The sequence below is a fragment of the Corallococcus sp. AB038B genome, from assembly GCF_003668955.1.
GTDB lineage: Bacteria > Myxococcota > Myxococcia > Myxococcales > Myxococcaceae > Corallococcus > Corallococcus exiguus.
Genome location: NZ_RAWO01000003.1, coordinates 320,426 through 376,564 on the forward strand (window position 1 = coordinate 320,426; position 56,139 = coordinate 376,564).

General features: G+C 69.9%; 50 protein-coding genes and 1 pseudogene (1 of these 51 running past the window's edge). 21 read left to right on the forward strand and 30 right to left on the reverse strand.

What is annotated here, in order from left to right:
- Nucleotides 1-266, reverse strand: partial view of a tetratricopeptide repeat protein gene (locus D7Y04_RS46540; RefSeq protein ID WP_121760050.1) — the start only. Its footprint begins 2,863 nt before the window's first position; only the first 266 of its 3,129 coding nucleotides appear in the window; it begins with the start codon at nt 264-266; its stop codon lies off the left edge, out of view.
- A 171-nt stretch (nt 267-437) separates the two neighbouring features.
- On the opposite strand from D7Y04_RS46540, the gene D7Y04_RS45685 reads away from it, so the two are divergent.
- Nucleotides 438-1,811: a TonB C-terminal domain-containing protein gene (locus D7Y04_RS45685; protein ID WP_233601471.1), complete on the forward strand. Its 1,374-nt coding sequence runs from the start codon at nt 438-440 to the stop codon at nt 1,809-1,811.
- Between the two features lies 1 nt (nt 1,812).
- Here D7Y04_RS45685 and D7Y04_RS17535 read toward each other — a convergent pair whose 3' ends face one another.
- Together D7Y04_RS17535 and D7Y04_RS17540 are read right to left on the reverse strand one after the other, a co-directional pair.
- Nucleotides 1,813-3,312 carry an amidase gene (locus D7Y04_RS17535; protein WP_158627533.1) on the reverse strand — a complete coding sequence of 500 codons (1,500 nt, stop codon included), beginning with the start codon at nt 3,310-3,312 and terminating at the stop codon, nt 1,813-1,815.
- Nucleotides 3,313-3,381: 69 nt separating this feature from the next.
- Entirely contained in the window at nt 3,382-4,119 is a 738-nt protein-coding gene (locus tag D7Y04_RS17540; RefSeq protein ID WP_121760052.1) for a murein L,D-transpeptidase family protein, read from the reverse strand.
- Between the two features lie 296 nt (nt 4,120-4,415).
- On the opposite strand from D7Y04_RS17540, the gene D7Y04_RS46545 reads away from it, so the two are divergent.
- The gene (locus D7Y04_RS46545) at nt 4,416-6,806 is read left to right on the forward strand and encodes an RIO1 family regulatory kinase/ATPase (protein ID WP_121760053.1); all 2,391 of its coding nucleotides are present in this window, start codon (nt 4,416-4,418) and stop codon (nt 6,804-6,806) included.
- A 245-nt stretch (nt 6,807-7,051) separates the two neighbouring features.
- On the opposite strand, the gene D7Y04_RS17550 is transcribed toward D7Y04_RS46545, so the two are convergent.
- The 4 genes from D7Y04_RS17550 to D7Y04_RS17565 form a co-directional block, all read right to left on the reverse strand.
- On the reverse strand, nt 7,052-7,942 hold the full coding sequence (locus D7Y04_RS17550; protein WP_121760054.1) for an alpha-ketoglutarate-dependent dioxygenase AlkB: 891 nt from the start codon (nt 7,940-7,942) through the stop codon (nt 7,052-7,054).
- A gap of 12 nt (nt 7,943-7,954) precedes the next feature.
- Nucleotides 7,955-8,668: a purine-nucleoside phosphorylase gene (deoD, locus tag D7Y04_RS17555; protein ID WP_120597913.1), complete on the reverse strand. Its 714-nt coding sequence runs from the start codon at nt 8,666-8,668 to the stop codon at nt 7,955-7,957.
- A 15-nt stretch (nt 8,669-8,683) separates the two neighbouring features.
- On the reverse strand, nt 8,684-10,072 hold the full coding sequence (locus D7Y04_RS17560) for a LysM peptidoglycan-binding domain-containing protein (protein ID WP_120597912.1): 1,389 nt from the start codon (nt 10,070-10,072) through the stop codon (nt 8,684-8,686).
- 85 nt (nt 10,073-10,157) lie between these two features.
- Nucleotides 10,158-10,628, reverse strand: coding sequence for a putative toxin-antitoxin system toxin component, PIN family (locus D7Y04_RS17565; RefSeq protein WP_121760250.1), 471 nt, complete (start codon nt 10,626-10,628; stop codon nt 10,158-10,160).
- 164 nt (nt 10,629-10,792) lie between these two features.
- Here D7Y04_RS17565 and D7Y04_RS17570 point away from each other — a divergent pair, with 164 nt between their 5' ends.
- Genes D7Y04_RS17570 through D7Y04_RS17580 form a run of 3 tightly spaced genes read left to right on the forward strand, consistent with a single transcriptional unit; the run spans nt 10,793 to nt 13,102 of the window.
- Nucleotides 10,793-11,407, forward strand: a complete 615-nt coding sequence (locus D7Y04_RS17570) for a CAP domain-containing protein (protein ID WP_121760055.1) — start codon at nt 10,793-10,795, stop codon at nt 11,405-11,407.
- A 37-nt stretch (nt 11,408-11,444) separates the two neighbouring features.
- Nucleotides 11,445-12,635 (forward strand): cysteine desulfurase-like protein, encoded by a 1,191-nt coding sequence (locus D7Y04_RS17575; RefSeq protein WP_121760056.1) that lies wholly within the window; start codon nt 11,445-11,447, stop codon nt 12,633-12,635.
- Nucleotides 12,635-13,102, forward strand: coding sequence for a hypothetical protein (locus D7Y04_RS17580; RefSeq protein ID WP_121760057.1), 468 nt, complete (start codon nt 12,635-12,637; stop codon nt 13,100-13,102). The genes D7Y04_RS17575 and D7Y04_RS17580 overlap by 1 nt, the downstream gene beginning before the upstream one ends.
- A gap of 96 nt (nt 13,103-13,198) precedes the next feature.
- On the opposite strand, the gene D7Y04_RS17585 is transcribed toward D7Y04_RS17580, so the two are convergent.
- The 6 genes from D7Y04_RS17585 to D7Y04_RS17615 all read right to left on the reverse strand — a co-directional run bounded on the left by D7Y04_RS17585 (nt 13,199) and on the right by D7Y04_RS17615 (nt 18,339).
- Nucleotides 13,199-13,615, reverse strand: coding sequence for a hypothetical protein (locus D7Y04_RS17585; RefSeq protein WP_147477127.1), 417 nt, complete (start codon nt 13,613-13,615; stop codon nt 13,199-13,201).
- 18 nt (nt 13,616-13,633) lie between these two features.
- Nucleotides 13,634-14,518 carry a DMT family transporter gene (locus D7Y04_RS17590; RefSeq protein ID WP_121760059.1) on the reverse strand — a complete coding sequence of 295 codons (885 nt, stop codon included), beginning with the start codon at nt 14,516-14,518 and terminating at the stop codon, nt 13,634-13,636.
- 321 nt (nt 14,519-14,839) lie between these two features.
- Nucleotides 14,840-15,520, reverse strand: a complete 681-nt coding sequence (locus D7Y04_RS17600; protein WP_121760060.1) for a TVP38/TMEM64 family protein — start codon at nt 15,518-15,520, stop codon at nt 14,840-14,842.
- Nucleotides 15,517-16,179, reverse strand: a complete 663-nt coding sequence (locus D7Y04_RS17605; RefSeq protein ID WP_121760061.1) for a hypothetical protein — start codon at nt 16,177-16,179, stop codon at nt 15,517-15,519. The genes D7Y04_RS17600 and D7Y04_RS17605 overlap by 4 nt, the downstream gene beginning before the upstream one ends.
- Nucleotides 16,176-16,745, reverse strand: coding sequence for a TetR/AcrR family transcriptional regulator (locus D7Y04_RS17610; RefSeq protein ID WP_199749684.1), 570 nt, complete (start codon nt 16,743-16,745; stop codon nt 16,176-16,178). Before D7Y04_RS17610 ends, D7Y04_RS17605 begins: the two co-directional genes overlap by 4 nt.
- A 31-nt stretch (nt 16,746-16,776) precedes the next feature.
- Nucleotides 16,777-18,339 carry a DUF4153 domain-containing protein gene (locus D7Y04_RS17615; protein WP_147477128.1) on the reverse strand — a complete coding sequence of 521 codons (1,563 nt, stop codon included), beginning with the start codon at nt 18,337-18,339 and terminating at the stop codon, nt 16,777-16,779.
- Between the two features lie 300 nt (nt 18,340-18,639).
- Here D7Y04_RS17615 and D7Y04_RS17620 point away from each other — a divergent pair, with 300 nt between their 5' ends.
- Nucleotides 18,640-19,641 carry an endonuclease/exonuclease/phosphatase family protein gene (locus D7Y04_RS17620; RefSeq protein WP_120597903.1) on the forward strand — a complete coding sequence of 334 codons (1,002 nt, stop codon included), beginning with the start codon at nt 18,640-18,642 and terminating at the stop codon, nt 19,639-19,641.
- Between the two features lie 241 nt (nt 19,642-19,882).
- Entirely contained in the window at nt 19,883-20,932 is a 1,050-nt protein-coding gene (locus D7Y04_RS17625; RefSeq protein ID WP_121760063.1) for a GNAT family N-acetyltransferase, read from the forward strand.
- On the opposite strand, the gene D7Y04_RS17630 is transcribed toward D7Y04_RS17625, so the two are convergent.
- Nucleotides 20,916-22,040, reverse strand: coding sequence for a hypothetical protein (locus tag D7Y04_RS17630; RefSeq protein WP_121760064.1), 1,125 nt, complete (start codon nt 22,038-22,040; stop codon nt 20,916-20,918). The two genes, D7Y04_RS17625 and D7Y04_RS17630, sit on opposite strands and share 17 nt — an antisense overlap.
- 87 nt (nt 22,041-22,127) lie before the next feature.
- On the opposite strand from D7Y04_RS17630, the gene D7Y04_RS17635 reads away from it, so the two are divergent.
- From D7Y04_RS17635 to D7Y04_RS17645, 3 genes are all read left to right on the forward strand, one after another.
- Nucleotides 22,128-22,661 (forward strand): hypothetical protein, encoded by a 534-nt coding sequence (locus tag D7Y04_RS17635; protein WP_147454902.1) that lies wholly within the window; start codon nt 22,128-22,130, stop codon nt 22,659-22,661.
- Nucleotides 22,662-22,745: 84 nt separating this feature from the next.
- Entirely contained in the window at nt 22,746-23,999 is a 1,254-nt protein-coding gene (locus D7Y04_RS17640) for an APC family permease (protein ID WP_121760252.1), read from the forward strand.
- A gap of 128 nt (nt 24,000-24,127) precedes the next feature.
- Entirely contained in the window at nt 24,128-24,811 is a 684-nt protein-coding gene (locus D7Y04_RS17645; RefSeq protein WP_233601473.1) for an abortive infection system antitoxin AbiGi family protein, read from the forward strand.
- Nucleotides 24,812-24,855: 44 nt separating this feature from the next.
- On the opposite strand, the gene D7Y04_RS17650 is transcribed toward D7Y04_RS17645, so the two are convergent.
- The 4 genes from D7Y04_RS17650 to D7Y04_RS17665 form a co-directional block, all read right to left on the reverse strand.
- A complete protein-coding gene (locus tag D7Y04_RS17650; protein WP_121760253.1) occupies nt 24,856-25,506 on the reverse strand; it encodes a macro domain-containing protein in 651 nt (216 codons plus the stop codon).
- A gap of 13 nt (nt 25,507-25,519) precedes the next feature.
- The gene (locus tag D7Y04_RS17655; RefSeq protein WP_147477129.1) at nt 25,520-26,728 is read right to left on the reverse strand and encodes a tetratricopeptide repeat protein; all 1,209 of its coding nucleotides are present in this window, start codon (nt 26,726-26,728) and stop codon (nt 25,520-25,522) included.
- Nucleotides 26,729-26,786: 58 nt separating this feature from the next.
- Nucleotides 26,787-28,172: an ATP-dependent RNA helicase DbpA gene (dbpA, locus tag D7Y04_RS17660; protein WP_120581405.1), complete on the reverse strand. Its 1,386-nt coding sequence runs from the start codon at nt 28,170-28,172 to the stop codon at nt 26,787-26,789.
- Between the two features lie 88 nt (nt 28,173-28,260).
- Nucleotides 28,261-28,854 carry a TetR/AcrR family transcriptional regulator gene (locus tag D7Y04_RS17665; protein WP_121760067.1) on the reverse strand — a complete coding sequence of 198 codons (594 nt, stop codon included), beginning with the start codon at nt 28,852-28,854 and terminating at the stop codon, nt 28,261-28,263.
- A gap of 92 nt (nt 28,855-28,946) precedes the next feature.
- On the opposite strand from D7Y04_RS17665, the gene D7Y04_RS17670 reads away from it, so the two are divergent.
- The gene (locus tag D7Y04_RS17670) at nt 28,947-29,324 is read left to right on the forward strand and encodes a DUF1304 domain-containing protein (protein ID WP_121760068.1); all 378 of its coding nucleotides are present in this window, start codon (nt 28,947-28,949) and stop codon (nt 29,322-29,324) included.
- Here the strand turns inward: D7Y04_RS17670 and D7Y04_RS17675 are convergent, their stop codons facing one another.
- Nucleotides 29,325-29,822, reverse strand: a complete 498-nt coding sequence (locus D7Y04_RS17675) for an FmdE family protein (protein WP_121760069.1) — start codon at nt 29,820-29,822, stop codon at nt 29,325-29,327.
- Nucleotides 29,823-30,060: 238 nt separating this feature from the next.
- On the opposite strand from D7Y04_RS17675, the gene D7Y04_RS46935 reads away from it, so the two are divergent.
- The 4 genes from D7Y04_RS46935 (at nt 30,061) to D7Y04_RS17695 (ending at nt 36,072) form a co-directional block, all read left to right on the forward strand.
- A complete protein-coding gene (locus D7Y04_RS46935; protein WP_121760070.1) occupies nt 30,061-30,873 on the forward strand; it encodes a hypothetical protein in 813 nt (270 codons plus the stop codon).
- 47 nt (nt 30,874-30,920) lie between these two features.
- Complete coding sequence (locus D7Y04_RS46940; protein WP_199749699.1) at nt 30,921-31,436, forward strand: hypothetical protein; 516 nt, start codon at nt 30,921-30,923, stop codon at nt 31,434-31,436.
- A 521-nt stretch (nt 31,437-31,957) separates the two neighbouring features.
- Nucleotides 31,958-35,482, forward strand: coding sequence for an RHS repeat-associated core domain-containing protein (locus D7Y04_RS17690; protein WP_121760072.1), 3,525 nt, complete (start codon nt 31,958-31,960; stop codon nt 35,480-35,482).
- A gap of 29 nt (nt 35,483-35,511) precedes the next feature.
- On the forward strand, nt 35,512-36,072 hold the full coding sequence (locus tag D7Y04_RS17695; protein WP_121760073.1) for an SMI1/KNR4 family protein: 561 nt from the start codon (nt 35,512-35,514) through the stop codon (nt 36,070-36,072).
- A gap of 3 nt (nt 36,073-36,075) precedes the next feature.
- Here D7Y04_RS17695 and D7Y04_RS17700 read toward each other — a convergent pair whose 3' ends face one another.
- The 5 genes and pseudogenes from D7Y04_RS17700 to D7Y04_RS17715 form a co-directional block, all read right to left on the reverse strand.
- Complete coding sequence (locus D7Y04_RS17700; RefSeq protein ID WP_233601474.1) at nt 36,076-37,596, reverse strand: WD40 repeat domain-containing protein; 1,521 nt, start codon at nt 37,594-37,596, stop codon at nt 36,076-36,078.
- Nucleotides 37,597-37,629: 33 nt separating this feature from the next.
- Nucleotides 37,630-38,103 (reverse strand): annotated as a pseudogene (locus tag D7Y04_RS46770) (hypothetical protein); the annotation flags it as partial.
- A gap of 95 nt (nt 38,104-38,198) precedes the next feature.
- Nucleotides 38,199-39,746, reverse strand: coding sequence for a caspase family protein (locus tag D7Y04_RS17705; RefSeq protein ID WP_147477131.1), 1,548 nt, complete (start codon nt 39,744-39,746; stop codon nt 38,199-38,201).
- Nucleotides 39,743-40,462 (reverse strand): hypothetical protein, encoded by a 720-nt coding sequence (locus tag D7Y04_RS17710; RefSeq protein ID WP_121760076.1) that lies wholly within the window; start codon nt 40,460-40,462, stop codon nt 39,743-39,745. Before D7Y04_RS17710 ends, D7Y04_RS17705 begins: the two co-directional genes overlap by 4 nt.
- Nucleotides 40,455-40,967: a sigma-70 family RNA polymerase sigma factor gene (locus D7Y04_RS17715; protein WP_120576415.1), complete on the reverse strand. Its 513-nt coding sequence runs from the start codon at nt 40,965-40,967 to the stop codon at nt 40,455-40,457. Before D7Y04_RS17715 ends, D7Y04_RS17710 begins: the two co-directional genes overlap by 8 nt.
- 146 nt (nt 40,968-41,113) lie before the next feature.
- Here D7Y04_RS17715 and D7Y04_RS17720 point away from each other — a divergent pair, with 146 nt between their 5' ends.
- Nucleotides 41,114-41,674 (forward strand): hypothetical protein, encoded by a 561-nt coding sequence (locus tag D7Y04_RS17720; protein WP_121760077.1) that lies wholly within the window; start codon nt 41,114-41,116, stop codon nt 41,672-41,674.
- A gap of 13 nt (nt 41,675-41,687) precedes the next feature.
- Complete coding sequence (locus D7Y04_RS17725) at nt 41,688-42,905, forward strand: MFS transporter (protein WP_121760078.1); 1,218 nt, start codon at nt 41,688-41,690, stop codon at nt 42,903-42,905.
- Here D7Y04_RS17725 and D7Y04_RS17730 read toward each other — a convergent pair.
- The 3 genes from D7Y04_RS17730 to D7Y04_RS17740 form a co-directional block, all read right to left on the reverse strand.
- Nucleotides 42,886-43,698: an SAM-dependent methyltransferase gene (locus D7Y04_RS17730; protein ID WP_121760079.1), complete on the reverse strand. Its 813-nt coding sequence runs from the start codon at nt 43,696-43,698 to the stop codon at nt 42,886-42,888. The two genes, D7Y04_RS17725 and D7Y04_RS17730, sit on opposite strands and share 20 nt — an antisense overlap.
- 114 nt (nt 43,699-43,812) lie before the next feature.
- On the reverse strand, nt 43,813-44,676 hold the full coding sequence (locus D7Y04_RS17735) for an ATP adenylyltransferase (protein ID WP_121760080.1): 864 nt from the start codon (nt 44,674-44,676) through the stop codon (nt 43,813-43,815).
- 94 nt (nt 44,677-44,770) lie between these two features.
- The gene (locus tag D7Y04_RS17740; RefSeq protein WP_121760081.1) at nt 44,771-46,216 is read right to left on the reverse strand and encodes a hypothetical protein; all 1,446 of its coding nucleotides are present in this window, start codon (nt 46,214-46,216) and stop codon (nt 44,771-44,773) included.
- Between the two features lie 231 nt (nt 46,217-46,447).
- On the opposite strand from D7Y04_RS17740, the gene D7Y04_RS17745 reads away from it, so the two are divergent.
- From D7Y04_RS17745 to D7Y04_RS17755, 3 genes are all read left to right on the forward strand, one after another.
- Nucleotides 46,448-47,008, forward strand: coding sequence for a DUF2378 family protein (locus D7Y04_RS17745; protein WP_120576409.1), 561 nt, complete (start codon nt 46,448-46,450; stop codon nt 47,006-47,008).
- A 134-nt stretch (nt 47,009-47,142) separates the two neighbouring features.
- Complete coding sequence (locus D7Y04_RS17750; protein WP_120595836.1) at nt 47,143-48,222, forward strand: hypothetical protein; 1,080 nt, start codon at nt 47,143-47,145, stop codon at nt 48,220-48,222.
- A gap of 169 nt (nt 48,223-48,391) precedes the next feature.
- Nucleotides 48,392-50,533 carry an FUSC family protein gene (locus tag D7Y04_RS17755; RefSeq protein ID WP_121760082.1) on the forward strand — a complete coding sequence of 714 codons (2,142 nt, stop codon included), beginning with the start codon at nt 48,392-48,394 and terminating at the stop codon, nt 50,531-50,533.
- Here D7Y04_RS17755 and D7Y04_RS17760 read toward each other — a convergent pair.
- Nucleotides 50,508-51,599 (reverse strand): energy transducer TonB, encoded by a 1,092-nt coding sequence (locus D7Y04_RS17760; RefSeq protein ID WP_158627536.1) that lies wholly within the window; start codon nt 51,597-51,599, stop codon nt 50,508-50,510. The genes D7Y04_RS17755 and D7Y04_RS17760 overlap by 26 nt on opposite strands.
- A gap of 124 nt (nt 51,600-51,723) precedes the next feature.
- Between D7Y04_RS17760 and D7Y04_RS17765 the strand changes: the two genes are divergently transcribed.
- Nucleotides 51,724-54,234, forward strand: a complete 2,511-nt coding sequence (locus tag D7Y04_RS17765) for a hypothetical protein (RefSeq protein WP_158627537.1) — start codon at nt 51,724-51,726, stop codon at nt 54,232-54,234.
- A 10-nt stretch (nt 54,235-54,244) separates the two neighbouring features.
- Here D7Y04_RS17765 and D7Y04_RS17770 read toward each other — a convergent pair whose 3' ends face one another.
- Complete coding sequence (locus D7Y04_RS17770) at nt 54,245-55,540, reverse strand: glycoside hydrolase family 2 TIM barrel-domain containing protein (protein ID WP_121760085.1); 1,296 nt, start codon at nt 55,538-55,540, stop codon at nt 54,245-54,247.
- Nucleotides 55,541-55,716: 176 nt separating this feature from the next.
- Nucleotides 55,717-56,094, reverse strand: coding sequence for a hypothetical protein (locus D7Y04_RS17775; protein WP_121760086.1), 378 nt, complete (start codon nt 56,092-56,094; stop codon nt 55,717-55,719).
- Nucleotides 56,095-56,139: the final 45 nt, after the last annotated feature.

Here is a 56,139-nt window from a genome sequence, read left to right on the forward strand (position 1 = left end):
AGCGGCGGCGTGGGCAGCCTCAGGCGCGGCTTCTTTCCGCGCCACGGGTCCACGGCCAGCGTCGCCAGTTGGCTGTCGAGGACCTCCTCCTCCGGAACCGCCGGCCCGGAGTCCGTGGGCGGTTGCACCTTCAGCGCCTCGGACACCATGCGCCGGCAGGAGGGGCACGTGTCCAGGTGCTCGTCGACGAGCGCCGCCCTGTCGGAGGGCAGCGTCCCGAGCAGGAGGTCCATGAACGTGGGTTCGTCCAGACAGGCGAGGGGCATGGGAGGCACGAGGAAGGCGGCAGCACAGCAGGACTCACGGCGGGCGTCGAGTCACCCCCGGGACGTTTCATGCGTTGAAGGGTTGCCTGCTCGGCGGGTGGGACGTCGGTTCGCGAACGCCCCCGTCCCTATGTGTTGAGACAGGGCGCTCTTTCTGGGAAGTGTCCGAGCATGAGGGTGTTGCGACGTCTCGGATGGGCCGGACTGATATCCCTGGCGCTGCACGCCCTCATCTTCGGGCTGTTGTGGGCAGTGGACCCCGCGCTGTCGTCCGCCGGACGCACCGCCCGGCTGCGCGAGAAGGCGGTCGAGGTGGAGATCATCACCTCCCCTTCCGTCCCCCCGCCGGCCCCGACGCCCCCGGCCCGGGAGCCCGCCACCCCACCGTCCGGCATCGCGACGCGTGAGCCGCCGAAGAGCGCCCCTCCTCCGGCACCGTCCCCCGCGAAGCCGCGTGCGCCAGCGAAGGACGCGCCGACCGAGCCACCACCAGCGACCGCGACGCGCGAACCCTCGGAGCCGCCTCCGCCTCCCGTCGCGACGCGAGAGCCGGCTCCTTCCGAAGACGCTCCGCGCGCGTCGGCGGACGACATTCCACGCCTGGACATCGCGACCCGCGTGCCCGCTCCAGACGAGGACCGGCCTCCGGGTGCCCTTCCTCCGAACCTGCTCCCCTCCCCCGGCTCGAGCAAGGGGGTCATCATCACGACGCCGGAGAACTCCCGGGGCGGAGGCCGCACGCTGCGCCCCGGCGACCCGAGCCTGTCCGCCGAATCCCTCGCCGCCGAGGAACATGCGCGCGTGTCGGAGCGAGTGCAGGGCATCGTCGACGAACGCCGAGCACGCGACCGTGTGGACACCGGCCGCATCCATCCCTACTTCGGCCAGCTGCGCGCGCAGCTGGAGAAGCAGATGGACGCCCCGCCCCTCTTCGACATGCCCAGCTTCCCCAAGCAGCTGATGTACTCCTACGCGGAGAAGGCCCGGCAGTTCGGCGCCACCGGCTCCCCCGGGAGCATGCCCGGGCCTCGCAAGCCTCCCAAGCCGGGCGAGCTCCTCGCGAAGCGCGCCCGCGACGAGCCCGGCTACAACCGCCTGCGCGGCCTCTCCCAGGCGGGCGAGGAGCTCCAGGACTTCGCCCACGGCGTCAGCACCACGAAGCTCACCGTCACGCTGGAGCTGCTCCAGGGCCCGGACGGCCTCCTGCGCGAGGTGAAGCTCATCAGCCGCAGCGGCAACCGCGCCTACGACGACTACGTGCTCCAGGCCGTCCCGCCCGCGCTGGGGAAGTCCGCCGCGCCGCCCCCGGACGCGATGGGCGTACACACGGACGGCATCCGCAGCGTCTGGGCCGTGGAGGGCCGCGTCGTCTACGTGCGCAAGGTCAGCGAGATGAAGAAGGGCGCGGACAACATCTACCTCGCCGCACTGACCGCCGCGGGACTGCTCGCCGGCAACTTCGATGAGACCACCGGCGAGGTCTACGTCATCGACGTGCGCAACCCGCACTTCGAATGCCGCTCGCGCCTGCTGCGCGTCTACTGACTCAGGGCGTGAACGCCGCGGGCCACCGCACGCCTCCGCCCAGGGGCAGGAGCGCCTCCGCCACGTCGAGCAGCGCCCCGTCCATCCACCGCCGCCCCACCAGCTGCGCCCCCACCGGCAGGCCCGCCGACGTGAGCCCCAGCGGGAAGACCACGACAGGGCTCCCCGTCGCGTTGAACAGGCAGGTGAACCCGCCAAAGGCCTCCAGGTAGTCGCGAGGCACGCCGTCCACGTCCAACGGCGCCCCGAACGGCATGTGTGGCGGCGCGGCCGTCATCGCCACCGGCACGAGCCACGCGTCCCAGCCGGACAGGAAGTCCTCCAACAGGCCGATGTGCACGTCCCGCCGGCTGAGCGCCGTGCCGTAGCCCGTCATGTCCACGCGCGTGCCCTGCACGATGGCCTTCGCCAGCAGGTCCCGCTCGAAGGGAAGGAACTGCTGCTGGTAGCCCTCGCGCACGGGCGGAGGCAGGGGCGCGCCCACCTCGGCGCCCTCCGTCAGCCCCCACACCTCCACCAGGTCCGTGAAGTCCTGCCCCGGAGGCACGGCCTGCTCCACCACGACGCCCTCCGCGCGGGCGGCGGCGGTGAAGCGCTGGAACAGCTCACGCGTCTCGCGGTCGGCCTGGAAGGGCCCCAGCGTGTCCGCCCACGCCAGCCGCAGGCCCTTCAGGGCCCGGGGCTTCGCGGCTCCCACCGGCGCGACGGGCGGCACCTCCGGGGCGCGAGGATCCGCGCCCTCGATGACGGACAGGATGAGCCGCACGTCCGCCACCGAGCGCGCCAGCGGCCCCGCGCACGCCATGTGGCGCACGTGGCGCGGCCCGTCCGGCGGGTCCGGGATGTGGCCGAAGGTGGAGACGCGGTGCTCCGTGGGCTTGATGCCCACGATGCCGCAGTAGGCCGCCGGCTGCCGGATGGAGCCGCCAATGTCGCTGCCCACCTCGAACGGCGTGAGCCCCGCCGCCACCGCCGCCGCCGCGCCACCGCTGGAGCCGCCCGGCGTGTGCCCCAGGCCATGCGGGTTGTTCGTCCGGCCCCAGAGCGGCCCGTCCGTCTGGAAGTCTCCCGCGAACGGCGGCAGGTTCGTCTTGCCGAAGAGGATGGCCCCCGCCGCCTTGAGCCGGGCCACCACGGTCGAGTCGTGCGCGGGCACGTACTCCGCGAGGGCCGGGTGGGCGGACGTCGTGCGCAGGCCCCCGGTGCTGAACGCGTCCTTCACCGTGAAGGGCACGCCGTGCAGCGGGCCCCACAGCTCGCCCCGGGCCAGCGCCGCGTCCGCCTCCTCCGCCCGCTTCCGGGCCTGCGCCTCGTCCCACGTCACGACGGCATTGAGCGCGGGGTTGTGCGCTCGCGCGCGGGCGAGGAAGGCGTCCAGCACCTCCACCGCGGTGACGTGACGCTCGCGCAGGGCGGCCGCCAGCTCCGTCGTCGTGAGGGAGACGAGCGCGCGTGCGCCCCCGGCGGTTCCGGACTCCTGAAGCGGGACAGATGACTTCATGTGCGTGCACTCCCCCTGAGGCCGGCCCCGGAGGAGCGGCCCTCCCATGCCCCCGGTTCTACCAACTCCTCAGCGCGACTGGGCCCGCGGAGCCGGCGACACCACATAGGCGGACGCGGAGTCATCCACCTTCACTTTCGGTGGACGCCGGGACTCCTCGAAGAGGCGGTAGCCCGGCTCCAGGCCGCGCCAGAAGGCCTTCCGCGCGTCGGTGACACCGGACAGGGCCTCCAGCGCCGCGAGCCCCGCCGCGTCCAGCCGCCGGGGGAACACGTGCACCGGCACGTCGCGGCGCATGCTCGAGCGGGCTTCGGACACCATCACGTACAGCTCCTCGATGGGGCCGTCCTCGATGGCCAGGCAGCCGATGCTCACGCAGTCCCCGTGGATGTAGATGTCGCCCCCGGGCTTCGCGGCGCCCTGCTTGCGGTCCAGCGCGTTCGGGTAGCTCACCCGCATGGACAGGTGGTACGCGCTCTTCGGGTTGAAGAGGTCCACCGTGTAGAAGCCCTCAGGCACTTGCAGGTCGCCCTGGGCCCGCTTGGGGCCTACGTCGCCGGAGGCCGCGCAGACGGGGAAGGTGCGCACCTTCACCAGCGGCTGGCCCGGCTTGCCCGCCCAGACCTCCAGCTCCCGCTCGACCTTGAAGGCCCGCAGGTAGAGTTCCTCCGGCGGCCAGGACAGCCCGGCCTCCTTGAACGTTTGGACGAGACCGGCCGTCTGGCGCTTGCGGGCCGCCGCGACCCGGTCTTCCGCGTGGGCGCACAGCGAGGCCAACAGGACACCCCACGCGAGCAGGACCTTCATGGGCGGAATGCTCCTTTCGTGAAAACGGTTTGACGCCGGGCGGACGTCAATCCGGTCCCTGGGCAGGGGTGGGCGGAGAACAGGCTACAGGCACGGGGGCACCCCTGGCCCCCTGCTTCCCAAGCTGCTAGCAAGCGGTACGTGGGCTTTCTGGCTGACGTTCAGCGTAACGGCGATGGAAACCAGGGCCGGCCCGGTGTTCTCATCTCCAACGTGCATCATGGCGAGCAGGGGCCGCCGGTGTGCGCATCGACTGTTGCTACCCGCCCCGTGCCGTTCCGGCCTTTTGCTTAAGAATGAATGACTCCCTCGAGACCCTCCTCGCCGACGGCATCATCGACGCCGTCATCGGCCAGCTGAAGACGGGGAAGGAGGCGGAGGTGTGGCTCGTCCAGCACGCCGGCCAGGTTGTCGCAGCGAAGCTGTACAAGGAGCGCCACGAGCGCAACTTCCGCAACAACTCCGGCTACAAGGAAGGCCGCGAGGTGCGCAACTCGCGCACGCGCCGCGCCATGGAGAAGGGCAGCCGCTTCGGGCAGGCCGCCGCGGAAGAGGCGTGGAAGAACGCGGAAGCGGACTCGCTCTACAAGCTGCACGCACAAGGCGTGCGCGTGCCCACGCCGGTGCTGTTCTACGAGGGCATCCTCCTCATGGAGCTGGTGCGGGACGCGGAAGGACAGCCCGCGCCCCGTCTGGTGGAGGCTCCGCCCCAGACGCCCGAGGAGGCCGAGGCCCTCTACCTGGACCTGCGCGCCCAGGTGGTTCGCACCATGTGCGCGGACCTCATTCACGGGGACCTGTCGCCCTACAACATCCTGATGAGCGGGTCCGGGCCGACCATCATCGACTTTCCGCAGACGGTGGCGGCGGCGCGCAACAGCCAGGCGGAGTTCTACTTCCGCCGCGACCTGGACAACGTGCGGGAGTTCCTGGCGGGCTTTTCGTCCCGGCTGGCAGGTCGCGCGGGTGACACGGGCGAAATCTGGAACGCGTACGTGCGGCGCGAGCTGACGCCGGACTTCGTGCCGTCGGGAGCGTTCCGCGAGGCGCCGCGCAAGCAGGGCGCCGGCCGTCAGACGTCCCGGCAGGAGCGGTTCCTCCAGCAGGAGGAGGCCCGGCGCAACGAGGTCCGTCCGGCTCCGGCGCCCGTGGCGGTGGAGGAAGGGCTCAGCGAGGAAGAGGCGGAGCTGCGCGCGCTGGAGGCGCTGGTGCTGCGCCAGGGTGGCGGCGAGCGTGGGCGGCCCGTCGTCACGGCGAGCCCGCGCGATGGGCGTCGGCGCGGTGGGTCGGGTGGCAAGCCGCCGCCGCGCACCGGCAATGCGCCGAGGCCCGGGAACGGTGGGCCGCAGCAGAACGCGGGAGCGCGTCCGGCGCAGGGCGGTGGCAACAACCGGCCCAACAGTAACAACGCGCGTCCGCAGCAGGGCGGACCGCGCAACGGCGCTCCGGCGCAGGGTGCGAATGCCCCGGTGGCGCAGAGCGCGAATGCTCCGGCGGCGCAGGGCGATGCACGCATGAACGGTCGGCCGCAGCAGGGAGGGCCGCGCAACGGCAATCCGCGCAACGAGCCGCGCCGTGATGGGCGTCCGCCGCGCTCGCCCAACGGCGAGGCGCGCATGAACGGCCAGCCGTCTGGCGAGAATGGTCAGGCGTCGCAGCAGAACAGCAGGCCGCCACGCATGAATGGCCAGCCGTCTGCCGAGAACGGTCAGGCATCGCAGCAGAACAGCCGGCCTCCGCGCATGAACAGGCAGCCATCTGCCGAGAACGGTCAGGCGCCGCAGCAGAACGGCCGGCCTCCGCGCATGAACGGTCAGCCAGCTGGTGAGAACGGCCAGGCGCCGCAGCAGAACGGCCGGCCGCCGCGCATGAATGGTCAGCCAGCTGGTGAGAACGGCCAGGCGCCGCAGCAGAACGGCCGGCCTCCGCGCATGAACGGTCAGCCAGCTGGTGAGAACGACCAGGCGCCACAGCAGAACGGCCGGCCGCCGCGCATGAGCAGGCAGCCCTCTGACGAGACCGGTCAGGCGTCGCAGCAGAACGGCCGGCCGCCGCGCATGAGCAGGCAGCCCTCTGACGAGACCGGTCAGGCGTCGCAGCAGAACGGCCGGCCGCCGCGCACGAACAGTCAGCCCGCTGGAGAGAACGGTCAGGCGTCGCAGCAGAACAGCCGGCCGCCGCGCATGAATGGCAGGTCTCGTGGCGGTGAGTCGGGCCTGAAGGGTCCGTCGCGCCAGAACGGTCAGCCCGAGAGCGGTGAGGCTGCTGTGAACGGCCTGCCGCACGGCGGCGAGGCTGCGGTGAACGGTCAGGCGCAACAGCCGAACGGCAACGGCCGGCCTCCGCGCAATGAGTGGCGCGCGAATGGTCGTCCGCAGCAGAACGGCAATTCCCGCCAGGAGGATCCGGGAGCTCAGTCGCGCATGAACGGCCGGCCTCCGCGCAACAACGGCTCATTCCAGGACGGCGACCCACAGCAGAACGGCGAGCCGCGCCAGAATGGCCGAGGCCCAGGCTCGGGTCCTCGCGAGGCGCGTGGCAACCTGCCCAACAACGGTCCCCGGATGCCCCGTCAGGGCCCGGAGCGCGGCGCGGGGCGTTCGTCCCGGGGTTCCGCGCCCCAGGTGAGCTACGTGGGCCGTCCGCCCGCGGCCTCGTCCTCGAACCCCGAGACAGGCTCCTCCTAGCCTTCGGCCAGGGGAGCGCCCTACCAGGCCTCCCCGCCGCCAGCGCACCGCGAAAACCTGTCCGACTGTCGGACAGGTTTAGACGACCGCGAGGCCAGCCCCGTCACCCGCCGGACCGCGGAAACCTGTCCGACTGTCGGACAAGTTTAGAGGACGCGAGGTCGGCCCCGGCGCCAGCCGGACCGCGGAAACCTGTCCGACTGTCGGACAGGTTTTGAACCACGCCGGCCGGAGGGTGCCGCGCCCTACTCCGCCTTCACCGGCGGCGGTTCCCGCGCCAGCTCCTCGCGGAAGAACCGGCTGCCCTTCGCGAGCGTCTCCATGTACGGGCGCACGTCCTCGCGGGCCTCCGGGCTCAGCGCCGCGAACGGCGTCACGTGCGCGTCCGGCACGTAGCGGAACGTCAGGTTGATGCGCCGCGTGCGGAAGTCCGGCAGCTCCGGCGGCATCACGTGCCCCGCGCGCGTGTCCACCCGCTGCACCCGGTGGAACGTCTGCTCCTTCCACTGCGCCCCGCCAAAGAGCTGCAGCGCTCCGTCATCCAGCCACTGCTCCAGCACCACCGCGTCCCGCTCGCCGGGCCGCGTGGACGTGACGAACTGGATGAGCGCGCGCTCGCCCAACGACAGCGACGCCACCGGGCCGGGCTCGAAGTCCTTGTGCTCGCCCACGCGCGCGGTGTCCACCCAGCGCCCGTCCTCCAACCGGTTGCCGTAGAAGTTCACCAGACAGGTGTTGAGGTGCCAGCCCTGCGGCATGTCCGGGCCCCGGAACATCCGCCGCGCCAGCGCCTCCACCTTTTCAATCTGCCGCTCCAGCACCGCCGGGAACGGCTCCGCTTTCACGCAGCGGTTCTGCACGCCCTTCGGGGGCCGGTAGTAGTCCAGGCACGCGAACTGCCAGTTGCCCAGCCAGTACACCGGCCTGAGCAACCGCCGCTGCTGCTGGCCTTCCGGCGGTGGGAAGTGCTTCGAAAAGCGCTCCTCCCACAGCGGATGCAGCGTCCCCAGCCACGCCAATATCTCCGTGCGGTCCGCCGAGTTCAGGAAGCTCGCGTTGTAGTGGTGACCCGGCGTGCGCTGCGCGGCCTTGCGCGCCAGCGGGGAACCCGGGCCCCTGCGGGGAGGCAAGGCCATGCGCTCAGGTCCTCACGCCTCGGAGGCGGCCACGTCCAACGCCAGTTCGATCATCTCGTCGAACGTCGTCTGACGGTCCTCCGGCGACAGGTGCTCGCCGGTGCGGATGTGGTCCGACACGGTGAGCAGGGACAGCGCCCGCGCGCCGAACTCCGCGGCCACGCCGTACAGGCCGGCGATCTCCATCTCCACCGCCAGGATGCCCATCTTCTCCAGCGTCGCGTTGAGCGCTTCCTGCGGGTGGTAGAAGAGGTCCGAGGTGAAGACGTTGCCCACGCGCACCGGCTTGTTGCGCTTCTCCGCCGCCTCCACCGCGCGCCGGGCCAGCGTGAAGTCCGCCACCGCCGGGAAGTCGTGGCCCATCACGCGCATGCGGTTCACGTTGGAGTCCGTGCCCGCGCCCATCGCCACGATGACATCGCGCAGCTTCACGTCCGTGCGCAGCGCGCCGCAGCTGCCCACGCGGATGAGCACCTTCGCGCCGTAGTTCTTCACCAGCTCCGTCGCGTAGATGGAGATGGAGGGCACGCCCATGCCGTGCCCCATCACCGACAGCCGCTTGCCCCGGAAGGTGCCGGTGAAGCCCAGCATGTTGCGCACCGCCGTGACGGAGCGCGCGTTCTCCAGGAAGCGCTCGGAGATGTAGCGCGCCCGGAGGGGGTCGCCCGGCATGAGGATCACTTCAGCGAAGTCACCGGGAGACGCGGAGATGTGCGGAGTTGCCATGGAAGCAGAAGCCTTTCAGCGTCCGGTCGACAGACCGGAGGGAACACCCGTGGGAACGGCCACCGGCGTCGGTGCCGGCGCGGCGGGAGTGCACGGGTTGGGCAGCTTGCCCGAAGCCGCGGGCTCCGTGTTCACCAAAGCGGGGGCCTCCGCCTGAGGAGGCATCCGGCGCGGCGGCAGCTGCACCGGCGGGGGGATGGGGCAGTGCGTGCACGGGCCCTTCAGCGGAATCACCAGCCGCCGGCCAAGGCTCAGGAACGTGTTGCGCATCCGGTTGGCCTTCTTGATGGCCACCACGCTGGAGTTGTGACGCATCGCAATGCCACCCAGCGTGTCCCCGTTGCGCACCTTGTACATCATGAGGTTCTGGTCCGGCTGGAGCGCCAGCAGCGGCGCCACCCGCCGGCCCAGCTCCTGCGCGCGTCCGTTGAAGAAGCGCACGTGGAAGTGATCACGGTGCCGGCGCGCATGCTTGATGAGCGAGTTGAAGCCCGCGTTGAACAGCGAATCCAGCCACACCTTGTCCTCGCCAATGGACAGCGCGTAGTCGTACAGGACCTTCATCACGCGCTTGTCCACGAGGATCATCTGCACGTCGGTGTTGACCACCAGCGAGCGCACCAGCGCCCAGTTCATGGCCACGTCGATGTAGCGCTCCCGCTCGCGCTCACGCACCGGCTCCGCGGTCGGGTAGTAGAAGCCCAGGTCGACGTCGCGACCGTTCTGGTGGCTCTTGTGCGGGCGCAGATAGCCGCCGTCCTTGGTGGACAGGCGGTTGACGCGCAGCGTGGGCACGTTCGGGTACTGCGCGCGCACGGCGCGGATGGCGGCGGCCACGTAGTCCACCGTCTCCTTCGTGCCATAGGCAATCTCCGGAGACACCACGAGCCAATCCTTGTCATCCGGCACGCGCACGCTGTTGATCTGCCGGCCGCTCTCCACGAAGCCAATGGACATGGAGCCCAGCGTGGCCGGGTCCTTCTTCCACGCCTCGGTGAGCGCCTCCTCGGACAGGTCGGCGGTGTACAGCGGCCCCGAAGGCGCGGCGGGCGCGAGCGGCGCCTGCATCTCGCCTTCCTCGCTCACGCCTTCGTCATCCGTGGCCGCAGTGGCCTCGTCGTCCTCGTCCTCCGCGTCCACGGGGCAGGGGTTCTCCCGCACGGCGGCGGCGGTGACGACGGCGGCGACCTCCGCCGGGGAAGGCATCGCGATGGGGGCACCGGACGCGCTCACGGCGGGCGTGGCCTGGGGTTCGGCCGCGGCCGGAGCCTGCGCGGGCGGCGTCGCGGCGGGCGTCTCCACGGGCGAGGCCCGGACCGGAGCCGGAGCCGACGCCGGAACGGGGGTGACGACACGCGCGGCGCAGCCGGCGCAGAACAGGAGGATCAGGAGTGAGGAACGCACCGGGGCGAAGGATGACCCGAGATGCCCGGGTCACCAAGCGCGGAGCGCGATTTTGACTGCCCGTGCGCACTCCTGCCTGCCTGCTTCAAGCGCTCCGTCCGAAGCCTTCCGCCTCGAGCACCTGCGAGGCACGGCGAGGCGAGAGCACGTCGAAGGGCAGCCGCCGTCCGCCGCCCATGGACAGCACGCGCTGGTCCTTGCTCACCAGCCATGAAGCCCCCGAGCGGGCCGTCAGTTCCAGGAACTTCTGATCATCCCGGTCCCGGCACGGCGGCAGCTCCACCGGTGAGCCCTCACCGTCCGACATGCGCACGAGCGCGCCGTACGCGTCGCGCACCGTCGCTTGCGCATCCGCCGTCAGCTTGAACGAGGGATAGGCGAGCACCAGCGCCAGCTCCTTCAGCGTGTGCCGGTCCGCCCACGCCGTCAGCGCGCCCGAACGCAGCGCCTGCGCCAACGGCCGCGTGAAGGCGTCATCAAAGATGAACACGTCCAGCACCACATTGGTGTCCAGCACCACGGAACGAATGGCAGGCGCAGCGGAAGGCGTCTTCACGATGCAGGAACTTTCCGTCACCAACACCGCGGACACAACCCTGCCCTTTCACGCGTCAATCACAACGCACGGGGGGTCCATGGCGGAAACCAGGAATAACAGACAAGAATGCATCTCGCTGAACCCCTCCCCCTGGCCGGCCCCCGCCGGTGAAAGGTCTGTCCATGAAGCCCTCGACCCGTTCGCTGTGTCTGACGTTGCTGAGCGCCGCTGCCCTGCTGGGCGGCTGTGGAGGCGAGGAGGCGCCCACGCCGCAGGGTGAAGGCGTCGTGGTGCCGCCGGTCCAGACGGAGGTCGCCGGCAACGGGCTGAGCACGAGCGCCGCGTATTGCGACGACGTGACGACGTGGGACCCGGCCTGGGTGACGTTCGAGACGGACGTGCTCAACCTCATCAACCAGCGCCGCGCCGCGGGCGCCACCTGTGGCGGCGTGGTGAAGCCGGCGGTGGGGGCGCTCACGACCAATGACAAGCTTCGCTGCGCGGCGCGCAAGCACTCCAAGGACATGGGCACGAACAACTTCTTCAGCCACACGGGCTCCAACGGCTCCACGCCGTGGCAGCGCATGGGGTCCGCGGGCTACAGCTACCGGACGGCGGCGGAGAACATCGCCGCGGGCTACGGCACCGCGCAGGCGGTGGTGGACGGCTGGATGGCCAGCACCGGGCACTGCAACAACATCATGAACGGGGCGCTGAAGCAGTCGGGCATCGGCTACTACAACGCGCCGTCCAGCACGTACCGCGCGTACTGGACGCAGGACTTCGGCACGCCGTAGTTCCGCCTGAAGGTCGGAGGGCTATGCTTCGCGTCCCATGCCCTCCCCCTTCGCCGAGCACTTCCCCGCCCTGCGGTCCGGCTTCAGCTACCTGGACAACGCGGCGGGGGCGCAGGTGCCCACGCACTGCATCGACGCCATCCATCAATTCCTCTCGGGTGGCAGCTGCAACGTGGGCCAGCCCTACCCCGCCTCCCGCGTGGCCACCGCGCTCAAGGCCCGGGCGCGCGAGGAGACGGCGGAGTTCCTGAACTGCCGGCCCGACGAGGTGATGCTCGGGCCCAGCGCCACCGCGCTCACCTTCCAGGTGGGCCGTGCCGTCTCACGTCTCGTCCAGGCGGGAGACGAGGTGGTCATCTCCGAGCTGGAGCACGAATCCAACGCGGCCCCGTGGCGCGCGCTGGAGGCGCAGGGCGTGAAGGTGACGACCTGGCGCGCGAGCTGGCCGGAGGGACGGCTGGAGGCCTCCGAGCTGCGCAAGCTCGTCACGCCGCGCACGCGGCTGGTGGCGCTGTCAGCGGCGGCGAACTCCGTGGGCGCGACGCCGGATGTGGCCGCGGCGGCGGAGGTGGCGCACGGCGTGGGTGCGTGGCTGTTCGTGGACGCGGTGCACTCCAGTCCGCATCACCTGCCGGACGTGCGCGCGTGGGGCGCGGACTTCGCGGTGTTCTCTCCGTACAAGGTCCTCGGTCCGCACCTGGGTTGTCTGTTCGTGCGGCGCGAGCTGCTCGCGGGGCTTCCGGCGGACAAGCTGTGGTTCATGCCGGATGACGGCCCGCAGAAGTTCGAGCCGGGCACGGCGAACCACGAAGGCTGGGCCGGATGGTTGGGTTCGCTGCGCTACCTGCGTGACGTGCTGGGCGGTGGACAGCCGGGACGTGAGGGATTGACGCGAGCCTTCCAGCGCATCGCGCAACTGGAACAGCCGCTGCTGGAGGCCGCGCTGGAGCAGTTGTCCCGGCACCCGCGAGTGCAACTCTACGGGCCGAAGACATCCGCCGGGCGCGTGGCCACCTTCTGTTTCAACGTGACCGGCCTGTCGCCGCGCGCCGTGGCCGAGCACCTGGCGGAACAGGGCGTGGGCGTCGCGGCGGGGCACTACTACGCGACGATGGCGGCGGACGCGCTGGGGCTCATGCCTGACGGCGCGGTGCGCGCGTCGTTGCTCCACTACAACACGGCGGAGGACGTGGGCCGGTTGCTCGCGGCGCTGGATTCGCTGCCCTGATGCCGGGAGTCATCGTTCATCGAGGACTTCCGCTGCGCGTCGACTTCGACGCGCGGGGCGTCACCTTCTGGCCGCTGCTCGCGAAGCCTGTCTTCATCGCGTGGCCGGAGATGGATTTCGTCTGCCTGACGCCTGCGATGGAGCGGCAGCCCGAGGGCTGGCGGGAGAAGACATACACGTTCCTGCCCAAGGGATTCCGCTCCACGCTGGAGACGTCGGGACACCTGTATGTCGAACTGGTCGTGAAGGACCGGCGTCCCCTCCTGGCCCGGACCGAAGGCGCCTGGACGCGCCGATGGCTGGCGAGCCGTCTGCGGCCCATGGGCGATGCCATGGACGCGCTGAAGGTGGATCAATCCCTGGTGGGGCTGGATGTCTACAGGCACCGATTGAACGCTCCGCTGGATGAGCTATTGGACCTGCTCGCGCGGCAGTGCCGGTTCGACCTGGTCGTCCACGACTTCTGACACCAGCGTCAAACCAGACACATCACGGATCTGTTCTGCCCGCCTTGAACCCGCCAGAACCACCACTACAACGGTGATCACGGCGGTAGCCCTTCGTCAGCTTTGAGGATTCTTCGGCGCTGCGCTCCGGTCACGGCCGGGGCGCAGCATCGCCCATCCCGCCGCGATGATTTCGCAGACGCCGCCGATGACGATGCCCCAGAGGACGACCTTCATCACGCCATCGTCTTCGCCCGACAAGAGCGGCTCGCTCAATCCCATCCCCAGCACCACCGTCCCCAGGCCCGTGAGAAGTCCCAGGATGGGGGAGTACCTGCGCTGACGGCCGGTGACGTTGAGGAAGAGCAGCACCCCTCCCGCGACGAACCCCAGCACCACGACGACGGCGCCCAAGAAGAAGACCGGCCCCGGGCCGTCCGCATCGCCTTGGGCCCAGGCCCGGGACGCGAACAGGACGCTCGCCATGCCGAGCATCCAGGAGAGGCGCACCTTCAAAGGGGAGGGCAATCGCATCCACGAAACCCTACCACCTCACGCCTCCACGGGCGGAGGAGGCCGCTTCGCCGTCAGCGTCGCTCCCGCGGACGCGACGCTCACCAGCCCGACCGCCAGCCATTGCAGGGGCGTGAGCTGCTCGCGCAGGAACAGCCAGCCCACCACCGTGGCCACACCAGGCTCCAGGCTCATCAGGATGCCGAAGGTGCGGCTGGAGAGCTGGCCCAGCGCCATCATCTCCAGTGTGTACGGCAACGCGCTGGACAACAGCGCCACGCCCACGCCCGCGGCGAAGAGCCCTGGCGTCATCCGCTCCAGGTGACCCTCGCTCAGCATGAAGGGCAGCACCGTCAGCATGGCCACCACCATGCCCGCCGCCACGCCCTGCCCTTCCGGCACTCGGCGCGACAGCCTTCCTCCCGCCAGGATGTAGAGCGCCCAGCACGCCCCCGCCGTCAGCGCCAGCACCACGCCCAGCGGATCCAACCCGCCGGGGGTCGCCGTCCACGGCGTAATCAACACGATGCCCGTCGCCGCGAAGAGCACCCACACGAAGTCCAACGCCTTGCGCGAACCCACCACCGCGAGCACGAAGGGCCCCACGAACTCCAGCGTCACCGCGAGCCCCAGCGGGATGCGCGCGATGGCCAGGTAATACGTGAGGTTCATCACGCCCAGCGCCACGCCATACGGAACGACGGCCGCCCACTGCGCCCGCGTGTAACGCAACAGCGGCGGGCGGAAGTAGGCCAGCAACATCACCGACGCCAGCACCAGCCGCAGGCCCGCGGCCCCCACCGCGCCCAGCACCGGGAAGAGCCCCTTCGCGAGCGCGGCGCCCCCCTGCACGCTCACCACGGCGATGAGGACCGCGGGAATGGGAGGCAGGGCTGAAACACGGCGTCCGGCGACTTCGCTCATGGCGCGGCAATCTAGCCAGGATGCCGCACGGATTCACCGGCTCACATCCTGTGGTGAGAGTGCCCCTGAATGCGGAAGGGGCGACCTACCGTTCCCGCCGAGAGAGGCTGTTCCCAGGCCGGCCACGGCATCGGAGCAGGGTTGCTCGCTCGGCCCTTCACCGGCGCCTTCAAGGTCACGCCAGCGTTGTTCACCAGGGTGTCCAGCCGGTCGTGCCGGGCCTTGAACTCCTCGGCGGCACGTCTCACGTCGGCCATCCACGACAAATCGCAGAGCAGGAGGTCGAGGTTTGGGCTGCCGCTCACCGATGCCGGAAGTGCTTCAGGCTTTCCGTAGGCGGTGTCCTCGCTCGAAGGCCCGGGCAAGCGCGGCGAAGAGAAGCGAGGCGACGAGCAGGCCGCCGAGGATGGGCCACGCGCCGGGCTGCATCCGCCCCGACGCGTCGAACATCTCGTTGCCGAGGTAGCTCACGAGGAGCAACGGCGGCACGTAGCCCACCAGCGAGCCCCAGAAGTGGGTCCAGAACCCCACCTTCGAGACGCCAAGGAACCCGTGGAGCACCTGCGGCATCCAGAGAACCAATCGAAGCACCACGACGGTCTGGAAGGCGCGCTTCTCCAGTGCGTCGTCGTACTTACGGAACCGCGCGGGAATGCGCGCTGAAACCCAATCCTTCGCCACGAAGCGCGCGAACGAGAAGCCGACGACACTCGCGGACATCGTCCCGATCATCGAAAGCGCGAAGGCGGTCTGCCACGGCCAGATCAACGGTGCCGCGACGATGAAGATCGACCCGGGGACACCGAACGGCTGGAGCACCGTGTACGCGACGATGAACGCAAGGTAGCCCCATAGCCCCATCTCGACGAGCGTGAGGGCCAGGGCCTTCGGCTCGGAGAGCCATGCGAAGACGTCGAAGTACCAGGCGCCCGCGAGCGTGAGGAGCACCAGTGCGACAACGCCAAGCCTCGCGACTCGCAGCGAGCGAGTCGTCGCGCTCATGCGCCAACCCTGTTGATGTCGGCCGACTCGAGGATGAAGCGATCGGCCTTCCCCTCGACGACACGGAGCATCGCGCGGCCGAGGATTTCGGAAGTGGTGAACAAGAACGGGAAGACCCGGATGAAGAACGGAATGAGCGGGTTCAGTGGCTTCATCAGGACCACTCCGACCTGATAGGCCCGCGTGCGGCTCCGGATGCCAGGACCAGCCCGGATGAACCCGGGACGGACGGCGCCCGCATGTCGGAACGGCATGGACTTCAGCGCCCCCTCCACGCGCTGCCGGACGCGCGCCCACATCGAACGCCCGCCAGCACCACCCGCGGAGCAGTAGCAGAAGGAAAAGTCAGGATTGAGCCGGAGGAGCGCGCGCGCCCAGACGAGCGTCAGCTCCTCGGTCAATCGGGCGTAGGCCGCCTCGTCGAGTCCCATCGAGCTGATGCCAATCGCCCAGATGCAGGCGTCGTAGCCAACGAGCTGGTCCTCGATGGCGGCGAACTCGAAGAGGTCCGGCAGCAGCAACTCACGCAGCTTCGGATGCTCGACGCCACACGGCTGCCGCCCGATGCTCAGCACAGCTTCGACTTCAGGAGCACTGAGCGCTTCGCGCAGGGCGCCCGCTCCAACCATTCCGGTCGCACCAAAGATGATGACTTTCATTTCCGCTTCCCCTTCTCCTTCGCGGGAGGGGCGAAGCGCGCCGCGAGGAGCTCTGTTCGTTTCTCCAGCACCGCCGGCTTGGGCTCGTCCGCGAGGAGACCGTCGAGCGCGAGGAGGAAGACCTCGGCGCTCGCCTCATCGCCCAGGATGGAGGCCACGCACCGCAGCGCAATCTTGCGATGGAGCGCATCGGTCTCGGGGTCGATCCGCTCGCAGGCCGCGAGGAACTCGCCGCCCATCGGCGTACCGGCCATCTCCGCCCAGGGCTCGATCACCATCACGCGGCATACGTCGAGCAAGCGCTCATTCGGCGTGCGGTCCGGTGTGTTCGCCGCCTGCATCGCCAGGGGATGGCGCGACACCAGCCAGTCCACGAAGACAGCCTTGAAGATGTCTTCCTTGTCCTTGAAGACCCGGTAGAGAAGCGTGCGCGAGAGGTGCGCCCGCTTGGCGATGTCCTCGAACGACGTCTTCGCGAAGCCAAAATTAAGGAAGCACCACCGCGCGGCGAGCAGGATCTTCGCTCGGCGCGCGGCGGTTTCGTCTTCCGTCATCGTCGTCACCATGCAGACATCGTGACAACGGACGCATTTTTTGTCAATTTGACCCGACAGGGCCGGGCGCACTCCACGCCCCTGTCCGCAGCAGCGCCCGGCGAGCGAGGAAGCGGGAGACGTTCCACTCCGGGACCGAGTCCCCCTGCTCCAGCCGCTCCTGCTGCTCCTTCAGGACGGTCGCCAGCCGCCCCTGGTACTCCACCCCGATGGTGGCTTCGACCTGGACCAGCCCCGGCACGGCGTCCGCGGACAGGTCGTGGAACATCTCGGTGTCCAACGAGCCGGTGCGTGCGTACCGCTCCAGGTTGTGGCGGACGATGAAGGCCTCCGGGTTGAGGAAGTTGAGCACGAGGACCGAGCCCAGGGCCGTGGCGAACGCGCCCACCGCGAAGCGCTCCGGCTTCCACCACAGCGTCACCGCGCGCCAGGCCAGCGCCGCGCCCAGCGCCACCATGAAGACGTGCGTGTGCACGCGCAGCAGCGTGTAGCCGAACGCGTCCTCGTACAGCGACAGACGCCGCATCGCAGAGGAGAGGATGATCAGCGTCAGCACCACCATCAACGACGTGCTCGCGCGGAAGACGGTCTGCGCCACGCGCGTCTCGCGCCGCGTCCAGCGCGTCAGGGCCATCACCAGCGCCAGCGTCAGCGAGGCCACGACCACCAGTTCGAAGAAGCCGCGCCGCGCGTACTCAGCGAAGGTGTAGCCGGAAGCGGGGGACGACGCGTCGCCGACGAACAGGTACGCCACCTGGAAGGCCGCGAAGACGAAGAACAGCGCGTTCACGGCGAAGATGAGCGTGAGCGCCTCGATGAGCCCCAGTCGCGGCGTGGCGGACGACACCTCCGCGTCCCCCAGCTCCTTCGTGGCGCGGCGGCGCAGCGCATGCCCCAGCACGCCCGCCGCGACGCTCGCGCCGAACGCCACGCCGAGGCCGCGCGACATCAGCGTGCCCAGGTCCATGTCGAACGACAGGAGCCGCTGCATGGTGGAGGAGAAGATTCCGTCCGCGGACTCCAGCAGCAGCCCGAACACGAACAGCACCGGCAGCGCCAGCAGCAGGCCTCGCGTCAGCGCCCCCAGGAGGCGCGAGTGGGTCTTGAGCCCCCGCATGTCCACGCTGTCCCGGACAAGCACCGGCGGGTAGAGCAGGCTCTGCGCGGCGGAGCCGAAGAAGACGACGATGTAGTCGGTGAGCCCCAGCCGCTCCACGCGGCCCGCGGCCCAGAAGTGCGACAGCATCATCAGGAGCACGGCCGCGGTCATCACGTTGAGCGGCAGGAGCCAGGAGCTGTCCCGCACCGCAACGAAGACGCTGACCAGCCCCAGCGGCGCCAGCAGCCACGCATTGGGCCGAGCGCGCTGCCAGCCTTCACGTCCGCCCAGCCACGCGAGCGCGCCCACCAGGACCGCCACCAGCAACGGGAAGCCCAGGCCCCAGCGCGCCCTTTCGAGCAGGACCTCCGCGAGCAGACCCACGGTCAGCGACGCCGCCAGCGTCCGGCGGGGGGCGCGCACCCAGGGCAGCAGCGGCCGGGCCGGGGCCGCGACGGAGGGAGCGGGAGAAGGAGGAAGCGGAGACAGGGGAACGGACGGGTTCATGGCGTCGGCACCTCGCGGGCGCGTCGGCACCCGGAACAACGCCAGGATGCTCACGCCCGGCGGCACGGCTGGGGACCTCGGGGGCGAGCGGTCGCGGAGCCACTCTGAACGGCGCTGGCCCTCCCGTGGCCGGTCGGCACGGCCCGGGCCTGGAGCGACGGCCCATTCCCACCCGGGGTCCGCATCACAGGGACCGGGAGTCCGCGCCCTGGACGAAGCCGCGAGCCGCGCCGCGTCGACGGACACTCCGGGCCGGTCCGCGCGGCGTCCGGGAAGGCCCGATGTTAGGTTGCCGCCCCGATGTCACCCCCGCCGCGGCGCCCCTTCCGCTTCCGTCCCCGCTCGACCCTGGCCCTGTGGGGCCTGGTGCTCGCCTTCGCGGGCTGTGACGGCTCCTCTTCCCAAAACCTGCCGGTTCCAGACGCGGGAGCCTGCGTCCAGGGCAACTGCCCGCAGCCCGACAGCGGAACGCCGGTGGATCCGTCCGGCACCCGCGTGCGCATCGCGGCGTTCAACGTGCATCGCCTCTTCGACACCGTCTGCGACACGGGCTCCTGCGGCGGCACCAACTACGAGGAACTGCCCACGCCGGAGCAGTTCGAGGCGCAGGTGGGCCAGCTCGGCCCGGCCATCACCGCGCTCAACGCGGACATCGTGATGCTGGAAGAGGTCGAAACGCAGAACTCGCTGGATGGGCTGCTGACGAAGGTCCCGCAGTTCCCCCACTCGCACCTCGGGGAGACCTACACCAAGGCCTCCGTGGACGTGGCGGTCCTCTCGCGCCACGCCATCACGGAAGTGCGCAGCCACCGGAACCAATACATCTACAGGCCAGATGGCTCCGCCACCCGCTTCTCGCGCGACCTGCTCGAGGTCCACGTGGACGTGGACGGCACGCGGGTCATCGTCTTCGCGGCGCACTTCCGCTCCAAGGTGGACGACGATCCAGGCCGCCGCATGGCGGAGGCCAATGCCGCGCGGGAGATCCTCCTCGCATCGGCGAAGGAGTTCCCTGACGCGATGATCGTGCTCGGCGGAGACCTCAACGACATCCCCGGCTCGGAGCCCATCAACGCCCTGGACCAGGCCCTGCTGCGCGTCGCGAAGGACCGGCCGGACAACGAGACCTGGACTTATTTCTATTCCGGCAGGGGCCAGGCCATCGACCACCTCTACCTCGCGCCCAACGGGGGCGGCGTCTATGTACCGGGCTCCTTCCGAGTGGCCCGCGGGCCCACCGGCGGCTACGGCGGCTCCGACCACGGCGCGGTGTACGCGGACTTCGCGCTCACCCCTCCCTGACGCGCGCGGGACGGCGAGCCCCGCACACTCCCCCGCCCTGTCAGCGCGGTGCCTGTGGACCACCGCACGCGGAAGGCCTCGCATTGACGGGGCAATGACAGCCAGGGAGGAGCCGGGCTCGGCGGCCGATTTCCCGCCCGGCCCCCCTCCCTACCTTCCATGCCATGAAAGCAAGCTCATGGCGCATGCGTGCGACACGCCACCCTCGGGCGCTCTGGCATCCCGTCCTGGAGGGCAGGTCATGATTGAGGTGCGCACCTTCGAAGGTGACGCCTCCGAGGCGTCCTGGTTCCTCAACCGCGTCTGGCAATCCACCTACGGCAAGACAGCCCCGCTCCCCGTCTGGGACTCGCGCTTCTGCGACTGGCGGCTGTTCCGCGGCGGCCAGGCGCCACGCGACTACCTGCTGGCGGCGTACGAGGGAAAGACGCTGGTGGGCACCCTCTTCGCGGAGCCCGCGAGGCTGCGCCTGGGACGCATGGAAGTGGACGGCAGCTATGGACTGCGAGCCACCGTCACCAACTCCCATCGAGGACAGGGCATTGGCGCGAAGCTCGCGCACGAACTGCTCCGGCGACACGAGGACCGGGCAGCGCGGCTCACCCTGGGCTTCACGACCACGGAGCCCCGCCCGCCGGGCTTCTGGCGGCGCACGTGGAACACGCGCCTCTTCGGGGGCCTGGGGATGTGGATGTATGCCTTTGACGCGCGAGCGCTCGCCCGCTGGTCCTTCACGGACAACGAGCGGAGGCTGTTCACCCTGGCGCAGCCCTTCCTGCGGCACCGCTTCAGGGAGGCGGACCGTCAGGGCATCCGCCCCTACCAGCCGGCGGACCTGAACCGCTGCACAGCGCTGGTCCACGACATGCTGCGCCCGGTGACACTGGGCTACACGTACACGACCGAGCAACTGGCGGCCCAGCTCCAGTACCGCGACGTGCCCCGCACCTTCGTGCTGGAGCAGGACGGCGAGGTGCGCGGGCTGGTGAGCTCCCACAGCCTGTTGATGACGGGCGTGGGAGAGCTCACCGCGGAGGTGGTGGACCTGATGGCCTTCCACGCCTCCGTGTCCACCGAGGACCGGCAGCGGCTGCTCCAGTTGGCCATGCAGGACATGGAGCAACGGGGCGTGGCGTTCGCGGGCATGTTGCGCGGGCCCGGCACTTCCGCGTGTCTGTTGTTGCGCTCGGGCTGGGTGCCGATGCCTCGCCGCGCGAAGGTGACGTGTCTGATGCCCACCTGCGACCTGGACCTGCCCGAGGACCCGTGCGTCTTCACGCACCTGCGCTGACGCGCGAGCCCTGCACCTTGCGGAACAGCCACACGGCAAGGCTGGCCACGGTCCGCACGCCCCGGCCCGCGCAGACGCACAGCGCGGGAATGACGAGCAGCAGGTACTGCGGCCACTTGGTGTTCCACAGCAGCAGGAACACCAGGCCCACGACGGCGGCCCATGCCCACACGGGCCGCTCGCGCCACGTCCGGGGCAGGCCCAGCACCGCCAGCGGCAACAGCGCCCGCGCGTTGAAGTGCGTGAGGTAGATGCCCGGGTCGGAGCCCGACAGCCACGTGTCCATGAGGAACACGAGCGGCTGGTACCAGGGCAGCCCAGCGCGGCGCACGTGCTCGTTGTGGGAGTAGTTCCAGTGGAAGGTGATGGACTCCCACAGCGATGCGAACGGAGACGTCCACAGGGCAGGGTTCGCCAGGATGAACACCGCCGCCGTGGACACGATGATGGCGGCCCACGGGCGCCACCGCGTGCGCGCGCCCGATATCAGGAACGGCAGGAACGTGAGCCCGCCCACCAGGCCATACGGATACTTCCCCGCCGCGGCGAGCCCCAGCAGCGCACCGGACACCGCCATCCATCCCGGCGCGAAGCCCATTCGCCGGGCGCGTTCGAACGCGAGCAGCGCGAGCACCGCGAGCAGCCCCGGCACCGCCTCCAGGTACGCCTGGGACGTGTACTTCGTGTGGTACGGGTCCCACGCGAGCAGGAGCGCGCCCAACGGATCCACGAGGGCGACGAGCCCCACCTGGAGCACCCCGGCCACCGCGGACAGGCCTCGCGTCACGTTGAACGCCGGGCGCGCGGCGTCCGGGATGGGCCGGCCCATGGGGACGTCCCGCCAGTCCGGCTCCGGCGCGCCCGACACGCGCACGGCTTCGGCGAAGAGCAGCTTCACCAGCGGCGGGTGTTCGAAGTTCTCCCGGAGCGAGCCGATGTCGCCCCAGCGGCCCTCATCCAGCATCCCGGCATAGGTGAAGGCGATGGGCAGGTAGACCGCCTCGTCGAAGTCCTGGCCCAGCCGTTCGACTGCTCGGGAGCGCTGCCAGACGGCGACCACGATGGCGACGAGTGCGACGAGGAGGGCCAGCAGGCGCGTGCGGGACACGCGGCACGGATATCACGAACGTGCGGCCCGCCGAGCAGCCGGGGCATGGCCCTGGTGACGCGCGGCCCGACGCCCCAGCTTTGGAGCATGAGACTCGCTCGCATCCTCACCGTTGCCGCCCTGCTCGCGGGCGGATCCGCCATGGCGAAGAAGAACGACACCGTGGAGCTGCGGACGCCCCGGACGACCGTGCGTGCGAACGTCGACGCGCAGGGCCTCCAGGGTCCGGACCTGAAGCTCCAGCTGTCGGACAACGCGCTGAAGGGCCAGGCCTTCCAGCGCCCCGTGGACCTGAAGCTGTCGGAGCGGCGCATTGAGGGCACGGTGGGGGAGAAACCCGTGGACCTCACCGTGGCCGAGCGTCCGGACGTGGTGGAGATGATGGGCACCTTCGCGGGCGAGCCCTCGTCGCTGACGCTCAGCCCGGACGCGCTGATGGGGTCGGTGGGGCCGTGCGGCTACAACCTCATCATCGAACGGGACCGCAAGCACTACAGGGGCACGCGAGCCTGCGGCAACCTGCGTGAGAACGACGTGTTCGTCTCCATCCCGAAGTCCCTGGAGCGGGAGTCCGCGACCGGGCGCATGGCGGCGCTGAGCGTGCTGCTCGCGCATCCGTGAGCACGGCGATGGTGCGCGGGGCCCGGGTGTAGTGAAGTCCACGCCGTGTCCACCCTTCCCTCCGGCGTCGCGCCCGAGCGCACCATCGGGCCGTTCCAACTGCTGGCCCTGGGCGTCAACGGCATCGTGGGCGTCGGCATCTTCTTCGCACCCGCGGAGGTCGCGGCGCAGGCGCCCGGCCTGGGCGCGGTGTGGGCCTTCGCGCTGACGGGGCTGGCGCTGGTGCCCGTGGCGTTCGCGTTCGCGGTGCTCGGCCGGCGGTTCGACTCGGATGGCGGGCCCGTGGTGTTCGCGAGGGCGGCGTTCGGCGAACGCGTGTCGTTCCTCGTCGGATGGGTGGCCTACGTCAGCGCCTTCCTGAGCACGTCCGCGGTGATGGCGGGCCTCGCGCGGGCGGTGGCGCCGTCATTGGGCCTGGGCGGGCCCATGGGCGAGCGGCTGCTGGCCTCCGCGCTGGTGACGGGATTGGCGGCGCTGGTGGCGTCGGGCATCCGAGTATCGGCGAGGACCTGGACGGCGCTCACGGTGCTGAAGCTCGTGCCGCTGGCGGTGCTGCTGGGTGCGTTCTTCTTCCTGCCGGACAGGGATGTGCCGCCACCGCTGCCCGCCACGGGAGCGTCCTGGCTGAAGGCGGGCCTGACGGTGATGTTCGCCTACCAGGGCTTTGAAATCGTCCCGGTCATCGCCGGGCAGGTGCGCGCATCCGAGCGCACGGTGCCCATGGCGACGGTGGGCTCGCTGCTGCTGGCGATGCTGCTGTACGTGGGGCTCGTGTGGGCGTGCGTCGCGGCGCTGCCGGACCTGGCGCGGGCGGGGGCCCCGCTGGCACAGGCGGCGGGGGTGTGGGGCGGCGCAGGGCTGGAGCGGCTGGTGGGCGCGGGCACGAGCGTGTCCGCGCTGGGCATCTGCGTGGGGATGATGGTGACGACGCCGCGTTACCTGTCCGCGCTGGCCTCCGGTGAGCGTTCGCTGTTCGGGCTGGAGCGCATGTCCGCGTCGGGCGTGCCTATGCGCGCGTTGGCGGCGACGTGGGCGCTGGTGCTGGGGTTCGTGAACCTGGGGGACCTGTCGGAGCTCTTCGCGCTCTCCGCCATCGCGGTGCTGATGCAATTCGGTGTCACGGCGGCGGCGCTCGCGGTGCTGTCGCTGCGGCGGGAGCGGAACCTGCGGCCCGTGCACGCGCTGCTGGCGATACCCACGCTGGTGTTGGGGCTGACGCTGGTGGCCTTCGGCGCGAGCGCGCGGGAGGCGGCGGTGGCGTCAGTAGCGGTGCTCGCGGGGCTGGCCTTGATGCGCCTGTCGCGGCCGAGGGAGCCAGCGACCGTCCGCATGCCCTGACGCCTTCGCACGTCAGGAGAGCGGGCAGGCCTTGGGACAACCCGGCACGTTGTGTTGCGAAGGAGGGACCGGGCCGGAAGACTCGCGAGGCGATGCTCGGGTATCAGGCGAATGCGCAGTGGCGGGACATGTCTGACTTCGTGGTGCACTTCACGAAGCCGGGGCCCCCGTACCACGACGCCTACCAGAACATGATGAGCATCCTGGGAGCGCGCACGCTCATCCCGGGCGCGGAGGGGTTTGGCATCGCGCGGCGGGAAGCGGTGGTGGCGGACCGGCACCGCTCGGTGTGCTTCAGCGAGATTCCGTTGGATCAACTCGCGAGGCTGGTGCAGCGCCGGAGTCTGTACGGCATCGCCTTCCGGAAGAGCTTCATCCTGTCGCAGGGAGGAGGCCCTGTCTGGTACGTGCAGTACGGCTCCCCGGCGCACCTGGCGATAAAGCACCAGTTGGACCAGGCCCTGTCGGCGAAGGAGCCCCAGAAGGAGCCCGTGTGGGCGGTGACGCCCTTCGTGGACATCCAAGGTGACGCGCACAACGCGCCCTACAGCTACCGCTTCGACTGGGAGCGGGAGTGGCGCGTCCCAGGCCTCATGCGCTTCACGGAGTACGACGTCGCGGCGCTCTTCCTCCCGGAAGAGGTTCACACCGTGGCGAGGGACTTCTTCGCCTGGGCCGTGCGCGAGCGCGCGGGTCCGGGCTACTTCTGCCCGGTGTTGGACCCCGGGTGGAAGGCGGAGCAGATCATGGAGGCACTGGCGAAGCACACGCAGGCGCCGGTCGCGATGGAGCGCAAGAGCGCGCCGGGGTGACAACTCCTAATGAGCTACTAATTCCGCGAGAAATTAGTAGTTCCTCATCGTTCCTGCGCAACGCGGAGCCGGAAGTCGTCCTCGGCGGCCTGGCGCAACGAATGGGGAATGGCGGGCTTGCCCATGACCGTGCGCACCCAGGCCTCCTTCATCTGTCGTGCGCAGCGCTCCGGCGGCATCCGTCCCACGGCAGTGCCCAGGCCCGGGCAGAGCATCGACCGGATGGGGGTCTTCGCCGTAGCGTTGTGGGCGAGCACGGCGCGTAACGCGGCACGGAACGCGAGGTAGGCATTCACCGTGTCGCTGACGTCCGCGGGCACGCGCATCGTTGGCGCGCTGATGCACCACGGAATCTCTTCGCGTCCCGTGGGCACCAGCACCGCCTGCCCCACGGGTAGCTCGCCGCCGTGCTCCTTCGCCAACAGCTCCCGCAGCCGCTCCTGGACCTGGGGGCCCAGCTGGTAGGTATAGACGGCGTCGATGCCTCCATCCATGAAACCGAAGCTGTTCGCCGGACTGACCACTGCGTCCGCGCGCACATCGATGGGATCCGAAGCGGACACCGTGCCCGCGCGCTCCGAGAAGATGTCTCCCTGTGAGACGATGACACCCGGAACGCCGTCGAACTCGCGACGCCAGGCCTCCACCAGTGCACGTCCCAGGTCTCGCAGATGAAGCTGAAGCGCAGGCGTCATGGTGGGACGCATTCTACTCCCGAGTGAAGCGGGTGCCCGACACGGGCTTCACCTTGCCTCGCAGGACGGCCACCGCCAGCGCGCGCGTATCCTCGTAGGAGGGCTCGCCGTCGAAGAAGGCGAAGGTCAGGTGTGAGTTGTCGCTTTCGTAGGCATCGAAGTGGAACAGCCGCTCCTTGGAGCCGGGCGGCCTCGCGGAATTGGTGAACTCATACGAGCCCAGGCTCAGTCGCCATTCGTGGGACGTGCCATCCGGCCGCGCCGGCTCCATATGGAAGACGTATCGGACGGCCCAGTCACCTTCGAGCTTGAAGTACTCGGCCACCATCACCTTCTCGGTGCCCTCCTGGAACTGCTCCCGGACGAAGAAGGGGCTGTCCACCTTGCCCTCGTCGTTGAGCTTCAGCAGCCTCGCGCGCGCGGCGTCGCGCTCTGGAAACTGCTTCAAAGCGGCATGCTCTTGCACCAGCTTCGCGAGCGTGCGCCAGTCCTCGGGCATGGCCATGGCAGCGGACTGGAAGTGCGCCAAGGCCCGCGGATGATCCCCTTGGTTCTGGAACGCCTGACCGATGTTGTACTGAGTCATCGGATCGCGCGGTTCCTCCGGCGTCGCCCTCGCCAGCCATTGGAGCGCCTCCGCGTCCTTGCCCTGCTCCAGGAGCAGCAGGCCGAGATGCCCCGCTGCCAGGGCGCTGTCCGGCTCCACCGCCAGCGCCTGCGTGAGCGCACTCCGGGCCTTGTCCGGGTCCTCCGACATCAAGGTCTCGCCCAGCACGGCATGGTACTTCGCTGTCAGGGGCGCCAGCTCCGTCGTACGCGTCAGCTCCGCGATGGCCCCCCGCACATCGCCGGCGGTTCGGAGGTAGTGCGCCTTGAGGTAGTGGTACTCCGCGACATCGGGCGCCAATGACAGAGCCCGGTCGAACTCCCGCCCCGCCTCCGCGTCACGGATCAGGTAGTAATACACACGCCCCAGCAGGTAATGCAGGTGCGCGTTCGCAGGGTCCTTCTGGACGGCGGGCTCCAGCTCCTGTTGGATCCGGACGAAGCCCTGTTGCTGGGCGGGCCCCGCGGGCGAAAACCGAATCGCATCCAGCTGTTTCTCCCACTCTGTCGCGGCGGGTGTCCGGGCCACCTGGACGGCATCGGGAGCGACGGGCGCGGCGGTCCTGCACGCCACGCTCAAGGTCAACAACGCCAGACACACAAGGTTTCGGGGCATGCGAGCAATCTCTCACGCCCCTCCCAGCATCATTCATCACGGTTCCATCATGAGACAATCACCGCACGCGCTCGATGCGGTGTTTGCGGCCCTTGATTCGGCCTTCGCTCAGCCGCTGGAACGCGACCTTCACCACGCGCTTGGACACAGCGACGAAGGCGTGATGGTCGTGGATTTCAATCTTGCCCACGTCCTCCGCCTTCAGCCCGCCCGCCTCGCCAGTGAGCGCGCCCAGGATGTCTCCGGGCCGCATCTTGTCCTTGCGCCCCGCGGAGATAGACAGCGTCTCCCAGCCGGACATGAGCGACACGCCCGGTACGTTCTCCGGCACCAGCGCGTCCACGTCGCCCTTCTCCAGCTTCACGCCCGTCGTCCCTTCGATGTCCTCCACCTTGCGGCTGTCCGAACGCGTCACCAGTGACAGCGCCAGCCCGCGACGGCCCGCGCGCCCCGTGCGGCCGATGCGATGCACGTACGCTTCCGGCTGCTGCGGCAATTCGTAGTTCACCACCGCGTCCAGCGCCTCCACGTCGATGCCTCGGCCCGCCACGTCCGTGGCCACCAGCACGCGCGTGCTGTGATTGCGGAACTTCGCCATCACCCGGTCCCGGTCGAACTGCTCCAGATCGCCCTGCAATCCGTCCGCGCTCACGCCCGCCTGCACCAGCGCTCGCGTCAACTCCACCACCACCGCCTTGAAGTTGCAGAACACGATGGCGGAGGCCGGCTGGTGCTGGCGCAACAGCCGCAACAGCAACGTCTGCTTCTCCTCCGGCGTGCACGCGTACCCGACCTGCTGGATGTCCGGCGCGGCCTCCTCCTGCGCCAGCGACACCCGCACGGGGTCCTTCTGGAACGCGCGGCTCAGCTTCTCGATGTCGTCCGGGAACGTCGCGGAGAAGAGCACCGTCTGCCGCTTCGAGGGCGTCGCGCCGAGCACCCGCTCCATGTCCTCCCGGAAGCCCATGTCCAGCATCCGGTCGGCTTCATCCAGCACCACCGTGGCCAGGTGCCGCGTGTCCAGCACCTCGCGGTCCAGCAGGTCAATGATGCGCCCGGGCGTCCCCACGCCGATGTGCGCGCCCTTCTCCAGCGCCTCCACCTGCGGCCGGATGGGCTGCCCTCCCGCGAGCGCCAGCACCTGCACGCCCGGCATGCGTCGCGCGAGCCTGCGAATCTCTCCCGCCACCTGCGCGCACAGCTCGCGCGTGGGGCAGAGCACCAGCGCCTGGAGCCGGCGGTCCTGCGTGAGCTTCACCTTCTGCAGGATGGGCAGCGCGAACGCCGCCGTCTTCCCGCTGCCCGTGCGCGCCTGACCCACCAGGTCTTTTCCCTGCAACAGCACCGGGATGCTCTGTGCCTGGATGGGGGTGGCGGTCTTGAACTCCAGCTCCTCCAGCACCTGGAGCAGCGGGGGTGACAGCGAGAGCGCGGAGAATTCCATCGGAGCCTCGGGGGACGGAGGCACGGGGCGCCTCGGGAGATCGCGCCCTTGTACCAGCCTTCCCACGCCGGACAAGCCCGGCGCCCCCCTACCCCGCCCAGCCCGCCACCTCGCTCGCCGTCGCCTGGGCCAGCTTCGACGCGGCCGCCGGGTCCACGCGCGCCGTGACGAGCACCCCGATGACCGCGCCCAGCAGCAGCTCCACCCGGCGCGCCACCGTCTTGCGCGGCAGGACACCCGCCCGGGCCGCGCCCTCCAGGGACCGCGTCAGGTGGCCTCTCAGGAGCGCCCGGTAGTCCTCCACGGCCTGCTTTGCCTCCGCGTCATGCGGGCCCAGCTCCGTCGCCGTGTTCACCAGCAGGCAGCCCCGTCGGGTCAGCGCTGGCGGCGCGGTGGCCATGGTCGCCGCGAGCGACTCGAAGTACTCCGTCACCTGCGCGAGGCCCGGCGCGTCCTTCGCGAAGACACCCAGGCGGGGCCCGATGACCTCCTGGAGGTACAGCGAGATGGTCCGCGCGAACAGCCCGCGCTTGCTGTCGAACGTCTGGTACAGGCTGGAGCGGTTCAGCCCCGTCGCGGCCTCCAGGTCGGACAGCGACGTCGCCTCGTAGCCGCGCGACCAGAACACCCCCAACGCCGCCCGCACCGCCTCTGTCTCGTCGAACGCCCGCGTCCGCGCCACGTCACCCTCCTTGACAATTCTGAACTGACCGTTTCAATATGAATTCGGAACTGACTGGTTCAGAATATCCCAACCCCGGAGGGGGAGTCATCATGTCGCCACTGGCACAGGTCTTCGCGGTCATCGCCGCGCTCATCCACGTGTTGTTCTTCGTGATGGAGAGCATCGTCTTCTCGCAGCCGAAGGTGTGGAAGCGCTTCGGGCTGAAGTCGCAGGCGGACGCGGACGTGGTGAAGCCGATGGCGCTCAACCAGGGCTTCTACAACCTGTTCCTCGCCGTGGGCGTGCTGGTGGGCGTGGCGCTGGTGCACTCGGGCGCAGTGGCGTCGGGCGTGGCTGCGGTGGTGTTCGGCTGCGGGTGCATGCTGGCGGCGGCGGTGGTGCTGGTGAGCAGCAACCGGAAGTTCCTCCTGGCCAGCCTCGTCCAGGGCGGGCTGCCGGCGCTGGCCATCTCGCTCGTCGTCTTCTGATCAAGGCGTAACGGTCTCGAAGACGTCGGCGTCTGGCAAGGTGAGGACGGCCCGGCCTGCTTCGCCCAGCTTCTCGCGCGGGACGTCCCGGAAGCGCTGCACGAAGCTGGCGGACGGGCGGAGCGTGAGGGACTGGCCGGTGTCGCGGTTGCGGAACGTGGTCGCGACGTCCTCCGGCGAAGGTGTGGTCTCCAGCGACAGGTTGAGCTTGCCCAGGCTGGCGCCAGTGGCCGCCGCCGCTCCGTCCGCGACGCAGGTGTACTGGACCTTCGCCGGACTGTGATGGATGACCTCCAGCTTGAAGCTGCCGCGGGGCAGGCGCAGCTGCTGGAGCGCGTAATCGCCCATCCGGTAGCCCGCGACCGCCCACGGTCCCGCGCCACCATGCACCAGCGCCACCCGTTCCAGCGCGTCTGGTTCAGCGGTGGGCTTCGCGCCCGCGCAGCCCAGGATGAGGCCCAGCGTGACGGTGAGCAGGAAGTGGCGGCGCGGGGTCATGGGTGGCTCCGATGAAAGACAGGCGAGGCGTGTTCTACCTGGAAGCATCCGCCGCTGACGACTGACCGGTCTGGGGTGTCAGGGCTGGATGGCAGAGTTGCCTCCAACGCAATACCTCCTTTGGGACCGCCACGCGATGGCACGACCCGGGCAGGCTTGCGTCACATCCCGGGGGGAACATCCAGGTGACACTGGGCGTGATCCGCTTTCGTGGACAGGCTGACGATGCCGCTGCCCGTTGTACCTGACGCCCGTGCGCGCCGAAGAGGAGGGCCGGTGGGCGCTGCCGGACCATGAGTTTGGTTTGGACGTGGTCGCCCTCATTGGGCCGTTGCGCTACCACGAGCATCGCAGCGTCCCGGAAATCCACGTGGCGCTGCGCGCCCGCGGCGTCCCCATTTCTGAGCGCAGCGTCACCAACCAGCTCGACCGGTACGACGAGTTGCTGTCGCTGCGAATGACAGACAGCCAGCGACTCCGGAACGTAGCGCGCCAGCAGGGCCGGGTGGTGCTGGCCCTGGACGGACTGCAGCCGGAAGTGGGCCACGAGGTGCTGTGGGTGGTGCGCGACTGCCTTTCCGGCGAGGTGCTGGCGGCCCGAAGTCTGCTGGGGAGCGGCAAGGAGGAGTTGGCTCCGCTTCTGCGGCAGGTGAAAGAGGAGCTGCAGGTGCCCATTGCCGGAGTCGGCTCCGACGGCCAGCGCTCCATCCGCAACACGGTTGCCTCGGTGCTGCCCGGCGTGCCCCACCAACTCTGCCATTTCCACTACCTGCGCGAAGCAGCACGGCCCCTCTACGAGGCGGACCGGCACGCCAAGAAGTTGCTGAAGCGTCACGTGCGCGGAGTGCGGAAGATTGAGCGTGCCGTCGAGGGGCGCCAGGATGCGCAGGCCCAGGCCGTCCGCGGCTACTGCGCCGCGGTGCGCAGCGCGCTCACGGATGACAGACGTCCTCCTTTGAAGCCCTCGGGGCTGGAGCTGCGCCGGCGCTTGCGAGCCATTGAAGTGAGTCTGGGCCGGTCGGAAAAAGGGGGGCGTGCCCCCCGGAGTTGAGACGGCTTCGGCTGCTATTGCAACGCGGCCTGAAGCAGACGGCCCGAATGTGGCCACCGCTGGAGAAAGCCTGGCGCTGGGGCGAGCGAGTCGCCGAAATCCTCACCAACGCCGTCGGCCAGATGGGCTGTCACGTCAAGAGGCGCATGCGTGGCCTCGTCAGTGCGCTGGCACGCACCGTGCGACGCACCCGCTCGCCCCACCGCGCAGCCCTGGCGCATTTCCTCCTGGAGACGCGTCGCTACTGGCCAGGACTCTTGCACTGCTACGACGTGCCCGGCCTGCCTCGTACGGACAATGCCCTCGAGCACCTGTTTGGCAGCTGTCGTTACCATGAGCGCCGCGCCACGGGACGACGTCGCGGCAGCGAGGGGCTGGTGGTCCGTGGCCAGGTGAGGGGGGTCGCCGCGGTGGCCACGCGTCTGGCTCCCGCTACCAACGTGGTACTGGCTCCCAAGAATGTGGCCGCATGGCAGAGCCTGCGCGCCGGTACGGGCGCGCTCGACGAGGGCAGCGCGCTCACGGCTACGTGCCCCTGGGCCGTCGTCAACTCGTCACCATGATAGGGGATCTGACTCTCGAAGGAGTGGGGCCAGTCCTGACTTTTGAGGGCGCGACCAACAGTGACCGCTTCGAAACCTACGTCCGTGAGGGGCTTCTACCCATCCTCAAGCCTCACGACGTGGTGGTCATGCTGGCTGAAGGTAAAGACGCGCATGCGGGCCATTGGCGCCCGCACGCACATGGCCCTCCGCGAAGCCATGCGAGAGGCGCTCGCAACCGTGCGGCCACAGGAAGCAGCGGCTTGGTTCGCTTACTGCGGCTACCCACCTCAATCGCCGTGATCACCGTTGCAGGCGAAATCCGACGAGCCATTCATTTGAGATGACCTTCTTCCTGTCCAGGCTCCTCATGCGATATGAAAGGCGTCTAGGAAGAATCTCGACTTCCGGGGGGAGGCGACGTGTCGGACTCAGACGACGTGCTGCGCCACGTCCAGGAGTCTGCGCAGGTGGCGAAAGGCGCCAGCCAGGCGGTGATGGGCGCGCTCCAGGCGAAGGCGTCCCGCGAAAGAGGTTGAGTCATGACACAGCGAGTCTCGGTCGGGCACCCGATTGATGTCGTGACCGGGGTGTTGTTTCACGAGATGACGGACCGGGTTCTACGCGGTCGCGTGAATGTCTCCTTCGGCCGGCGCTACAGCACGGCCATGCTCCCCGAATCGGGCGGCATGCTGGGCCCCGGGTGGTTCTCTCCCTATGAGATGAAGATCCGCCGCGATCTCGAGGGCTACCGCATGCTCTCCCGCGAGGGAGAGAGCGAGTACACCTTTGATGACCGCCAGGGCGTCCTCGCCCAGGGACACGCCGTCCGCAACCCCGGCGCCTTCATGGAGCTGCGGCGCGAGGAAGCGCAGCTCGTCGTCACGGCCTGGACGCCGGACGGCCAGAGCGTGGTGCGGTACCTCTTCCGCGACAGGACGGATGGCAGGTGGTCCCCCCTGGTGAGCGTGCAGGACGTCACGGGCCAGGGCGTGGACGTGGAGCATGATGGCCGAGGGCGCATCGCCGCGCTCCGGGAGCGGCGCAGCCGGCGAGCCTTTTATCTCGCGTACAACGGCACGGGGAGGCTGGCGGCTCTCCATCAAGACGCCTCGCGTTCCGCGGCGCCCCTCGTTCGCTATCGCTACGTCGACGGTCGGCTGACGGAGGTCATCGACGGCGCCGGCTTCACGAGCGCCTATGCGTATGACTCCGCGGGACGGATGGTCCGCGAGGTGACTCGCACCGGCGCGGTGTGGACGTTCAGGTTCGACGCCCGGGGGCGCTGCTCCCAGGCGCGTGGACAGGACGGCTTCGACGAGAAGACGCTCGAGTACCTGCCCGCGAAGCGCATGACCCGGGTCACGGACAGCCGCGGCGCGACGTGGACCTATGAGTACTCGGCTGCCGGGCAGGTGGAGCGGACCATCACCCCGTTGGGCCGGGTGTGGGCCTCCCGGTTCGACGACCTGGGGCGACAGGTGAGCATCGCCGAGCCCGGCGGCGCCGTCCGCGCCTTCGAGTATGACGAGGCCAGTCACTTTCGTGCCGTCACGGGACCCGAGGGCAAGTCGCTGTATGCCTTCAATGCCCACCACCAACTCGTGCGCTTCACCGATGCGATGGGAGGTGTGTGGCAGCGGAAGTACAGCCGCGAGGCGAGGCTCGAGGCCATCCTCAACCCGTTGGGCCACCGCTGGACGTTCTCGTGGGACGAGCGAGGGGATCTCGTCCAGCTCGATTATCCGGATGGGGGACGGCGCCGCTTCACGCACGATGTGAACGGCGACGTGCTGAGGGAGTCCGGCGTCATGTCCGGGCCGTGGACCTATACCTACGGCTCCTTGGGCGAGCTGCTCGACTCCCTCACTCCGCTGGGGGACGTCACGCGGCGCGAGTATGACGCGCGCGGGCTGCTCGTCTCCGTGCTGCACCCCGACGAGCGTCGAACCCGTTTCGAGTACGACGCGGGAGGGTTGTTGCTGCGCGCCGTCCGTCCGGATGGCTCCATCTTCGTCTACCGACGCTCCGGGTGCAGCAGACGGCTCACCCAGTTCAGCCATGGCGCCCAGGTGCTCCGCTACCAGTGGAGCCAGGAGCCCTCGCTCCTGACCGAGGTCATCAATGCCGCTGGCGAGCGCCACTCCTTCGAATATGACGAGGACGGACGCCTGTCCCGGGAAGTCACCGCCGACGGTCGGGAGGTGCTCTATGCCTACGACGCAGGCGGCAACCTCTCGGAGCGCACGGAGGCGGGACGGACGACGCGCTTCGCCCATGACCTGCTCGGGCTGCCGACGCAGGTCACCTACGCCGACGGCGCCACGGTCGACATCGCCCATGATGCGCTGGGCCGGCTGACCCACGTCGCGGACGCGCAGGTCGAGCTGACGTACGAGCGGGATGCCCTGGGCCGCAAGCTCGTCGAGAAGTCGAATGACTTCGTGGTGGAGCGCACGTTCGACCCGATGGGGCGGGTGCTCGACCGGAAGACGAGCCTGGGCCATGACACCCGCTACGACTACGACCGCGACGGGCGCCTTTCCGCGATGGCCGTGGGTGGGCAGCAGATCCACTTCAAGCGGGATGGGATGGGTCGAGAGACCTCCCGGGTGCTCCCCGGTGGCGCACAGGTGCGGAGCGCCTATGACACCCAGCACCGGCCCATCCGCAAGGAGGTGCTGCTCGCCGGAGGCTCCGTTCCCAGCGTGGACCGCCGCAGCCAGTACGACATGATGGGGCGGCCCACCCGCGTCATCGACAATCGATGGGGCACGTCGGAGTATTCGTACGACGCGGCAGGCTGGCTCACGTCCTTCTCCGATGCGGAGGGGCGGGAGCAGTACGTGCGCGATGGCGCGGGGCACCTCGTCCGGGTCGAGACCTCCGAGGCGGCGCCGCCGGGCAGACTCACGAAGACGGTGCCGCCGCACAAGGACGAGCGGGAGCTCGCCGCGGGAGGACGCCTGCTCGCGCAGGACGGCCTCTCCTATGCGTATGACGCCTGGGGGCGAGTCACCCAGCTGACGGACCGGAGCTCTCTCTCCGTGCAGGCCGCCTGGCGTTACACCTGGGACACCCGTGGCCGCCTGGAGTCGGTGACTCACCCGGACGGTGCTGTCTGGCGCTACACCTACGACCCCTTCAACCGACGGCTCTCCAAGGAGGGCCCCCAGGGCCAGACGCGCTTCCACTGGGATGGCGACGTGCTCGTCCACGCCCAGCGGGACTCGGAGCTCACCACCTGGGACTTCCTCCCCAACGCGCATGAGCTGGTCTCCCAGCAGGACAAAGGGTCCACGCTCTTCGCGGTGACGGACCACCTGGGCGTCCCTCAGGAACTCGTCACCGAAGAGGGCCGGGTCGGCTGGGCCAGCAAGCTGGCCCCCTTTGGTACTCCTCGTCACGAGGATGCGCCTCTCGCCGAGTGTCCGCTCCGCTATCCGGGGCAGTGGGCGGATGCGGAGAGCGGCCTCTCGTACAACCGCCACCGGTACTACGCGCCCTGGGCGGCACAGTACCTCTCTCCGGATCCGCTCCAGCTCTTCGATGACCCCAACGGGGCCTACGGATACTCCACCAATCCGCTCCAGTGGACGGACCCGCTGGGCCTCATCAACGTCACGTACGACGCCTACGACACGGTTCGGGATCGGCCCGGCGGCGTCTACGCGGAGATCTCTCCCTCGGACATCGGCACGGGGTCGCATGCGACGTATACGCCGACCGGCTTCAACAACGCGCACCCGGACCACCACGAGCGCGGCCACCTGATTGGCCGTCAGCTGGGCGGCGATGGCACGGACTGCCGTAACATCGCCATCCTCACCTCGGGCACCAACAGCCCGTTGATGCGGGACATCGAGACGCGGATCCGCAATCACATCGAGACGACGGGCAACCCCGTCAACCTGCTGGTCGTGCCCCATTACGACGGGGACTCCAACATCCCCACGCACCTCACCTACGTCGCCGAGGACGCGGTGACCAAGGCCATCCTCCACGAAGACCCCATCCCCAATGGCCAGCACAAGAAGAGCTACAATGGCGGGGCATGCACCCACTGAGGTCCAGTGGCACGCAGGGGAGATGACGGATGCTCGGCGCCACGCAGTTGCCTGTCCTGGAGGTGAAGGGGCCTCAGCGGTTCACCGCTCCAGAGGAACTCCTCGACGCGGCCGAGAAGGCGCTTGGGGTGACGCTGCCCGGCTCCTATCGTGAGTTCGCGAAGCGCTACGGGTTTGGCGAGGTGGGCGGCATGTTCACCGTCCATGTGCCGGTGCCTGCCGGCGCCCAGCCCGGCTGCGCGGGACTGGTGGGCCTCTCCCGGGAGCTTGCGGGAGAGCTGGTCGAGGACGTGGACCGGCAGGCCCTGGACCTCCGCCCGGACGGCACACCCGGATTGGTGCGACGGCTCGTTCCATTCGGGACGAGCAGCAACGGGGATGTGATGGCGTGGGACCCGGCCGCGGCGAGCGGCCCGGGCGAGCTGTGGATCTACCTGGTGTCACCACGCTCGGGCGGAGTGTGGCGGGCCGCTCCCAACATGGCCGTGTTCCTCGCCAAGGCGCGCGAGCCCGGGCTGGGGGGAATGATGGACCGGATGAGGACCCGGCTTCCCGCGACCTTCGTGCCCCGGCCCTTCACGGCCGGGTGAGCTTCACTCGCTCCACGAGACGAAGAGCACCTCGCCCGAGTCCAACCCCACGGCGATGACACCCTCGGCGGACGCCACGAGGGTGCGAGGGACGGCGCCTGGCTTCCAACTGCCTCTCGCGTTGCTGCTCTCGAGGTCCCACTTGCGCAGCGTGCCATCCTCCGAAGCGGAGAAGAGGGTGCGTCCGTCCGGCAGCAGGGCGAGCGCGTGCACGGCCCCGGTATGCCCTTCGAGGGATTGGAGACAGTCACCGCTGTCCACGTCCCAGACTGCCACGACCTTGTCCATGCTGCCGGAGACGACTCGGCGGCCATCCGGGTGAGCCACCACCGTCAGGACGATGTCCGTGTGTCCCTCGAGGACACGCAGACACTCGCCGGTGTCCAGTCTCCAGACCCGAAGCGTCATGTCCGCGCTCGCGGAGACGGCGCGCCGACGGTCTTGCAGTGGGGCCAGGGCCATCACCGCCTGTCCATGGCCCTCCAGTGTCCGCAGGCATGTGCCCTGTTCGAGGCTCCAGTGCTTCACCAGCTTGTCTCGCCCACCGGAGAGTGCCTCGTGTCCACCCGCCAGCGCCGCGACGGCGAGCGTTCCCCGGGCGTGGCCCTCGAGCTGTCCGAGCAGGCGGTGTGGCTCCAGCGCCCAGAGGTCGACGGGCCCGTCATTCCTTCCGGAAAGGACGCGGCCTGCCTCGGGAAGGGCGCTGATCGCCTGGACGCTCCCGGGAGGCGAAGGGAGCTTCTGGACGCATGAGCCCGAGGCCAGGGCCCACACGCGCCAGTTCTCGGCGTCTCCACTCACCAGGCGCTGTCCATCCGGAGCGAGTGTGAGCAGTCGGACCGGCAGCCTGTGCCGAGGGGACGGCTCGTGGATGACCGTGGCCGTGTTCCAGAGCCGGAGCGTCCGGTCGAAGCTGCCGGAGAGGACATGACGACCGTCCGGGAGAAAGGCCACGGCGGAGACGGCCAGCCGGTGGGCCTCCGCGAGGCTTCCTTCCCCTGATGAGGGCGGGGCGTAGGTCGCCTTGTTGGCGCCCGTCTCCACATCCCACAGCCGGACCGCGTCATCCTCGCCGCCCGAGACGACCTCGCGACCATCCGGTGAGAGGGCGAGGGTCAGGGCTGGATACCCATGGTGCCCCAGCAGCCTCCAGGCACCTGTCTCCAGATCCAGGACGCGGAGGGAGCCGTCGGTGCACGCGACCATGGCCCGTCGCCCGTCGGGGTGGAGTTCCGCCGAGACCACCTCGGAGTCAGGGCCGTCGAAGATGGTGGCCAGCTCATCGCTCTCCAACGAGTGGATGCGCACCGTGTTGTCATAGCCCCACGTCACGAGTCGACTCCCATCCCGGGAGATGGCGACGCAGGTGACGGGTGCCTCGTGGCTCCGGAGTGTCCGCGGGGAGTCTCCGGTGTCGAGCGTGCTCAGCTCCACGCGCTCGTCATACCCCCAGCTGATGAGCCGCTGGCCGTCGGGATGCAGCCGCACGCCGCGCAGCGTGGGCCAGGTCGAGCGGCGCTCCAAGATGCACTCCCCCGTCCTCGAGTTCCACAGCCGGAGCATTCCGTCTCGGCCGGCAGAGACCATGTGCTCCCCGTCCTCATGCAGCGCGACGTCTTGCACGCCTCCCGTATGCCCGGAGAACACGCGCACGCAGCGCCCTGTCTCGAGCTCCCACTGCCGGAGCGTTCCATCCAGGCTCGCGGAGACGGCGTGCCGACCGTCACGCCCCACTGCCACGGCCTCCACGCGGTCGGTATGGCCCGTCAGGGCTCTCACCAGAGGACTTCCGGAGCGTCTCGACGGATCCTGGAACAGACGGATGGGCTGCGAGGAGGGCGAGGACATAGTGAGCACAGCTATATCGCACCGCTCCTGGTCAGGGGCCTGGCTCGGGCCGACCGCGTTCGGGCCATGACTCCAGTTGGGCATGATCCGCTTGAGTGGACACCAAGGTCTTCTACAACCAGCAACGCATGCACTCGGCAATTGGTTACGCTGCGCCGGCCGAGTTCGAACGGGCAGCGGCATCGTCAACCTGTCCACGAAAGCGGATCACGCCCAGAGATTGAACTCAACGAGCAGCCCGGCCTCGTGCCAGCAAACAGGGCTTCTTCAACAGCCTGCTAGAGCGCGTAGCCGACCATCAGTGACGCGGAGGCCCTGGGCACCAGCGCCGTGCCGGAGTCCCGCTTCGCCATGACGCCTCCGGCGGAGGCACTCAGGAGCATCGACAGGCGGCTTCGCACATCCAGCCGCACGCCCCCGGTGACGAACCCCAATGGCTCCAGCCCGAAGCGCGCAGCTTCGTCCGGGATGCGCGACTGGAAGACGGCCAGTACCCCGGCCTCCAGCGCACCGCTGAACGTCCAGGCTCCGAGCTTCCAGTGCGGCCCCGCGCCCAGCCTCAGCTCCAGCTCTGTCTGCTGGAAGCTCACCCTGCTTCCCGTCCCCCTCCGCACCGCGAGCCCCAGGCCCGAGGTGTCCACACCGGTGAACAGCGGCCCTTCGCGCACCAGGCGTACGTCCAGGCCCGCGAGCGACGACAGGCCCGACACGATGCCCGACGTCAGCGATGGTCCTACGGCGACCAGCAGCGCCGACCCTGCCCCACCCTTTCGCGCGAGCCTCATCCTCGCGGCCTGCTCCAGGGGCTCGCCTCCCACCGACACGGATCCGTCGAGCGGCACCCTCACCGACCGCTCCAGGTATCCGTCCTCCGCTCGCAGCAGCAGCCGGTACGCACCGGGCGCCACGGCCAGCGTCGTGGGGCCCTCGCCCTTCTCCAGCTCCGCCACCAGCGCGCCACTCTCCGACGCCATGACGAGCCAGCGGCCCGGGGCCTTCACGTCGAGCGTCAGGCGGCCTCGCGCCCGCTGGGGCTCGGAGAGGATCAACTCTCCGCGGCCGCTCAGGTCCATGCGGAACGTGGGACGCTGCATGCCTCCCGGTGAGACGAGCGTGGACTCCAGCGTCCTCGCGTAGGCGTAGCGGTAGGCCTCCTCCAGCGTGACACGTCCATCTCGCGAAGCATCGGCCGCGCCGCGCAGGCCCACCGCCAGGTGGTGCGTGAAGAAGGAGCCCTGCAACGCATCCGACTCCTGCGCGTACTCATCCGCGCCAGACGCGCTGATGACGACCCGGCCCTCCAGGTCCGAGGCCTCCATCGTGATGGGCACGGCCACCGGCTTCAGGCCCTTCAATCGCGTGGCGACACCGGAGCGGCACGAGTCCAGGATGAGCAATCCCACGCCCACCGGCGCGCCCTTGAGGAAGTCCACCAGCTCGCGCATCGGCAACTCGGTGCCGCGCAGGTGCAGGCTTCCGTCGCCCGCGTGCGACGACACGTAGAGCAGGAGCCAGTCCCTCGGCGAGGCTTCCACGGCCAGCCGCGCCCGGAAGCGCGCCAGGGCTTCGCGCAGCTTCGCGGCATCCGTGCCCAGCAGCGTCATCGTGCGCTCTGGCGGCACGGTGCCCACTTCCTGGAGCACCTCGCGCATCCGCTGCGCGTCCGTCTCCGCGAAGCGCAGCCGCTCCTCGCTGGCCAGGCCCTGGTTCTCCCCTACGACCAGCGCCCAGCGGCGCGGCGCCTCCTCGGCAGTGCTTCGGAGCGGGCCCATCACCGTGAGCAGCACCGCGCACACCCGAACGCCCAGGCCCAACGCGCGACTCACGGCACGACCCTCAGCAGCGTGCGCGCCTGCGCCTTCCCGATGGTCTCCGGCGTCGCCACCTCCAGCGGGCCCTGCCCCTTCCCGCGCGCTTCGGCGACACGCGACGTGAGCGCCTCGCGCGCCTGAGCCACGTCCTGCGGCGCATCCGAGAAGAACGCATGCAACGCCACCGACCCCGGCGTCACTTCCAACGCGGGGGACAACCGGACCTCCGCCCCTGGCTCCACCGTGCCGCTCGTCTGCCCGTCCCTCGGCCAGAGCGGATCCACCGCGCCTGCTTCATCCACCGCGAGCACCAGCACGTTCCGGTACGGCCCCGTGCCCACCGCCAGCGTCACCTGCTCGCCGGGCTTCGCGTCCTGCACCGGCGTGCCCTGCACGGACAGCAGCCGCAACGCCACGGTCCCCTTCAGCCGCACTCCGTCCTCCGCGCCTCGCGGCACGTAGACGACCATCGCGAGTCCCACCGCCAGCGCGGTCACCAGCGGCACGCCCCAGCTCCACCAGGGTCTCGCGTTCCGGGCGCGCTTCTCCTCCAGCCTCGCCAGCACCGCCTTCGCGCGGGGCTGCGCCAGGCTCGACGCGCGCGCCTGCCGCATCCGCTCGGCGATCATCCCGCAGGCCGGGCAGGCGGCCACGTGCCGCTCCGCGCGCCCCGAGGCATCCAGTCCCGACAGCCACTCGTCCAACTCCAGCCGTGTCAGGTGCTCAGCCACGCTCCGCCTCCAACGCTTCCGGCAGCCGCCCCAGCTCCGCCGCCTTCTTCCGGATGGAGTCCAGGTCGCGGACGATGGTCTTTCGCGACACGTCCAGCATCCCGGCGATCTCCTCCTGGGTCAGCCCGTCGAAGAAGTGCAGCGTGGCCACTTCCAGCTCGCGCTCGCCCATCCGCCCCACGAGGTGCCGGATGAAGTCCGCGGCCTCCCACTGGCTGGGCGTGAGCGCAGCGGCCTCCGGCGCCTCCAGGAGCACCGGCTCCCGCAGCTGACGCGAGCGCAGCGCGTTGAGGCACAGGTTGGTGGTGACGCGGTACACGTACGTCATGGGACGGGCCTCCCGTCGGAACCGCGCGCCAGCCGTCAACATGCGCTCGAAGACCTCCTGGACGATGTCCCAGGCGTCGGCATCGCGTCCCAGCAGCGCGAGCGCGCGACGGTGCACCACGGGCGCGAAGCGCTCGTAGAGCTCCCTGAGCTCCTCCGCACCGAGCCCGCTCGCCATCCGATGGGTCCGACCTTCCTTTTCGTCCTTGAGACACCCGGCCCCGGCGGCCTGGGACATCGCATCGCATCCGCGATGGGCTGTGGGATACTAGTCGTACCCCGGCGGCATGTCCCAGGCCGGCCGCACCGGGTGTCCCAACCGCCGTGAAACGACTCGCCATCGCCATCCTCGTCGCGCTCCTGGGCGCCTGCTTCGACCCGCTCTACGAGGACCCCGACGAACCAGGCGAGGAGTCCTGGGCCGTCTGCTGCGTCCGCAACCAGGTGGACACCTGCCTCTGCGAAGACTCCAACGGCTGTGAGATCCGCTTCCAGGCGTGCTCGGCCGGCACCTGCACGCCGTCGCTCCGGGACAGCTGCGAGACCATCCACGGCAGCCAGGACGGCGGCACGAGCTTCGACGGAGGCGCCGGCGTCGACGCGGGCGTCAGCACCGACGCGGGCACCGGAATCGAAGACGGCGGCGTCAGCACAGACGCGGGCACCGGAATCGAAGACGGCGGCGTCAGCACCGACGCGGGCACCAGCACCGACGCAGGCACCAGCACCGACGCAGGCACGCCGCCGGTGTCCTACGCGCCGTGCTGCGACGCACTCACCCGCCGCGTCACCACCTGCCGCTGCGAGACCACCGGCTGCTCCAGCGCTTCCTTCACGCCCTGCGCGTCCGGCCGCTGCGCACCCAACGGGGAGTCATGCGGATAAGGTCTCCCGCGGAATGAAGGGCACCTTCCATTCGCTGCGCGGCTACAACTACCGGACGTGGGCGGCCGGGGCGATCGTGTCCAACGTGGGCACGTGGATGCAGCGCACCGCCCAGGACTGGCTCGTCCTCACGCAGCTCACCCACAACAACGCCACGGCCGTGGGCGTGGTCATGGCGCTCCAGTTCGCGCCGCCGCTGTTGTTCCTTCCCCTGACGGGCTTCGCGGCGGATCACTTCGACCGGCGCAAGCTCCTGTTCGCCACGCAGGCGGCCCTGGGCGCGCTGGCGCTGGGCCTGGGGCTGCTCACACTCTCCGGACACATCCGGCTGTGGCACGTGAACGTGTTCGCGTTCCTCCTGGGGTGCGTCACCGCGTTCGATGCCCCCGCGCGCCAGACGTTCGTATCGGAGCTGGTAGGCGAGGAGGACCTCGCCAACGCCGTGGCGCTCAACTCCACCTCGTTCCACGCCGCGCGCATGCTCGGCCCTGCCCTCGCGGGGCTGCTCATCTCCGCCGTGGGCTCCGGGTGGATGTTCGTCCTCAACGCGGCCTCGTTCGGCGCGGTGCTCTGCTCGCTGAGCCTGCTTCGCGTGAATGAGTTGCACGTGAGGGACCGGGCGCTCCACACACGCGGGGGACTGATGGAGGGCTTCGTCTACGTCGGGAAGCGGCCCGACCTGGTGGCCGTGCTGACCATGTTCTTCCTCATCGGCACCTTCGGCCTCAACTTCCCCATCTTCATCTCCACCATGGCCGTGCGCGTGTTCGGACAGGGCGCCAGCGGCTACGGGCTCCTCACGTCCATCATGGCCATCGGCTCGGTGACGGGCGCGCTGCTCTCCGCCCGGCGCGCGCAGCCTCGCATCGGACTGCTGGTGACGGGGGCCGCGGTCTTCGGAGCGGGGCTCACGCTCGCGGCGCTGATGCCCGCCTATGCCCTCTTCGCCGTCACGCTCGTCGTCATCGGCGTGTCCGCGCAGACATTCACCACCACCGCGAACAGCCTGGTGCAGCTGTCCACCGACCCGTCCATGCGCGGGCGCGTGCTCGCCATCCTCCTGGCCATCGCGCTGGGCGGCACGCCGCTGGGTGCCCCCATCGTCGGGTGGGTCGCGGACACGTTCGGTCCCCGCCAGGCGTTGGGCGTGGGCGCCGCGGCGGGCTTCGTCGCGGCGCTCATCGGACTGCGCTACCGCGCGAAGGCGGCGGCTACTTCTTCTCCAGGATGACGGCGTAGAACTCGATGCCCACGCCCTGCCGGTCCTCTTCGGTGATGTAGTCGTCCGGCAATCCCAGGAACCGGCTCACGGTCTGCACTCCACCGGGGCCCGGCGTCCACGGCTTGCAGAGCTCCAGGTACTCCGGCAGGGAGAACAGCTCGAAGCTCTCCCCCATCTTCTGGAACATGCCCACGAACTGCTCCCACTGGGGCGTCGTCTTCGCGGGGTCCTTCGTCTCGAAGGTGGTGAAGAGCCGGGAGCCCGGCGCGGCCCAGTCGTAGAGGTCGCGGAAGAACTTCTGGTTCTCCTCCGCCTTGAGGAACACGGTGATGCCGTTGGCGCCCAGGGCCACCTTGCGCTCGCCGCCCAGGAAGTCGCGCACGTCCGGGCGCTCCAGGAAGGACTTCGCCTGGCGGATGTCGCACTCCAGGTAGCGCACGCGCGGCTCGTTCCCCAACAGCACGCGGGCCTGCGCCATCGTCAGCGGATTGATGTCCGAGTACAGCACCTTCACGTCCGGCGGCAGCACGCCGTGCACGTGGTCGTTCGTGGGCAGGCCGGACGCGAAGTCCACCCAGTGCGTGAAGCCCTCCGCGGACAGCCGCTTCGCCGCGCCCTGGAGGCATGCGCGCAGCATCCGCACCCACTTCCGCGTGGCGGGCAGCAGCGAGAACATGTACTCCGCCGCCTGCCGATCCGCGTCGAAGTTGTGACTGCCGCCCAGCGTGTAGTCGTAGATGCGTGCCGCGTCGGGAACCTGGGGATTCACGCCCGGCACGCGGGCCAGCTCGTTCACATCCATGGTCGTCGCTCCATACGGTTCGGGCCCCCCACCCGCGTCGTGCGACTGCCCTGGTCGACGGGTGAGCCTGTTGCCCGGGCATTGTGCCGGTCCGCTCGCGCGGTTGCACACTTCCTACGGAGTCACGCCCGCGACCTGGCGCAGCAATTCCAGCGGCCCCAGCGCGGCGACCGCGTCGAACTGCTCGGGCGTGCGCACCAGCAGAGACCCCGCGAAGCCCAGCGCGTTGACGTTGACGCCCAGGTGCTCCGCGCGGTTCCGAGGCACGAGCAGCATCCAGTCCCGGGTGACGAGCAGGTTGTACGGCGCGTGCTCCGCCAGGCCCAGCCCGTCCCGCAGGAGCCGGTACGCCGCCAGCATCCGAGCGCCCTGCCCCGGCGCGCCCCACGGTCCCAGGCCCGCCAGCAGGTGCGTGAACGGCAGCGACTCCGCGGCCACCACGCGGCCCGGCCCCGGCAACACGGGGAAGAGCGCCTCCACGGGCGCGCGCAGACGGTCCGGCCCCAGCGGCGGCACCAGCTGCAGGTGCTTGTGGCGCTGGCTTGCGCCGGCCGTCTCCCCCGCGTTGTAGAAGGCCAACCCGTCCAGCCCTTCCAGGCACGTGGAGAGCGCGTCGAAGTCCGCGAGCGTCAGCAGCGCGTCCTGCGACTCGAAGGCCCGCGTCACCAGCAGCAGGTGGTGCTCCACGACGTTGAACTTGTTGAGCAGGCACACGTGCGCGGGCGCCACGTCCCCCAGCACCAGGTCCGGCTCCGGGTTCGCGAACGGGTTGAAAGGCTCGCTGTTGGAAAGCGCCGGACGCTTGCGCTCCTTGAGCGCCACCCGTCCCAGCACGCGCACCTGGAACTCCGTGCCCGCGACCGGCACCGTGCGCGCTTCCGTGGCGATGGGCTGGAGCGCCCCGGTCTCCAACGCGTGGCGGGTGACGTCCAGCGTGCGGGGCCACAGGGCGGCGGGCGTCAGCGGTGTGGCGTTCACGGGCGGGCTCCTGGCGCGAGACCTTCCAGTCTGTGCCGTCCGCTCACGCCAGCGTCAACCCGCATCCGACAAGGGAGCGCTCCGGATGTCCGCCTCAGCGCGGAGGAGGACGGAAGACGTACTGGTACACCTGCGGCTCGCTGCCGGGCGGGTACTGGGCGTCCATGAAGGCCACGTGCGCGCTGTGGGTGATGAGCACGTCCTGGAGGCTGTCGTAGAGCACCACCACGTTCGTGGCCTTCCCCGTGGGGTCCAGGTCCACGCGCACCTTCAGGTTGCCCTTGAGCTCTGGCTTCTCCATCAAGTGCTCCAGGTACAGCGCCACCAGCCCCAGCGACACCCGGTCGTAGATCTGCTCCACGGTGCCCTTCGCGGGCGAAGCGGGTAGGTGCAGCTTCCTGGTCAGCTGCGCGGCCTCCTCCGCAGCCTCGGGCACCGGCCGCTCCGGAGCGGCGAGCGCCGCGCGATACGCCGCCATGGATTCGAAGTAGCGCTCCAGCTTGAGCAGTAGCCGCGCCCGCCGCACCTGGATGTCCGCGCGCTCCGAGGCCAGCGCCGCCGCCTCATTCAGCCGCGCTTCCGTGGCGGCCACGTCCTGTTTCGCTTCCGCCAGCGTCGCCAGCCGCAAGAGCGGTTCGGGGTCCTTGGGCGTCGCCGCGGCCAGGCGCACCAGGGCCTTCGCTTCGTCCTCCGGGCGGTCGAGCTCCACGGCGAGCTTCACCCACGTGGAGAGCACCGCGGGCTCCGCACCCCCGAGCGTCGCGTAGCGCTCCAACATCTTCACCGCCTGCGCCTTGTCGCCCGCGGCGAGCCACGCGTCCGCCTGCCGCCGGTGCGCCTCGCGGTCATGCGGCTGCAGCGCGACGAGCAGCGCCCCGGCCTCCGCGCCCGCCTTCGCGTCTCCAGCCTCGCGCGCGAGTCGCGACAACACCTGGAGCGCCTCCGGCTGCTCGGGCCAGTCCTTCACCGAGCGCACCAGCAGCGCGCGCGCCTCCGCCGCGGCTCCCGGCCGGCCCGCCAGGAGCAGCGCCAGGTCCGTGCGGAAGCGCGGGATGTCCAGCTTCGTCAGCGCCTCACGCAGCCGGGCTTCCGCCTCCGCGGGCTTGCCCTCCGCCTGGAGCCGCAGACCGTCCGCCCAGAGCGCGGGCGCGAAGCCGGGCACCGCCTTGCGCGCGGTCTCCAGCGGCGCGGCCGCGTCCTTCAACATGCCCCAGCGCACGTAGACGAGCCCCATCCCCACGTGCGGCCACGGGTTCTCCGGGTACACCACCGCCAGCGCCTTGAACTCGGCGAAGCTCTCGTCCGAGGGCAGCGCGAGGAAGGCCCGGTACACCCGGGGCATGGGGTCCTTGGGCGCCTTCGCCTGCTGCGCGTCCAGCTCCGTGCGCAGCGTGCTGGGGCTGCCCTGGACCCGCGCCGTGTCCACCCGCTGGAGCATCGCCATGCCGTCCGCGGCCGGCGCGGGCACCGGCCGGGCGCCCAGGGCCGGAAGCGCGCACAGCACGGACAGCAGCAGGCACGTCAGGACACGGGACGTCATCGGGAGGTCAGCCAGGGGGAGCCAGGGCGCCCGGACGCTACCAGATGGACGCTCCCCGCGAGGGCTGGGAGTGTTTACGCACCTTGCGTGGATTTCTCGGATACACGCGATGTTTCACGGGTGCCGGAACGGGTGGAATGGCCCTGGAGGACGACCGCGCTTTCGGGCGTTGGACGTCGCCCGGGCGGTAGGTCTTGACCAGAACGCGCGGTGCTGGGCGGAATGGCCCCCATGGCCACCGCCGAGAAACTCGTATTCCCGACCATCGTCGAAGGACTCTTCGTCCGGGGACTTTCCGGGAAGGTGCCCTTCTCCCTCAAGGAGCAGCTGCGCAAGGAAGGCCTGGACCTGGACCGGCCCCTGCAGCCCGCGTACTCGCTGGACACGTGGACGCGCTGCGTGGCGCTGACGGCGAAGACGCTGCACCCGGAGCAGCCGGACCCCGTGGCGTGGCGGATGCTCGGCGAGCGGATGATCGACGGCTACCGCGACACGATGGTGGGCCGGGCGCTCTTGGGCGTGCTGCGGCTCATCGGGCCCAAGCGGATGCTGCTGCGCACGCAGCACAGCTTCCGCACCGGCAACAACTACACCGAGGTGCGCATCACCGAGCGCGGCGAGCGCGAGGCGGACCTGTGGCTCAACGAGCCCGGCCTGCTGCGCTACTTCAAGCAGGGCGTGATGCTGGCCACGGTGCGCGCCGCCAGCGGCCCGGCCACGCAGGTGGACGTGGTGCAGTTCGACGACGACAGCGTCACGTACCGCGTGTCCTGGGGCGCTCCGGGCGCCTGAGTCACCGGCGTCCCCCTGCTCGCGGATCCGCGACCCCGGGGCCCCTTGCTCGCACCGGGCCCCATCTGCCAGCGTGAGGGTCTGCGCGCGGCGTCCGGGCCGTGAACGTCGCGCGAAGAGGGGGATTCATCCAAATGCCGTCGCGCAAGCGCGCCAACCTGCCGCGCTGGAACGGTCATCAGCAGGGGTTCTTCGAAATCTGGTTCCTGGTGGTGCTCGACCCGGGCGGAGACCGCGCCTGGTGGTTGCGCTACACCCTGTTCACGCCCGCGCCGGGCAGCGGCGGCGAGCCTCGCGCCACCATGTGGGCGGCGGCGTTCGACTGCGCATCCCAGGACCGGCCCGCGGTGGCGCTCAAGGCCATCCATCCGGCCTCCGCGTTCACGGCGCTGCCGAACGGCGGCGTGCGCATCGCGGACTCGGAGCTGACGCCCGGCCACGTCCACGGACAGGTGGCCAGCGGCGGGCACTCCATCGCGTGGGACCTGCGCTTCCAGGGTGGCCACCCGGAGCCCGTGCGCCGCGAGCCGCGAGGCACCGCGCTGTTGCCCCTGCCCACGCAGGTGGCCCACGTGCACGACGACGTCCTCTTCGAAGGCACGGTGACGGTGGACGGCGAGCGCATCGACGTGAAGGGCGCGCCCGGCCTGCAGAAGCACCTGTGGGGCCATCGGCGGTTGGAGGAGCTGACGTGGCTGTACTGCCCGCGCTTCTCCGAGGACCCGGACGCGCGGCTGGAGATCATGGCGGTGCGCGCGAAGCGCAAGCGGGGCCACCCACAGCTGTCGCCCATCTACCTGCGCACGCGAGACGCCGAGCACACGTTCCATGAAATGCCCCACGTGCTCTTGTCGCGCGTGACGTCGCCCGCGTCCGGGGAGCTGTCCTTCCGCGCCGCGTCCGCCACCGTGGCCGTGGAGGGCCGCGCGTGGTGCGACCCGCGCACGCTGGTGGGCTACGCGTACCGCGACCCCAAGGGCTGGGACGTGATGGTGGCCCAGAGCGACGTGGCCCGCTGCGAGGTGCAGCTGTTCTCCCGGCCCCACCCCTTCGCTGCGTGGAAGCCCACCGGGAAGCTGACCTCCACCGTGGGCGCGCTGGAGTTCCATGGCCCGGAGCAGATGCCGGGCGTGCGCTACATCCCATGGGACGGCACCGCGCTCGAAGCGGAAGGCGCGCCCAACGAGGCTGCGCCGGCCCTGGGAACGGGCTGACGCCGGGCCACCCGCCTCCGCCTTCTGGGAGGGAGGGGCTTGTGGCGCGGGGCCCGGGGTACTGCCCGGGTGGCGCCCGGGCCTTGAGGGGGAGGACCTTCCCCCGCCTGTGGATGGGGACGGCCGTAGCCACCCTCTGGGGTGACGGCCCGCCGCTCCCCTGAAATCCATGCGCCATCGACTGCGGAGACACCTCCAGTCGCTCCTCCGAGTGGACCCCGGAAGACCGGCCCTGTGGGCGGGCATCCGAGCCGCCGTCGCCACCGCCCTGCCCCTGTGTCTGTCCTTCCTGACCACCGTGCCCCAGGCCGGCTGGGCGGGCCTCACGGGGCTGCTCGTCACGCTCGCGGACAAGGGCGGTTCGTACCGCGTGCGGGCGCGCGTCATGGGGGTGGTGACGGTGCTGGGGGCGCTGGTCGGCCTGCTCGCCGCGCCCGCGGGCCACACCTATGTGGTGGACGCCACGCTGCTGCTCCTGGGTGTCACCGCGGCGAACTTCGCGCGCTGCTACGGCGAGACGGCGGGCTCCGTGGGAGGGCAGCTCGCCGTCATCTTCGTCGTGTCGCTGGGAGCGCCCGCCGCCTCGCCGCGAGAGGTGTTGCTGCGAGGCGCGGCGCTGCTGCTGGGCGGCCTGTGGGCGATGGCGCTGTCACTGCTGCTGTGGCCGCTCAGGCCCTATCGCCCCGCGCGCCGGGCGGTGGCGCAGGTGTACGCGGGGCTCGCGATCGCGGCGGAGGACCTGGGGAGGGCCACGCGGGAGGGTGCCACGGCCGAGGAGTGGGCCGCGGGGCTGAAGCGCCACGCGCGGATCCGCCCGGACATCGAACGGGCACGCGACGTGCTCGCGGCCACGCGGCGCGGGAGGCCAGACGAGTCCCGGCGCGGCGAACACCTGCTGGTGCTGGTGGAGCTGGTGGAGCCCATGGTGGCGCTGCTCAGCGCGTTGGCTGAAGCCATGCAAGTGGTGGGGCGCGACCCGCACATGCACGCCACGCGCGAACGGGTCATCAAGCTGTGCGAGGCCTTCGGCGCGATGGACCAATGGGTATCGCGAGCGCTGAGGCAGGAGCGCAACGAGGGCATGCGAGAGCCGCCCCGGCTGGCGCTGAGACCCCGTCGCCGGCAGCCCGCGAGGATGGCCGTGCCCCCGGTGCGGCAGAGCGCGGAGGGGCCGCTGTCCACGCACGTCGCCACGCTGCTGGACCGGCTGCGCGAGCACGCGGGCGTGGCGCACGAGACGGCGTCGGGCCTGCTCTTCGGAGACCCGGTGTCGGCGCGAGGCAAGGGCACGGTGGGCGGTCCCAGACAGGCGCCGGGGTTCTCCCTGTGGCGGCCGATTCGCGACCACCTGCACGCGGACTCGGTGGTGCTCCGGCACGCGCTGCGCACGGGGATGGTGGCCACGGCGGCGCTGGGGCTCACGCGGGCATTGCAGGTGGGCGATGCGCACTGGGTGAGCCTCGTGGTCATCTCCATCCTCCAGCCCTACGCGGGCAGCACGGAGGAGCGCGTCCTCCAGCGCACGCTGGGGACGCTGGTGGGCGCGAGCCTGGCGGCGCTCATCGCGACCACGGTGCACACGCCGCCGATGATGATTGGCGTCATCAGCGTGCTGACGGCCATCTCCGTGGCGCTGCTGCCGCTGAACTTCGGCGCGTTCCAGGTCCTGCTCACGCCGGACTATCTCTTGATGGCCACGCTCAGCTCCGGGGACTGGACGGTGGCGTCGCAGCGCTCGCTGGGCGTGCTCATCGCGGGGGCGCTGGCGCTGGTGGGTTCCTGGACGCTGTGGCCCAGCCCGGAGCGCCGCCGCTTCCCGGACGCGGCGGCCTCCGCCCTGCGCGCGGACGGGAAGTACCTGCAACAACTGGTCACGCACCGCAGCGGCACGGAGCCCGCGGTGAACGAGGAGCGCCGCCTCCTGGACCAGGCGCTGCTGGAGGCGGAGTCGTCCTTCCAGCGGTTGATGACGGAGTACCGGGGCCCGCCCGGGCACCTGGAGCCGGGCATGGCGCTGCTCACCTACGCGCGCAGGTTCGCGCTCGCGGTGACGGCGCTGGGCACGGGGAGGTTCGATGGGAGGACTTCAACGGTGCTGCCGCAGCAGCTGGCGCAGCGGGCCAGCGACAGCCTGGAGCTGCTCGCCAGCGCGTTGCAGGAGCGGCGCGAGCCCCCTCCCCTGCCAGCCCTGGCGCTGCCGCGCACCAGCGACGACCCCGTGCTGGGCGCGCTGCTGGAGCGCGTGCCCCGGCAGCTGGGCATCCTACACGGCGCGGTGGCGAGGATCAGCGAGGATCCGTCGCTGCGCTGACGGACTTGGGCGGGGCGCAGGCGGACTGGTAGTCCTGGAGCTTGCGCTGAAAGCGCTCCCGTTCCGGCGCGGGCCATTCCGCGGGCAGCAGCTCCACGGCCTTCTGTTGTTCGGCCAGTGCGGCGGTGCACTGTTTCAGCCCGAACCGCGCGGCGGCGGCGGTCTCCAGCACATAGGGATTGTGGCTACGCCGCACGAAGGGACGCACCGCGCTGAGGGCCGGCGCATACTGGCCTGACTGCACGAGCTGCCACGCGGCCTCGCTGGCGGCCCACCCGCTCCTGGGCGCCAGGAACCAGGCGCGGGCGACGGCCTGGGGATAGAGCGGATCCTCCGGAGCTTTCTTCGCGAGCTCCCGGGCGAGGTGGAGCCATGCCGAACGGCTCTCGGGATTCTGGCGGACCCGCAGCCGGGCCCAGTCCAGTTCTTGATGACTGTTCAACGTGATCCCCTGCGGAACGAAGCGCACGTGGAAGGTGTAGTCGACACTCACGGGGTGCCCCGAGATGGTCGCGGGACGATATCGAGCCAATTGACACGCCGCGAGGTTCTGCTCGACACCGGGCAGCCGCGCCCCTTCCACGACCTTGCAGTCACGCACCTGGCCATCCGCGCCGATGCGGCAGTGGAAGACCATGAATGCGAACGCACCTGGCCTGAGCAGCGCCTCGGGATACGTGAAGGCCGCCGGCGAGATCACCTTCGGACCGGTGAATGCCTCGGACTCGAGCCTGCAAGCTTCGGCGAGACCTGCCACACACGCGGCCACGATGTCCCGGAATGCGCTGAGGCTGGCGTCCTCTCCGGGGGTCCCACCCAGCGTCCTGACCGCCTCTTCGAAGACAAGAGGTGCCTGCTCTGGCTCCAGCTTGAGCGGCGGCTTCGGCGCCACCTCGGCCCCTATCGCGACGTCCCACATCCCCGACGACGGTAGGCCCTTCTTCAACTGGAAGGCCTCCATCTCGGACATCAGATGGCCATGACTCGCGGGCAGGGTCGGGACGCCCGAATGGGCACATCCGGTGAATCCAAGCAGCAGGGACAGGAACAGCCAGCTCCAACGCATGGGTCCGCACTCTAGACCGCAAGGCAGCGCTGGCTGAAGTGGCCCCGGGAACAACCCGTGTCGCCGCGAAGCTGCGTATCCTGAAATCGGTTTCCTTCCGGAACGCACACCTGGAGCTGTCTGCTTGAAAGACGCCTCGAACGCCGCGCCCCCTGGTTGGCCCCGGAACACCGTGCGGGCGTTGCCCCTCCTGGTGCTCGTCCTGGCCTCGGCGTGCGCGGCGGACAAGTCCTCCCAGCGGGACGCATCCTGGGCGTCGCACTTCACCGAAGCGGCCGAGCGCATCGAGGCCCGGGCCCGCGCGGTGGGCCTGTCCCGGCTGCACGACGTGCGCGCGGAGCAGGCGGAGCTGCGTGGCTGGATGGAGAGGCTGTCGCAGGAGATGGCTCTGGGCGGCCCCGAGGCGCAGGGGCCCGGGCACTACGCGCTCGGGTGCGGGGCACGCGCGCTGGGCCAGGACGCGGAGGCACGGACGCACCTGGAGGCCGCTTGGAACGCGGGCTTCCGCGAACCCCACGTGGCGTGGGCCCGGGCGCAGGCACTGAGCGAGCACTACCGCGTGCTGCGGCTGGCGGCGGTGGCCACGCCGGACGCGGATGAACGCAAGGTGCGGGAGGAGGACGCGGAGCGCCAGTACCGGGAGCCTGTGCTCACGCTGCTGCGGCAGGCCGCGGGGGCGGAGGTTCCGTCGGCGGACTTCGGCGCGGCGCTCATCGCGTTGCACGAGGACCGCCTGGACGCGGCGCTCGCGCTCCTGGAGTCCGTGGGCACGCGGCATCCGTGGTTCGTGGAAGCGCGGCTGCTGCGCGCGGACGTGTTCCTGCTGCGCGCCGCCCAACGCTGGGGCAAGGACGACAAGGTCCATGCCCGCGAGGACCTGATGGCCGGACGTCAGGCGCTCACGGAGAGCGCGACCACCGCGGAGAGCTTCGCGCCGGCCCACCTGGCGCGGGCCCGCTTCGAGACCGCGGCGATGAACCTCACCCGTCCCGACTTCTCCGGCGCAGTGCTGCTGCTGACCGGCGGAGACCCGGGCCCGGCGAAGTGGGGCGTCGAAGCGCTGGACCTGGCGGCCAGGGTGGATCCGGGCAACGCCGGGTTCGCCTGCGAGAAGGCGCGCTTCCTCAACATGGCGGCGGAGCGTCCGGACCGTGACGAGCCCTTCTCCGGAGCCCTGCGCCAGGATGCCATCAAGGCCGCGAAACACGTCCTGGAGCTGGATGCGGCGAGCACGTGTGGCCGCGCGGAGTGGAGCCGGGCGTTCGTGCAGGAGACGGAGGAAGCCACGAGGAATGGCACCAGTGGGAGCTACCAGCTCAAGGATGCCCTGGAGTTGCTGGAGACCACGCCGCCGTACGCACAGGATTTCGCGTACCAGCTGCTCCGCGCCCGGCTCCTCGGCGCCTGGACGGACAATCTCTCCCAGTTGGCCAGGCTCCAGCCCGGGTCGCCTGGCGCGGAGCGCCGGGATCAAGCCATCGAAGCCTACCGGAGCGCGCTCGCGTTGGAGGCGCGCATCCCGACGTACTGGGTCCGGCTGGGGGAGCTGCTCCTGGCCCGGGGGACGGATCCGGCGACGAAGGACGCCAGCGCGGACCTGGAGCAGGCGGAAGCAGCCTGGGGGAAGTCCGTCAGGGTCAACACGAGAGCCCCCGAGGTGTGGCTCCTGGAGGCACGCATCCGCGTGGCGCAGGCCCAGCGGCAACGGGCCCGCGGGGAAGAGGCCGGGCCGATCCTGGAGAAGGCCGTGGCCTTCCTCGACTCCGAATTCATCCGCCAGAGAAGCAATCCGGACCTGCAACTCGAGCTGGGGCGGATCCGGATGGAGCAGGCGAAGGAGACCTGGGAGCACGGAGGCGATCCCACTGCCCTGCTCGACCAGGCGGAGGCGGCCTATACCCAGGCGGCGAAGCTGTCCCCCACCCGGGGCAGGTTCGGGCAGGCGGCGGCCCGTGTGGCGCGAGCGGAGTACGCCTGGCGCCGTGGAGTGGACCCCACCGAGGAGGCGGCCCGGGCGGAAGCGCTCTACCGCCAGACGCACACCTTCAACCAGGCGCACAAGGACGAGCGATTCGCGGGGCTCGAGAAGACGGCCCACATCCAGGCGCGACACCTGCTGGAGCAGGGCCGTGATCCAGAGCCCATGCTCATGCGTCCGCGCGACGAGGACTACGGACTGGGTTGGCTCAGCCGTGATCGCGTCGTGCATCACCGGGCCACCGGCGAATTCTTCCGTCTGATGGCCCGCTATTCGGCGCGCACGGATCCCCAGAAGGCGGAAGAGCAGTTCAAGGGCGCGGAGCAGAACTACGACGAGGCCCTCAAGGTCGAGCCCTCGAATCAGGAGGTCCGTTTGGAGGAAGGGCACCTGCTCCGTGAGTGGGCAGTGGCGCGCAAGGCCGCGAAGCAGGATCCAGAGCCGCTGCTGGCACGGGGGCTCACACTCGCGGACGCATTGCTCGCGGAGCGTCCGAACTGGCCCGAAGCCCTGCTGCTGCGCGCGGCAATCCTTCGCACGAAAGACCCAGGCTCTGCCCAGGCCCGCGCGGACCGGGACGCCGCACTGAAGATCAATGCCAACCTCGCCCCTGGATGGAGGCGTCAGTTCCCGGAGGACGGGCCCAAGGCGCCTTGAGCACTGCGGATCAGGGAGTCGCCACGGAGGTCGTGGCGGCAACCAGGTTCCCCGCGCCATCCTTCGCGAGGCCATACAGCTTGATGGCGCCCGTCACGACTGGCAGGCGCACCCGCCATGTCCCGGGAGTGGTCCCCTTCCGGGACTCCAGCATCGTCACGCGGTCGCGCTCCTCCCGGGTCTGCGCGCCCCGGAAGTTGTAGGCGAAGGAGACCTCCAGCGGCGTGGCGGAGGTGACGTCGAAGGCCACGTTCGCCCAATCTTTCTCCAAGCCCCGGACCTCCAGGCGCACCAGCACGGGCAGCGCGGGCACTGGCTTCGCGCCCGTGTAGGCCTCTCGCACCGCGTGCCACGCCGGCCGCGTGGACGTGCCGGCCAGCATTCCCAGCCACAGTCCGGTGTGGTCCAGCGCCGCGCTGTAGTTGAAGACGAACAATCCCAGACACCGGCCCGCCTGGACGTGGGGTGCCAGGGCGTTGCGCCAGCCGTCCACGATGACGTCGTACTTCTCCGCGTCACCCGGTTCCTGGGGCACGCCGCGAGCGTCCTTGGGGGCCTCCCATTCGCCCTGCGCACCGAACTCGGTGATGAACCACGGCTTGCGACCACCGGCCTGTTTCACCGCATCCGCCAGCGCGTGGATGCCCCGGCCGTAGACGTTCAAGCCATACGCGTCCAGCGAGGGCACGTACTTCTCCCAGAACGGGATGCCCAGCGTCCACGCATCCACGGACAGCACGGGGTGAGCGGAGTCCGCCCTCTTCACCGCGCGGACGACCTTCTCCAGGAAGCGCGCGTAGGCGACTTTCGACGGCTCATCCGGCGAATTGAGGATGACCTCATTGCCCACGCCCCAAGCGAGCACCGCCGGGTGGTCCTTGAAGCGGCGCACCTGCGCGACCGTGGCCTGGAGCTGCGACTCACGGCCCTTGGCGTCGCGCACGTAGTCAAAGGCGTCGTCATTCTCCATGCCCGGGCGGCCCGGCCGCAGCCACAGTCCCACCAGCACGCGCAGGCCGTGCTTGTGAGCGGCATCGAGCAACGCGGCCGTTTCATCCCCCGTGCCCCAGGTGCGCAGTGTGTTGACACCAATGGCCTTCAACTGCTCGCAATCCTTGTCGAAGTTCGCGGGCCCGCCCGTGCCACTGAAGGTGACGCCCTTCGCCACGTAGGGCTGGCCATCCACCTCCAGCTTCCAGCCCTCCCCTGCCTTCAGGATGGCGGTGCGAGCCTCTACGCCCCAGGTGGGAAGCAGGAGCGCGGTCAACAGCAGGACGCCAAAAGCGACAGGACGGGCAGTGGCCATGGATGCAGACAGTCTAGACCGCCTCAACCCCTATTCATCCAACCGAGGTAGGCCGCGGAAGTCCAGGAGGCCGTGCCGTGAAGCTCACAGGGGAGGGATGGAGCGGTGACTTCCCTCTTCCGCGCCAGCCGGACAGCCTCTCCGTAGGCCTGCGTCACCCGCCCCCGGGGTTCGCGCTACCGCTTCACTTGCGAAGAACAGTGCATCCCCTTCGCCTTGAGCGTCTCGATCATCTTATCGACCGCCTTGAGGTCCAGGCTGGGCACTTCCTTGCGCGTGGCATTCTCGATTTCATTGATGACTCTCATCTGCTCCTCCGATGACTTCTTGACGAGAGGTTCCTTCATGATCTCTCTGTCAATAATACCCGTGAACTTCTTCAGGTCCCCGGACGAGAGCTTCCAATTCGAGTTTGCCGCCACGATCTCCTTGTTGATGCACGCGACGAGTTTCTTCCTCGTCTCTGTATCATCCCCCGCGGATGCGGAAGTGGGGAGGGCGAGCAGAAGAGATGCCGTCATCAGCAGTGTTCGGAACAGCGGGCAGGATGCCATTCGGGCCTTCCAAGAACGGTCGCGGTGAGGCGAACCATTCTGCGG

Bases quoted from the DNA above. Each gene is read 5' to 3' on its own strand.
- D7Y04_RS17755 (WP_121760082.1), top strand. From the start codon at position 48,392: ATGCGCCATCGACTGCGGAGACACCTCCAGTCGCTCCTCCGAGTGGAC.
- D7Y04_RS17675 (WP_121760069.1), bottom strand. From the start codon at position 29,822: ATGACCCCGCGCCGCCACTTCCTGCTCACCGTCACGCTGGGCCTCATC.
- D7Y04_RS17655 (WP_147477129.1), bottom strand. From the start codon at position 26,728: ATGCCCCGAAACCTTGTGTGTCTGGCGTTGTTGACCTTGAGCGTGGCG.
- D7Y04_RS46545 (WP_121760053.1), top strand. From the start codon at position 4,416: ATGAATGACTCCCTCGAGACCCTCCTCGCCGACGGCATCATCGACGCC.
- D7Y04_RS17605 (WP_121760061.1), bottom strand. From the start codon at position 16,179: ATGAAAGTCATCATCTTTGGTGCGACCGGAATGGTTGGAGCGGGCGCC.
- D7Y04_RS17715 (WP_120576415.1), bottom strand. From the start codon at position 40,967: ATGGCGAGCGGGCTCGGTGCGGAGGAGCTCAGGGAGCTCTACGAGCGC.
- D7Y04_RS17760 (WP_158627536.1), bottom strand. From the start codon at position 51,599: ATGCGTTGGAGCTGGCTGTTCCTGTCCCTGCTGCTTGGATTCACCGGA.
- D7Y04_RS17745 (WP_120576409.1), top strand. From the start codon at position 46,448: ATGGCCACCGCCGAGAAACTCGTATTCCCGACCATCGTCGAAGGACTC.
- D7Y04_RS17625 (WP_121760063.1), top strand. From the start codon at position 19,883: ATGATTGAGGTGCGCACCTTCGAAGGTGACGCCTCCGAGGCGTCCTGG.
- D7Y04_RS17580 (WP_121760057.1), top strand. From the start codon at position 12,635: ATGCCGGGAGTCATCGTTCATCGAGGACTTCCGCTGCGCGTCGACTTC.
- D7Y04_RS45685 (WP_233601471.1), top strand. From the start codon at position 438: ATGAGGGTGTTGCGACGTCTCGGATGGGCCGGACTGATATCCCTGGCG.
- D7Y04_RS17750 (WP_120595836.1), top strand. From the start codon at position 47,143: ATGCCGTCGCGCAAGCGCGCCAACCTGCCGCGCTGGAACGGTCATCAG.
- D7Y04_RS17740 (WP_121760081.1), bottom strand. From the start codon at position 46,216: ATGACGTCCCGTGTCCTGACGTGCCTGCTGCTGTCCGTGCTGTGCGCG.
- D7Y04_RS17695 (WP_121760073.1), top strand. From the start codon at position 35,512: ATGCTCGGCGCCACGCAGTTGCCTGTCCTGGAGGTGAAGGGGCCTCAG.
- D7Y04_RS46940 (WP_199749699.1), top strand. From the start codon at position 30,921: ATGTGGCCACCGCTGGAGAAAGCCTGGCGCTGGGGCGAGCGAGTCGCC.
- D7Y04_RS17535 (WP_158627533.1), bottom strand. From the start codon at position 3,312: ATGAAGTCATCTGTCCCGCTTCAGGAGTCCGGAACCGCCGGGGGCGCA.
- deoD (WP_120597913.1), bottom strand. From the start codon at position 8,668: ATGGCAACTCCGCACATCTCCGCGTCTCCCGGTGACTTCGCTGAAGTG.
- D7Y04_RS17770 (WP_121760085.1), bottom strand. From the start codon at position 55,540: ATGGCCACTGCCCGTCCTGTCGCTTTTGGCGTCCTGCTGTTGACCGCG.
- D7Y04_RS17730 (WP_121760079.1), bottom strand. From the start codon at position 43,698: ATGGATGTGAACGAGCTGGCCCGCGTGCCGGGCGTGAATCCCCAGGTT.
- D7Y04_RS17610 (WP_199749684.1), bottom strand. From the start codon at position 16,745: ATGGTGACGACGATGACGGAAGACGAAACCGCCGCGCGCCGAGCGAAG.
- D7Y04_RS17670 (WP_121760068.1), top strand. From the start codon at position 28,947: ATGTCGCCACTGGCACAGGTCTTCGCGGTCATCGCCGCGCTCATCCAC.
- dbpA (WP_120581405.1), bottom strand. From the start codon at position 28,172: ATGGAATTCTCCGCGCTCTCGCTGTCACCCCCGCTGCTCCAGGTGCTG.
- D7Y04_RS17725 (WP_121760078.1), top strand. From the start codon at position 41,688: ATGAAGGGCACCTTCCATTCGCTGCGCGGCTACAACTACCGGACGTGG.
- D7Y04_RS17550 (WP_121760054.1), bottom strand. From the start codon at position 7,942: ATGGCCTTGCCTCCCCGCAGGGGCCCGGGTTCCCCGCTGGCGCGCAAG.
- D7Y04_RS17690 (WP_121760072.1), top strand. From the start codon at position 31,958: ATGACACAGCGAGTCTCGGTCGGGCACCCGATTGATGTCGTGACCGGG.
- D7Y04_RS17575 (WP_121760056.1), top strand. From the start codon at position 11,445: ATGCCCTCCCCCTTCGCCGAGCACTTCCCCGCCCTGCGGTCCGGCTTC.
- D7Y04_RS17650 (WP_121760253.1), bottom strand. From the start codon at position 25,506: ATGACGCCTGCGCTTCAGCTTCATCTGCGAGACCTGGGACGTGCACTG.
- D7Y04_RS17645 (WP_233601473.1), top strand. From the start codon at position 24,128: ATGTCTGACTTCGTGGTGCACTTCACGAAGCCGGGGCCCCCGTACCAC.
- D7Y04_RS17775 (WP_121760086.1), bottom strand. From the start codon at position 56,094: ATGGCATCCTGCCCGCTGTTCCGAACACTGCTGATGACGGCATCTCTT.
- D7Y04_RS17590 (WP_121760059.1), bottom strand. From the start codon at position 14,518: ATGAGCGAAGTCGCCGGACGCCGTGTTTCAGCCCTGCCTCCCATTCCC.
- D7Y04_RS17540 (WP_121760052.1), bottom strand. From the start codon at position 4,119: ATGAAGGTCCTGCTCGCGTGGGGTGTCCTGTTGGCCTCGCTGTGCGCC.
- D7Y04_RS17635 (WP_147454902.1), top strand. From the start codon at position 22,128: ATGAGACTCGCTCGCATCCTCACCGTTGCCGCCCTGCTCGCGGGCGGA.
- D7Y04_RS17620 (WP_120597903.1), top strand. From the start codon at position 18,640: ATGTCACCCCCGCCGCGGCGCCCCTTCCGCTTCCGTCCCCGCTCGACC.
- D7Y04_RS17615 (WP_147477128.1), bottom strand. From the start codon at position 18,339: ATGAACCCGTCCGTTCCCCTGTCTCCGCTTCCTCCTTCTCCCGCTCCC.
- D7Y04_RS17570 (WP_121760055.1), top strand. From the start codon at position 10,793: ATGAAGCCCTCGACCCGTTCGCTGTGTCTGACGTTGCTGAGCGCCGCT.
- D7Y04_RS17585 (WP_147477127.1), bottom strand. From the start codon at position 13,615: ATGCGATTGCCCTCCCCTTTGAAGGTGCGCCTCTCCTGGATGCTCGGC.
- D7Y04_RS17600 (WP_121760060.1), bottom strand. From the start codon at position 15,520: ATGAGCGCGACGACTCGCTCGCTGCGAGTCGCGAGGCTTGGCGTTGTC.